The organism is Streptomyces sp. NPDC031474 (genome assembly GCF_055581185.1).
This window is the reverse complement of sequence record NZ_JBVIJX010000007.1, coordinates 114,597-172,267: the sequence shown is the minus strand read 5'-3', so window position 1 is coordinate 172,267 and position 57,671 is coordinate 114,597. Positions and strand designations below refer to the sequence as shown.

General features: G+C 70.2%; 49 protein-coding genes (1 of these 49 only partly in view). 18 read left to right on the top strand and 31 right to left on the bottom strand.

All coding sequences use genetic code 11. The annotated features are described in order from the left end of the window. Positions 1-190: 190 nt before the first annotated feature. On the bottom strand, positions 191-817 hold the full coding sequence (locus ACZ5SK_RS16095; RefSeq protein WP_334583346.1) for a TetR/AcrR family transcriptional regulator: 627 nt from the start codon (positions 815-817) through the stop codon (positions 191-193). A 153-nt stretch (positions 818-970) separates the two neighbouring features. Between ACZ5SK_RS16095 and ACZ5SK_RS16090 the strand changes: the two genes are divergently transcribed. From ACZ5SK_RS16090 to atzF, 4 genes are read left to right on the top strand one after another with little or no spacing between them, the layout of a single operon-like run. Beyond that, positions 971-1,795 carry an urea amidolyase associated protein UAAP1 gene (locus ACZ5SK_RS16090; RefSeq protein ID WP_334583347.1) on the top strand — a complete coding sequence of 275 codons (825 nt, stop codon included), beginning with the start codon at positions 971-973 and terminating at the stop codon, positions 1,793-1,795. Beyond that, positions 1,792-2,394 (top strand): urea amidolyase associated protein UAAP2, encoded by a 603-nt coding sequence (locus ACZ5SK_RS16085; protein ID WP_334583348.1) that lies wholly within the window; start codon positions 1,792-1,794, stop codon positions 2,392-2,394. The genes ACZ5SK_RS16090 and ACZ5SK_RS16085 overlap by 4 nt, the downstream gene beginning before the upstream one ends. Next, a complete protein-coding gene (locus ACZ5SK_RS16080; RefSeq protein ID WP_361701709.1) occupies positions 2,391-5,909 on the top strand; it encodes a 5-oxoprolinase/urea amidolyase family protein in 3,519 nt (1,172 codons plus the stop codon). Before ACZ5SK_RS16085 ends, ACZ5SK_RS16080 begins: the two co-directional genes overlap by 4 nt. Before the next feature lie 18 nt (positions 5,910-5,927). Continuing rightward, entirely contained in the window at positions 5,928-7,583 is a 1,656-nt protein-coding gene (gene atzF, locus ACZ5SK_RS16075) for an allophanate hydrolase (RefSeq protein WP_361701710.1), read from the top strand. A 24-nt stretch (positions 7,584-7,607) separates the two neighbouring features. Here the strand turns inward: atzF and ACZ5SK_RS16070 are convergent, their stop codons facing one another. From ACZ5SK_RS16070 to ACZ5SK_RS16020, 11 genes are all read right to left on the bottom strand, one after another. Further along, positions 7,608-10,460, bottom strand: a complete 2,853-nt coding sequence (locus ACZ5SK_RS16070) for a DEAD/DEAH box helicase (RefSeq protein ID WP_334583351.1) — start codon at positions 10,458-10,460, stop codon at positions 7,608-7,610. Between the two features lie 144 nt (positions 10,461-10,604). Further along, positions 10,605-11,564, bottom strand: coding sequence for a twin-arginine translocase subunit TatC (tatC, locus tag ACZ5SK_RS16065; protein WP_334583352.1), 960 nt, complete (start codon positions 11,562-11,564; stop codon positions 10,605-10,607). A 47-nt stretch (positions 11,565-11,611) separates the two neighbouring features. After that, a complete protein-coding gene (gene tatA / locus ACZ5SK_RS16060) occupies positions 11,612-11,899 on the bottom strand; it encodes a Sec-independent protein translocase subunit TatA (RefSeq protein ID WP_334583353.1) in 288 nt (95 codons plus the stop codon). Between the two features lie 283 nt (positions 11,900-12,182). Further along, entirely contained in the window at positions 12,183-12,377 is a 195-nt protein-coding gene (locus ACZ5SK_RS16055) for a hypothetical protein (protein WP_079663381.1), read from the bottom strand. Positions 12,378-12,397: 20 nt separating this feature from the next. Beyond that, positions 12,398-12,688, bottom strand: coding sequence for a hypothetical protein (locus ACZ5SK_RS16050; RefSeq protein ID WP_334583354.1), 291 nt, complete (start codon positions 12,686-12,688; stop codon positions 12,398-12,400). Next, the gene (locus ACZ5SK_RS16045) at positions 12,685-13,758 is read right to left on the bottom strand and encodes a helix-turn-helix transcriptional regulator (RefSeq protein ID WP_334583355.1); all 1,074 of its coding nucleotides are present in this window, start codon (positions 13,756-13,758) and stop codon (positions 12,685-12,687) included. Before ACZ5SK_RS16045 ends, ACZ5SK_RS16050 begins: the two co-directional genes overlap by 4 nt. Before the next feature lie 18 nt (positions 13,759-13,776). After that, a complete protein-coding gene (locus tag ACZ5SK_RS16040) occupies positions 13,777-14,754 on the bottom strand; it encodes a helix-turn-helix transcriptional regulator (RefSeq protein WP_079663378.1) in 978 nt (325 codons plus the stop codon). A 130-nt stretch (positions 14,755-14,884) separates the two neighbouring features. Further along, positions 14,885-15,256 (bottom strand): FKBP-type peptidyl-prolyl cis-trans isomerase, encoded by a 372-nt coding sequence (locus tag ACZ5SK_RS16035; RefSeq protein ID WP_334583356.1) that lies wholly within the window; start codon positions 15,254-15,256, stop codon positions 14,885-14,887. 61 nt (positions 15,257-15,317) lie between these two features. Further along, a complete protein-coding gene (locus ACZ5SK_RS16030) occupies positions 15,318-16,322 on the bottom strand; it encodes an FKBP-type peptidyl-prolyl cis-trans isomerase (protein WP_334583838.1) in 1,005 nt (334 codons plus the stop codon). A gap of 125 nt (positions 16,323-16,447) precedes the next feature. Then, positions 16,448-17,809, bottom strand: a complete 1,362-nt coding sequence (pafA, locus tag ACZ5SK_RS16025; RefSeq protein WP_319335180.1) for a Pup--protein ligase — start codon at positions 17,807-17,809, stop codon at positions 16,448-16,450. Between the two features lie 9 nt (positions 17,810-17,818). Then, complete coding sequence (locus ACZ5SK_RS16020; RefSeq protein ID WP_334583357.1) at positions 17,819-19,078, bottom strand: MFS transporter; 1,260 nt, start codon at positions 19,076-19,078, stop codon at positions 17,819-17,821. A gap of 120 nt (positions 19,079-19,198) precedes the next feature. Between ACZ5SK_RS16020 and ACZ5SK_RS16015 the strand changes: the two genes are divergently transcribed. Next, complete coding sequence (locus ACZ5SK_RS16015) at positions 19,199-20,215, top strand: LacI family DNA-binding transcriptional regulator (RefSeq protein WP_334583358.1); 1,017 nt, start codon at positions 19,199-19,201, stop codon at positions 20,213-20,215. An 80-nt stretch (positions 20,216-20,295) separates the two neighbouring features. Here ACZ5SK_RS16015 and prcA read toward each other — a convergent pair whose 3' ends face one another. The 6 genes from prcA to arc form a co-directional block, all read right to left on the bottom strand. Next, positions 20,296-21,039, bottom strand: a complete 744-nt coding sequence (gene prcA / locus ACZ5SK_RS16010) for a proteasome subunit alpha (protein WP_334583359.1) — start codon at positions 21,037-21,039, stop codon at positions 20,296-20,298. 62 nt (positions 21,040-21,101) lie between these two features. After that, positions 21,102-21,947 carry a proteasome subunit beta gene (gene prcB, locus ACZ5SK_RS16005; RefSeq protein ID WP_334583360.1) on the bottom strand — a complete coding sequence of 282 codons (846 nt, stop codon included), beginning with the start codon at positions 21,945-21,947 and terminating at the stop codon, positions 21,102-21,104. Next, on the bottom strand, positions 21,899-22,492 hold the full coding sequence (locus ACZ5SK_RS16000; protein ID WP_334583361.1) for an endonuclease VII domain-containing protein: 594 nt from the start codon (positions 22,490-22,492) through the stop codon (positions 21,899-21,901). Before ACZ5SK_RS16000 ends, prcB begins: the two co-directional genes overlap by 49 nt. 31 nt (positions 22,493-22,523) lie before the next feature. After that, positions 22,524-22,742 carry a ubiquitin-like protein Pup gene (locus tag ACZ5SK_RS15995; protein WP_188287069.1) on the bottom strand — a complete coding sequence of 73 codons (219 nt, stop codon included), beginning with the start codon at positions 22,740-22,742 and terminating at the stop codon, positions 22,524-22,526. 188 nt (positions 22,743-22,930) lie between these two features. After that, positions 22,931-24,442, bottom strand: a complete 1,512-nt coding sequence (dop, locus tag ACZ5SK_RS15990; protein ID WP_361701717.1) for a depupylase/deamidase Dop — start codon at positions 24,440-24,442, stop codon at positions 22,931-22,933. Positions 24,443-24,674: 232 nt separating this feature from the next. Beyond that, a complete protein-coding gene (gene arc, locus ACZ5SK_RS15985; protein WP_079663368.1) occupies positions 24,675-26,441 on the bottom strand; it encodes a proteasome ATPase in 1,767 nt (588 codons plus the stop codon). A gap of 243 nt (positions 26,442-26,684) precedes the next feature. On the opposite strand from arc, the gene ACZ5SK_RS15980 reads away from it, so the two are divergent. Beyond that, positions 26,685-26,990, top strand: coding sequence for a ferredoxin (locus tag ACZ5SK_RS15980; protein WP_079663366.1), 306 nt, complete (start codon positions 26,685-26,687; stop codon positions 26,988-26,990). Between the two features lie 57 nt (positions 26,991-27,047). Here the strand turns inward: ACZ5SK_RS15980 and ACZ5SK_RS15975 are convergent, their stop codons facing one another. From ACZ5SK_RS15975 to ACZ5SK_RS15965, 3 genes are all read right to left on the bottom strand, one after another. Then, on the bottom strand, positions 27,048-27,617 hold the full coding sequence (locus ACZ5SK_RS15975) for a hypothetical protein (protein ID WP_361701720.1): 570 nt from the start codon (positions 27,615-27,617) through the stop codon (positions 27,048-27,050). A gap of 219 nt (positions 27,618-27,836) precedes the next feature. Continuing rightward, positions 27,837-28,739: a tRNA (adenine-N1)-methyltransferase gene (locus ACZ5SK_RS15970; RefSeq protein WP_334583363.1), complete on the bottom strand. Its 903-nt coding sequence runs from the start codon at positions 28,737-28,739 to the stop codon at positions 27,837-27,839. Positions 28,740-28,791: 52 nt separating this feature from the next. Further along, a complete protein-coding gene (locus ACZ5SK_RS15965; RefSeq protein ID WP_457493923.1) occupies positions 28,792-30,333 on the bottom strand; it encodes a site-2 protease family protein in 1,542 nt (513 codons plus the stop codon). Positions 30,334-30,519: 186 nt separating this feature from the next. Between ACZ5SK_RS15965 and ACZ5SK_RS15960 the strand changes: the two genes are divergently transcribed. Further along, the gene (locus ACZ5SK_RS15960) at positions 30,520-31,503 is read left to right on the top strand and encodes a RecB family exonuclease (RefSeq protein ID WP_334583365.1); all 984 of its coding nucleotides are present in this window, start codon (positions 30,520-30,522) and stop codon (positions 31,501-31,503) included. Between the two features lie 14 nt (positions 31,504-31,517). Further along, positions 31,518-32,189: a response regulator gene (locus ACZ5SK_RS15955; RefSeq protein WP_014671700.1), complete on the top strand. Its 672-nt coding sequence runs from the start codon at positions 31,518-31,520 to the stop codon at positions 32,187-32,189. An 86-nt stretch (positions 32,190-32,275) separates the two neighbouring features. On the opposite strand, the gene ACZ5SK_RS15950 is transcribed toward ACZ5SK_RS15955, so the two are convergent. The 4 genes from ACZ5SK_RS15950 to metH form a co-directional block, all read right to left on the bottom strand. After that, positions 32,276-33,859 carry an ABC transporter substrate-binding protein gene (locus ACZ5SK_RS15950; protein ID WP_361701723.1) on the bottom strand — a complete coding sequence of 528 codons (1,584 nt, stop codon included), beginning with the start codon at positions 33,857-33,859 and terminating at the stop codon, positions 32,276-32,278. Between the two features lie 72 nt (positions 33,860-33,931). Beyond that, the gene (locus tag ACZ5SK_RS15945) at positions 33,932-35,539 is read right to left on the bottom strand and encodes an ABC transporter substrate-binding protein (protein ID WP_334583367.1); all 1,608 of its coding nucleotides are present in this window, start codon (positions 35,537-35,539) and stop codon (positions 33,932-33,934) included. A 478-nt stretch (positions 35,540-36,017) separates the two neighbouring features. Continuing rightward, positions 36,018-36,716 (bottom strand): HAD family hydrolase, encoded by a 699-nt coding sequence (locus ACZ5SK_RS15940; protein WP_334583368.1) that lies wholly within the window; start codon positions 36,714-36,716, stop codon positions 36,018-36,020. A 112-nt stretch (positions 36,717-36,828) separates the two neighbouring features. Next, complete coding sequence (metH, locus tag ACZ5SK_RS15935; protein WP_334583369.1) at positions 36,829-40,347, bottom strand: methionine synthase; 3,519 nt, start codon at positions 40,345-40,347, stop codon at positions 36,829-36,831. Between the two features lie 385 nt (positions 40,348-40,732). Between metH and ACZ5SK_RS15930 the strand changes: the two genes are divergently transcribed. From ACZ5SK_RS15930 to ACZ5SK_RS15900, 7 genes are all read left to right on the top strand, one after another. Next, a complete protein-coding gene (locus ACZ5SK_RS15930) occupies positions 40,733-41,497 on the top strand; it encodes an IclR family transcriptional regulator (protein WP_334583370.1) in 765 nt (254 codons plus the stop codon). Between the two features lie 460 nt (positions 41,498-41,957). Continuing rightward, the gene (locus ACZ5SK_RS15925; protein WP_079663356.1) at positions 41,958-42,752 is read left to right on the top strand and encodes an MIP/aquaporin family protein; all 795 of its coding nucleotides are present in this window, start codon (positions 41,958-41,960) and stop codon (positions 42,750-42,752) included. A 75-nt stretch (positions 42,753-42,827) separates the two neighbouring features. Beyond that, complete coding sequence (glpK, locus tag ACZ5SK_RS15920) at positions 42,828-44,366, top strand: glycerol kinase GlpK (protein WP_334583371.1); 1,539 nt, start codon at positions 42,828-42,830, stop codon at positions 44,364-44,366. Positions 44,367-44,385: 19 nt separating this feature from the next. Next, complete coding sequence (locus tag ACZ5SK_RS15915) at positions 44,386-46,002, top strand: glycerol-3-phosphate dehydrogenase/oxidase (protein ID WP_334583372.1); 1,617 nt, start codon at positions 44,386-44,388, stop codon at positions 46,000-46,002. A gap of 32 nt (positions 46,003-46,034) precedes the next feature. Continuing rightward, the gene (locus ACZ5SK_RS15910; RefSeq protein ID WP_334583373.1) at positions 46,035-46,157 is read left to right on the top strand and encodes a hypothetical protein; all 123 of its coding nucleotides are present in this window, start codon (positions 46,035-46,037) and stop codon (positions 46,155-46,157) included. Positions 46,158-46,587: 430 nt separating this feature from the next. Continuing rightward, positions 46,588-47,259, top strand: a complete 672-nt coding sequence (locus tag ACZ5SK_RS15905; protein WP_334583374.1) for a FadR/GntR family transcriptional regulator — start codon at positions 46,588-46,590, stop codon at positions 47,257-47,259. Between the two features lie 141 nt (positions 47,260-47,400). Then, entirely contained in the window at positions 47,401-48,372 is a 972-nt protein-coding gene (locus ACZ5SK_RS15900; RefSeq protein WP_319335225.1) for a PAC2 family protein, read from the top strand. 64 nt (positions 48,373-48,436) lie between these two features. Here the strand turns inward: ACZ5SK_RS15900 and mshC are convergent, their stop codons facing one another. From mshC to ACZ5SK_RS15880, 4 genes are all read right to left on the bottom strand, one after another. After that, entirely contained in the window at positions 48,437-49,666 is a 1,230-nt protein-coding gene (gene mshC / locus ACZ5SK_RS15895) for a cysteine--1-D-myo-inosityl 2-amino-2-deoxy-alpha-D-glucopyranoside ligase (protein WP_334583375.1), read from the bottom strand. Positions 49,667-49,791: 125 nt separating this feature from the next. After that, entirely contained in the window at positions 49,792-50,634 is an 843-nt protein-coding gene (locus ACZ5SK_RS15890; RefSeq protein ID WP_334583376.1) for an SCO1664 family protein, read from the bottom strand. Next, on the bottom strand, positions 50,598-51,188 hold the full coding sequence (locus ACZ5SK_RS15885) for a DUF3090 domain-containing protein (protein WP_319674017.1): 591 nt from the start codon (positions 51,186-51,188) through the stop codon (positions 50,598-50,600). The genes ACZ5SK_RS15890 and ACZ5SK_RS15885 overlap by 37 nt, the downstream gene beginning before the upstream one ends. 111 nt (positions 51,189-51,299) lie before the next feature. Then, positions 51,300-51,986, bottom strand: coding sequence for a histidine phosphatase family protein (locus ACZ5SK_RS15880; protein WP_079663334.1), 687 nt, complete (start codon positions 51,984-51,986; stop codon positions 51,300-51,302). 62 nt (positions 51,987-52,048) lie between these two features. On the opposite strand from ACZ5SK_RS15880, the gene corA reads away from it, so the two are divergent. Beyond that, positions 52,049-53,047, top strand: coding sequence for a magnesium/cobalt transporter CorA (corA, locus tag ACZ5SK_RS15875; RefSeq protein ID WP_334583377.1), 999 nt, complete (start codon positions 52,049-52,051; stop codon positions 53,045-53,047). Between the two features lie 82 nt (positions 53,048-53,129). On the opposite strand, the gene ACZ5SK_RS15870 is transcribed toward corA, so the two are convergent. Together ACZ5SK_RS15870 and ACZ5SK_RS15865 are read right to left on the bottom strand one after the other, a co-directional pair. Further along, complete coding sequence (locus tag ACZ5SK_RS15870; protein WP_334583378.1) at positions 53,130-53,918, bottom strand: ferritin-like domain-containing protein; 789 nt, start codon at positions 53,916-53,918, stop codon at positions 53,130-53,132. Positions 53,919-54,102: 184 nt separating this feature from the next. Further along, positions 54,103-55,158 carry an LLM class F420-dependent oxidoreductase gene (locus tag ACZ5SK_RS15865; RefSeq protein WP_361701730.1) on the bottom strand — a complete coding sequence of 352 codons (1,056 nt, stop codon included), beginning with the start codon at positions 55,156-55,158 and terminating at the stop codon, positions 54,103-54,105. Between the two features lie 163 nt (positions 55,159-55,321). Here ACZ5SK_RS15865 and ACZ5SK_RS15860 point away from each other — a divergent pair, with 163 nt between their 5' ends. Both ACZ5SK_RS15860 and ACZ5SK_RS15855 read left to right on the top strand, forming a co-directional pair. Continuing rightward, positions 55,322-56,308 carry an aldo/keto reductase gene (locus ACZ5SK_RS15860; protein WP_334583380.1) on the top strand — a complete coding sequence of 329 codons (987 nt, stop codon included), beginning with the start codon at positions 55,322-55,324 and terminating at the stop codon, positions 56,306-56,308. After that, positions 56,305-57,671, top strand: partial view of a helix-hairpin-helix domain-containing protein gene (locus tag ACZ5SK_RS15855; RefSeq protein ID WP_334583381.1) — the 5' portion only. 901 nt of this gene lie beyond the right edge of the window; 1,367 of the gene's 2,268 nt are visible here — the first part of the coding sequence; its start codon is at positions 56,305-56,307; the stop codon falls past the right edge of the window. The genes ACZ5SK_RS15860 and ACZ5SK_RS15855 overlap by 4 nt, the downstream gene beginning before the upstream one ends.

Here is a 57,671-nt window from a genome sequence, read left to right as displayed (position 1 = left end):
ATTCAGCAACCCTCTGAAACCGGCTCCACGCATGGAGTAGCCTCAAACCTATTTACACGCTGGGGATTTGTTCGAACACGGTGCGTGATGATGCACGGGTGTGCGAAACAGTTCACCGGGACGGATGAGGCGACCATCCTTGAGCACCCTCAGACACCCTCAGGTGCCCTCAAGTCCCGTCGGAGGGTGGTCAGTTGCCCGCGATGCGCAGGGCCGCGTCGGCGGTGGCGCGGGCGAACTCCGAGACGGGCCGGTCGGGTTCCGAGCGATGGACGAGGATGACGCCCTCGATGAGTCCGAAGACGAGGTCGGTGCGCAGATCGAGGTCGCTCTTCGCGAGCGCGCCGCCCGCCGCCGTCGCGGCGATCAACTGACGGTAGGCGCCCTTGAGTTCGCCGCGCACGGCATGGAACCCGGCGAACCGCTCGGTGCGCACCTCGGGCAGCAGATAGAGGCCGCCGAGGTTGTGCGAGCCGCCGCACAGCACCTCCACGTCGGCGCGGCACAGCTCCCACAGCCGGTCCTCGGCCGCCCGCACATCGTCCGCGAGCAGCTCACGGGCGTATGTCAGCGAGGGGGTGACCGTCGACTCCAGCAGCTCGGCGAGCAGTTCCTCCTTGCCGGAGACGTAGTGGTACATGGACGCCTGGCGCATGCCCGCGCGCTCGGCGACGGCCCGGGTCGTGGTGGCGGCGTAGCCGCGCGTGACGAACAGCTCCGCCGCGGCCGTGAGCAGTTCGGCGCGGGGCGAGAGCCCGCTGTCCGGACGCTGCGCGGCCCGGGGCCGGCCCACTCGACGTCCGCCGCTCGTCTCCATGCGTTCGATCCTCGCACACGACGCCGGACGGCGATCTTCGTGAGGGGCCGGTAACGCGCAGGCAACGCGGCAGCAATCGGGGCGACCCGACCCGCCCCTAATTTCTGTCGGGCGACAGAAATCATTCCTGAGTCCCTCAGTCGGAGGTCCCCGATGGCGACAGAGACGACCTACGGAGCCCGCGCGCATGCCCGGGCCCAGGAGGGCGCCCACGCCGACGCCATGCCCGTCGTCCCGGCGGCCGACTGGCCGGACCCGCCCGGTGCGGCGGACCGCCTGGTGTGGGCCGAGACGGTCGCGGGCGGCAACTACACCCACCGGGTCCTCGCCCGTGGCACCGAACTGCGCCTGACCGACCTGCGCGGCGACGCCTGCGCCCACCTGCTGCTGTACGTGGACGGCCGCCCCTGGGAGCGGCTGAACGTCGCCGACACGGTCAAGGTCCAGTGGAACGCCTACCTCGGCGAGGGCGTGCTGCTCCTGTCCGACCAGGGACGGGTCCTCGCGTCGGTCGTCGCCGACACCTCGGGCCGGCACGACGCGCTGTGCGGCGCCTCCACCCTCGTACGCAACACCGAGCGCTACGGCGACGGCGCCCCGCACTCCCCCTCCCCGGCCGGCCGGGAGCTGTTCAAGCTGGCCGCCGCGAAGAACGGTCTCGGACCGCGCGACCTGCCGCCCTCCCTCTCCTTCTTCCAGGGCGTGGCGGTCCGCGGCGACGGCACCCTCGACTTCACCGGTTCGGCGGGTCCCGGCGGCAGCGTCACCCTGCGCGCCGAGCAGGACGTGACGGTCCTGATCGCCAACGTGCCGCACCCGGCCGACCCCCGCCCGCACTACGTCAGCACCCCGCTGGAGGTCCTCGCCTGGCGTGCGGAGCCCACCCGGCCGGGCGACCCGCTGTGGGACGCCACCCCCGAGGGCCGCCGCGCCTTCCTCAACACCGCCGAATTCCTCACCGCGAGGGGGCTCGCATGAAGACCGTCGTCCCGGCCCGCGCCGCCTGGTCCTGCGTCATCCGGTCCGGCGAGACGCTGACCATCACCGACCTGCACGGCAACCAGGCCGTCGACTTCCTCGTGTACGACGCCCAGGACACCGCCGTGCGCTACAGCGCGCCGGACACGATCCAGGCGCAGGGCGGCATCTTCCTCACCACGGGCAGTGTGCTGATGTCCAACGAGCACACCCCGCTGATGACGGTGACCGCCGACGCCGTGGGCCGCCACGACACCGTCGGCGGCGCCTGCTCCAAGGAGTCCAACACCCTGCGCTATGGCCACCACACGTTCGCGCAGCACGCGTGCGTGGACAACTTCCTCGCCGAGGGCGCGAAGTACGGCCTCGGCAAGCGGGACCTGGTCTCCAACGTCAACTGGTACATGAACGTGCCCGTCGAGCAGGACGGCACCCTCGGCATCGTCGACGGCCTGTCCGCACCCGGCCTCGCCCTCACGCTCCGCGCCGAACGGGACGTCCTCGTGCTGGTCTCCAACTGCCCCCAGATCAACAACCCGTGCAACGGCTTCGAGCCGACGGCGGTGGAGATGACGATCACCGAGGCGGCGCGCGCATGACCTTCGACACGCTGCTGATCGCCAACCGGGGCGAGATAGCCGTCCGGATCATCCGCACCGCCCGCGAGCTCGGCCTGCGCACGGTCGCCGTGTACTCCGACCCCGACCGCTCGGCGCCCCACGTCCGGCTCGCCGACGAGGCGGTACGGCTCGGCCCGGCCCCCGCGAAGGAGTCCTACCTCGACGCCGACCTGGTCCTGAAGGCGGCCAAGGACACCGGCGCGGGCGCGATCCACCCGGGCTACGGCTTTCTCTCCGAGGACGCGGCGTTCGCGCGCCGCTGCGCCGACGCCGGGATCGTGTTCGTCGGACCGACCCCCGCTCAGCTGGAGCTGTTCGGCTCCAAGCACACGGCGCGGGCGGCGGCCGAAGCGGCCGGGGTGCCGCTGGCGCCGGGCACCGGCCTGCTGTCGGGGCTCACCGAAGCACTGGAGAAAGCGCAGCTCATCGGCTATCCGGTGATGCTCAAGGCGACGGGCGGGGGCGGCGGTATCGGCATGTCCGCCTGCCACTCCCCCGGCGAACTCGCCGACGCCTGGGAACGCGTCCAGCGCGTCGCCGCCGCCTCCTTCTCCTCCGCCGGCGTCTTTCTGGAACGGCTCGTCGAGCGCGCCCGCCACATCGAGGTCCAGGTCTTCGGTGACGGCGACGGCAGGGTCGTCACCTTCGGCGACCGCGACTGCTCGCTCCAGCGCCGCCACCAGAAGGTCCTGGAGGAGGCCCCGGCGCCCGGACTCCCGGACCACGTCCGACAACAACTGACCGCCTCCGCCCGCGACTTGTGCGCCTCGGTCGACTACCGCTCCGCCGGCACCGTCGAGTTCGTCTACGACGCGGCCCGCGAGGAGGCCTACTTCCTGGAGGTCAACACCCGGCTGCAGGTGGAGCATCCGGTCACCGAGGAGATCTACGGCGTCGACCTGGTCGCCTGGATGCTGCGGCTGGCGCGCGGCGAACGGGACGTCGTGGCCGACCCCGGCCCGCCCCGCGGCCACGCCGTCGAGGCACGCCTCTACGCGGAGGACCCGAGCCGCGAACACCGGCCCGGCGCGGGCCTGTTGACGCGGGTCGAGTTCCCGGCCGGGGTGCGCGTCGACGGCTGGGTGGAGACGGGCACCGAGGTGAGCGCCTCGTACGATCCGATGCTCGCGAAGGTGATCGCCCACGGCGCCGACCGGGAGCATGCCCTGCGCCGCCTCGACGAGGCGCTGGCCCGCACCCGGGTCGACGGCGTCGAGACGAACCTGGGGCTGGTGCGCGCGGCGCTCGCGGACCCCCGATTCGTGACGGCGACCCACTCGACGGCGACCCTCGCGGAGGTGCGCGACCCCACCCCGCGCATCGAGGTCGTCTCGGGCGGCACCCTCACCACCGTGCAGGACTGGCCCGGCCGCACCGGCCACTGGCAGGTCGGCGTGCCGCCGTCCGGCCCGATGGACGACCGCTCCTTCCGCCTCGGCAACCGCGTGCTGGGCAACCCCGAGGGCGCCCCGGGCCTGGAGTGCACCCTCCAGGGCCCGGCCCTGCGCTTCACCCACGCCACGACGGTGTGTGTGACGGGCGCCCCGGCGCCGGTGACCGTGGACGGCACGGCGGTGGCGCAGTGGGAGCCGGTGACCGTGCCGGCCGGCGCCCTGCTGGAGATCGGCGCACCCGGCGAGCACGGCCTGCGCACCTATGTCCTGTGCGCGGGCGGCCTCGACGTCCCCGCCTTCCTGGGCAGCGCGAGCACGTTCACGCTGGGCCGGTTCGGCGGGCACGGCGGCCGGGCGCTGCGGACGGGGGACGTGCTGCACGGCGGGACGATCTCCGGGCGGCCGGCCGAGGACGCCTGTGCGCAGGACCGCCCGTCCTTCACCTCCGTCTGGCACCTTGGCGCGGTCGAAGGCCCGCACGCGGCCCCGGAGTTCTTCACCGAGGACGACATCCGCGACTTCTACGCCGCCGACTGGAAGGTCCACTTCAACTCGGCCCGCACCGGTGTGCGCCTGGTGGGTCCGAAGCCACGCTGGGCGCGCACCGACGGCGGCGAGGCGGGCCTGCACCCGTCCAACATCCATGACACCCCCTACTCCGTCGGCGCCGTCGACTACACGGGCGACATGCCGGTGCTGCTCGGCCCGGACGGCCCCTCGCTCGGCGGGTTCGTGTGCCCGGCGACCGTGCTCAGCTCCGAGCGCTGGAAGCTCGGCCAGCTGCGCCCGGGCGACACGGTCCGCTTCCGGCCGGTGGACGTGAGCGGCGCGCCCCGTCCCGAGATCGTCGACGGAGGCGTACTGGCATGCGACGGCGACGTGACGTACCGGCGCAGCGGCGACGACAACCTGCTGGTCGAGTTCGGGCCGATGCAGCTGGACCTGGCCCTGCGGATGCGGGTCCACGCGCTGATGGAGGCGGTGTCTCAGGCCGACCTGGCGGGGGTCACCGACCTGACCCCCGGCATCCGCTCCCTGCAGATCCGGACGGACCCCCGCCGCCTCCCCCAGCGTGAACTCCTCGCGCTCGTGCGGGAGTTGACGGCGGACCTGCCGCCCTCGGACGAGCTGGTCGTGCCCTCCCGCACCGTGCACCTGCCGCTCTCCTGGGACGACCCGGCGACCCGCGAGGCCATCGCCCGCTATATGGCGGGCGTCCGCGACGACGCCCCCTGGTGCCCGTGGAACATCGAGTTCATCCGCCGGGTCAACGGCCTGGAGTCGGTGGCCGACGTCTACGACACGGTCTTCGACGCGGAGTACCTGGTCCTGGGCCTCGGGGACGTCTACCTGGGCGCGCCGGTCGCCACCCCCCTCGACCCGCGCCACCGTCTGGTGACGACGAAGTACAACCCCGCGCGCACCTGGACGGCCGAGAACTCGGTGGGCATCGGCGGAGCCTACCTGTGCGTCTACGGCATGGAGGGCCCCGGCGGCTACCAGTTCGTGGGCCGGACGACACAGGTGTGGTCGCCCTGGCAGCAGCGCGGCGCGTTCGAGCCGGGCTCGCCCTGGCTGCTGCGGTTCTTCGACCGGATCCGCTGGTATCCGGTCGACGCGGACGAACTCCTCGCTCTGCGGGCCGACATTCTCTCGGGCCGCTTCGTGCCGCGCATCGAGGAGGGCGCCTTCTCGCTCGCCGAGTACCAGACCTTCCTCGCCGAACACGCGGACTCCATCGCCAAGTTCAGGTCCCGTCAGCGGACCGCGTTCGCGGCGGAGCGCGACGCGTGGGAGGCGGCGGGCGAGTTCACCCGGGCGGAGGCTGCGGCAGCGCCGCCCGCCGCCCCGGCCGAGGTGGCGGTCCCACCGGGCGGCCGCCTGATCGAGGCCGAATTCGCCGCCTCCGTATGGCAGTTGAACGTATCCCCCGGAGACGAGGTGACGGCGGGACAGTCGCTGCTCGCCCTGGAGGCGATGAAGATGGAGTCCAGGGTGCATGCGCCGGTCGACGGCGTGGTGACGCAGATCCTGGCCCGACCCGGCGACCAGGTCGAGGCGGGGACGGCACTGCTCGTCCTGGCCCCGGCCGCGAGCTGAACCCCGAGGAGCACGAGCATGTCGCGCATTCTGTCCCGCGTCCACGCCGCCTACGCCCGCATCGAGGCCGTCGGCCGCCCGGAGATCTGGATCGGCCTGCGGCCGCGGGAGGAGGTCGAGGCGGAGGCCCGCACGCTCGACGAGCGGCTGACGCGGGGCGAGCGCCTGCCGCTCGCCGGCCGGCTGCTCGCCGTCAAGGGCAACATCGACGTGGCCGGCCTGCCCACCACGGCGGGCTGCCCGGCATACGCCTACGAGCCCGCCGTCGACGCCCCCGTCGTGGCCCGCCTGCGTGCGGCCGGCGCGCTGGTGCTGGGTACGACGAACCTGGACCAGTTCGCGACCGGCCTGGTGGGCACCCGCTCCCCGTACGGCGCGGTCCGCAACGCCCACGACCCCGCGCGGGTGAGCGGCGGTTCGAGTTCCGGCTCGGCCGTCGCGGTGGCCCTCGGCATCGTCGACCTCGCCCTCGGCACCGACACCGCCGGTTCGGGCCGGGTGCCGGCCGCCTTCAACGGCATCGTCGGCCTCAAGCCGACCCGCGGCCTGGTCCCCACGGAGGGAGTCGTCCCGGCCTGCTCCTCGATCGACTGCGTCACGGTGTTCGCCCGCACGCTCCCCGAGGCCGAGCGGGCCCTGGCCCACATGACGTCTCCGTCCGCCCGCCCCCTCCCCGCACTGCCCGCCCGAGCCCCTGGCCCGTGGCGCATCGCGGTGCCGCCCCTCGCCCAGCTGGGCGAGCTCGACGAGGGCTGGGCCGAGGCCTACGAGGCTGCGGTGTCCCAGGTCAGAACAGCCGGAGCGGAGATCCGCACCCTCGACCTCACCCCGTTCACCGAGGCCGCCGCGATGCTCTACGAGGGCGCGTTCGTCGCCGAGCGCTACACCGCCGTGGGCGCCTTTGTCGACAAGTTGCTCGCCGAGGGCGGCGAGGGCCTGGACCCGACCGTCGCCGGCATCATCACCCGGGCCCGCGACATCCCGGCCCACCGGCTCTACACGGACACCGAGCGTCTGACGGCCCTGCGCACCCGCGCCCTGGCCGAACTCGCCGACGCCGACGCCCTGCTCCTGCCCACCGCCCCCGGCCATCCCACCCTCGCCGAGGTCACCGCGGACCCGCTGGGCGCCAACGCCCGCCTGGGCCGCTTCACCAACTCCACGAACCTGTTCGACCTGGCGGCGGCCGCCGTCCCAGCCGGCGAGGTGAACGGCCTCCCCTTCGGCGTCATGCTGGTCGGCCCGGCCTTCACGGACGAACGCCTGGCGACCATCGCGTCCCTGCTGCAACCGCAGGCCCGCGTCGCCGTGGTCGGCGCCCACCTCACGGGCCAGCCCCTGAACCCCCAACTCCTGTCCCTGGGCGCGGTGTTCGACCGCACGACGACGACGGCCCCGCTCTACCGTCTGCACGCCCTGCACACGACCCCGGCGAAGCCGGGCCTGGTGCACGTGGGCGAGGGTGGCGCACAGATCGAGGCCGAGGTCTGGCGTCTCCCGGCGGAAGCCCTGGGCCGCCTGCTGACGGCACTTCCCCGCCCCATGACACTGGGCAGCGTTCAGTTGTCGGACGGCAGCCGCGTCCCCGGCTTCCTGTGCGAGCCGGGCGCGCTGAAGGAGGCGCAGGACATCACGGAGTACGGCGGCTGGCGCGCCTATCTGAACGGGCGCTGAGGTCTGAACGGGCGCTGAGGCGCGTCACCCCACCGACGAATAGGCGACGACCCCACGCAGCAACTGATCGACCGCCTTGCGAGCAGCCTTCGCCACCGTCGAGCCCTCCGCGGCGGAAGCCGCCGAGATCTGCCCCAGCACATCGATCACCTGCTTGCACCACCGCACGAAGTCACCGGCCGGCATCTCCGCCTCCCGGAGCACCTCGTCGAGCCCCTTCCCCGAGGCCCACATATAGGCCGACCACGCGAAGCCGAGATCGGGCTCCCGCTGCCCCACGCCCTCCGTCTGACTGATCCGGAAGTCCTCCTCCAGCGCGTCCAGCCGGCCCCAGATCCGCACCATCTCGCCGAGCGCGGCCTTCGCCTTGCCCGAGGGCAGCTTCGGCGCCATCGCGTCGTCGCCGACCCGCGCCTCGTACACGAGCGCCGAGACACAGGCGGCGAGTTCTGCGGGGGCCAGCCCCTCCCAGACGCCCGCGCGCAGGCATTCGCTGGCGAGCAGGTCGAGCTCGCCGTAGAGCCGGGCGAGCCGCTTGCCGTGCTCGGTGACCTCGTTGCCGCGCAGATAGTCGAGCTCGGTCAGCAGCGCCACGATCCGGTCGAACGTACGGGCGATCGTGTTGGTGCGCCCTTCGATGCGGCGCTCCAGCTGGGAGGTGTCCCGCAGCAGCCGGTGGTAGCGCTCGGCCCAGCGGGCGTGGTCCTCCCGGTCGGAGCAGCCGTGGCAGGGATGGGCGCGAAGGGCGGTCCGCAGCCGGGCGATCTCCCGGTCGTCGGCCGCCTGGGAACGCTGCTTGCGGGCCCGCTCCGGCGGGATGTGCCCGGCCTTGGTGCGCAGGGCGGAGGCGAGATCGCGGCGGGACTGCGGCGAGCGCGGGTTGAACGTCTTCGGGATCCGCATCCGCTCCAGTGCCTCGACCGGCACCGGGAAGTCCATCGAGGCCAGCCGCTTGACCTGCCGCTCGGCCGTGAGGACCAGCGGGCGCGGCCCGTCATGATGGTCGAAGCCGCGGTGGCCGTTGGCGCGCCCGGCGGGCAGGCCCGGATCGAGCACGAGCGCCAGCCCGGCGTACTTGCCGGTGGGCACATGGATGACGTCCCCCGGCTTCAGCTTCTCCAGCGCCACGGCGGCCTCGGCGCGCCGCTGGGCCGCGCCCTGCTTGGCCAGTTCCGTCTCGCGGTCCTTGAGGTCGCGGCGCAGCCGCGCATACTCCTCGAAGTCGCCGAGGTGGCAGGTCATAGAGGCTTTGTAGCCCTCCAGTCCCTCCTCGTTGCGCTGCACCTGCCGGGAGATCCCGACCACCGACCGGTCGGCCTGGAACTGCGCGAACGACGTCTCCAGCAGCTCACGCGAGCGGTGCCGCCCGAACTGCTCGACCAGGTTGACCGCCATGTTGTACGACGGCTTGAAGCTGGAGCGCAGCGGGTAGGTGCGCGTGCCGGCGAGCCCGGCGAGGTGATCGGGGTTCATCGCGCGCTGCCACAGCACGACGGCATGCCCCTCGACGTCGATGCCACGCCGGCCGGCGCGCCCGGTGAGCTGGGTGTACTCGCCGGGGGTGATGTCGGCGTGCTGCTCGCCGTTCCACTTGACGAGCTTCTCCAGAACCACGGACCGCGCGGGCATGTTGATGCCCAGCGCCAGTGTCTCGGTGGCGAACACGGCCTTGACCAGGCCGCGCACGAACAGCTCCTCGACGACCTCCTTGAACGTCGGCAGCATGCCCGCGTGGTGGGCCGCGATGCCGCGCTCCAGGCCTTCCAGCCACTCGTAGTAGCCGAGGACGTGCAGGTCCTCGTGCGGGATCGCGGCCGTGCGCTCCTCCACGAGCGCGCGGACCTCGGCACGCGACTCCTCGTCGTTCAGCCGCAGCCCTGCGTACAGGCACTGCTGGACGGCGGCCTCGCAGGCGGCGCGGCTGAAGATGAAGGTGATGGCGGGCAGCAGCCCCTCGGCGTCGAGCCGCTCGATGACCTCCGGCCGGCCCGGTGTCCACACCCGCGAGCGCTGCCTGCGCTCCCGCTCACGGTCGGCCTCGCGCAGGTTGCGGCCGCGTCTGCGGTCCTGGTAGGACGGCCTGCTCGCCTCCATGCGGGCCAGCCGCGCGAGATCGGGGTTGACGGCCCTGCGGTGACCCTCGCCCTCCTCGAACAGGTCGTACATGCGCCGCCCGGCGAGGACGTGCTGGAACAGCGGGACGGGCCGGTGCTCGGAGACGATCACCTCGGTGTCGCCGCGGACGGTGTCGAGCCAGTCGCCGAACTCCTCGGCGTTGGACACGGTCGCGGAGAGGGAGACCAGGGTGACCGACTCCGGAAGGTGGATGATCACCTCTTCCCAGACGGCGCCCCGGAAGCGGTCGGAGAGGTAGTGCACCTCGTCCATCACCACGTGCCCCAGGCCGAGGAGGGTCTGCGAGCCCGCGTACAGCATGTTCCGCAGCACCTCGGTGGTCATCACGACCACCGGGGCGTCGGAGTTGACGCTGTTGTCGCCGGTGAGCAGGCCGACCTTGTCGCTGCCGTAGCGGCGGCACAGGTCGGAGTACTTCTGGTTCGACAGCGCCTTGATGGGCGTCGTGTAGAAGCACTTCTTGCCCTGCTGGAGGGCGAGATGGACGGCGAACTCGCCCACGATCGTCTTGCCCGAGCCGGTGGGGGCGGCCACCAGGACGCCCTTGCCCGATTCGAGTGCCTGGCAGGCCTCGATCTGGAAGGGGTCGAGACCGAAGTCGTACATCTCGCGGAAGGACGCGAGCGCGGTGGCCTGCTCGACAGCGCGCTTACGTGCTGCCGTGTACCGCTCGGCCGGTGAGAGATCCTCTGTCATCGTGCTTTCGAGCGTACCGGGCCGCACTGACAACAGGACGATCATTATCCGGATCCGGTGAACCGGCGGCCGGCCCGCACATGCGGAAGCGGCCGGTGGCGCTGCTGGAGCGCCCCGGCCGCAGTCCGTCGGGGTGAGAAGAGAGCGTCTCGCCGGCCACCGGGTGGCCCGGCGAGCTCCAAGTGATCGTCAGGTCACGTCGTCGTATCCGTTGACGCGATCGGTGCTCGACTGCTCCGGCACCGCACGGCTGGCGGTGACCGTCTCGACCTCGCCGATGTCCTCGGGGGTGAGGTCCAGGTCGGAGGCCTCGTCGTCGGCGGGGCCCAGGGCGTCGCGGCGACGCTTGCGGCGGTCGTTCAGCAGGGCGAAGGCGGTCGCGCCGAAGTACAGGACCCAGATCGGTCCGGCGAGGGCCAGCATCGAGATGGGGTCGGTGCTGGGGGTGGCGACGGCGGCGAACACCGTGATGCCGATGATCATGCCCCGCCACCAGCCGAGCATGCGCTTGCCGGTGACCATGCCGGTCAGGTTGAGGAAGATCAGCAGCAACGGCAGCTCGAAGGAGAGACCGAAGACCACGACCATGCGCGTGACCAGTTGCAGCAGGTCGTCCAACGGCAGCAGGTTGGTGATGCTGCCCGGGGTGAAGCCGATCAGCACCTTGGCGGTGGTCGGCAGCACCCGGTAGGCGAAGTAGGCGCCGCCCAGGAACAGCGGCACGCCCATGCCGACGAACGCGTAGGCGTACTTGCGCTCGTGCTTGTGCAGGCCGGGCGCGATGAAGGCCCACAGCTGGTAGAGCCAGACCGGCGAGGCGAAGACGACACCGGCCATCAGGGAGACCTGCAGAGCCAGCGTGAAAGGCGCGAGCAGACCGTTGATCGTGATGCTCGCGCACTTGTTGGTGGAGTCGCCGGACTTGAGCTGGCCCTGGATCTCCTCGAAAGTCTTCCCGCAGCCGACCGAGTCGAGAATCGGCTTGGTGAGGAAGTTGATGATGTCGTTGTAGAAGAAGGCGGCCACGACCGTCACGAGGACGATGGCCAGCATCGCTTTCGCGAGCCGGTTGCGGAGCTCACGAAGATGATCCGCGAGGGGCATCCGCCCCTCGGGGTCCTTCTCCTCTTTGCGGGCAGACTTCAGCAACCCACGTTCCCATCTCGTACAGCGGGCCGGAGGTCACCGGCCCTGCGTCAGCGCTTGGTCGTGTCCGTCGGCTCGGTGACCGGACGGGAGCTGGTCACGTCGCCGGGGGCGGCCTGGATGGTGCGCTGCGCCGGGGGCTGCTCGTCGGTGTGGGGCGGGCCGGCCGGGGTGGCCGTGCTGCTGCCCTCTTCCTTCATCGCCTTGGCCTCGCTCTTGAGGATGCGAGCGGACTTGCCGAGCGAGCGCGCCATGTCGGGAAGCTTCTTGGCGCCGAACAGCAGGATGACGACGACGAGGATGAGAATGATCTCGGGGGCGCCGAGCCTTCCGAACATAAGTCTTTACCTTCTCACCGAGGCTGCGGGGGCGGGATGCCGTCCGACCGGTCGGACGCCTGTCCGAACGATCGTGTTGACAGCGATCGTAACGCTCAGGGGTAAACGTGAGGCAATCCCCGTGCGTACTCCCGGTCAGCGGTCCGGGCCTCGTTCTCCGAGCCGCGACGAGCAGCGTACCTGCCCCCACCACCGGCGCGGGAGGGCGAAGTGGCCCAAAACGCATTCGCCGCGGGGCTCACAGGACGGCGACAGCGCTCCACGCGGCACACCACAGCCGCCGTCACAGGGTGTCGACAGCGCGGGCCGCGCTCACGGCCGCCCGTTCCAGGTCCTGTGCCGCCCGGTCGATGCGCCGCGCGGACTCCGCGACCTGCCGGCCCAGCCGCTGCGCCTCCAGGAAGACCCGCACGGCGAACACCGCGAGAACGGCGAGACCCACAAAACCCACGGCAACCGCGAACATCGGCCAGAACATGAGGCCGAGCCTAGACCCCGCTACGGGGTGTGCAGCCGCAGGGTCCGCACGCCGCCGCCCGTGAGCAGTTCGACGATCCGCTCCCCGGCCGGCTTGCGCACGGCCGCCCCGCAGTCCGGGCAGGTGAAGGAGTAGAACGTGGTGCGGCTGGAGCCGCCGATCGCCAGGAGCAGGGCGCTCGCGGCGAGCTCGAAATGGCTTCGACAGTCGGGACAGCCCGCCCTGAACCGCACCGGGGTCACACTGCGCATCCCCGCGAACGCGGAAGCCACCGAGATGCCCCGCACACCAGACGCCACCGACTCGCTCACAGCCCCTGCTCCCGCCCGTCGAACCGACTGTCACCCCGCGGCCGCTCGCCGTGCACGACGGGCGGCCCGCCCGCCGCCCCCTGTGCCTCGATCCCGTCGTAGGCCGCCAGCGCCTCGCGGGCGGCCCGGCGGGCGCTGTCGGCGAGGTCCGGCGGCGAGACGATCCGGCCGTCCCGGCCCAGCCGCAGGGCCAGCCTCCTGAGCGAGGCCGGTTCGGGCGTGCGCAAAGTGATACGCAGCCCGCCGTCCGAAAGCTCATCGGCGCTGTCGTGCGGGTAGTACTCGGCGACCCAGCGGCCGCCCGGCCCGACCTCGACGACGACCTCCGGATCCTCCGCGGCCGGCTGCACCAGCCCCTCCGACAGGTCCCGCAGCTCGATCTCGGGCGGCGCGGACGGCTCGTCGAGGATCCTGATCTCCGCGACCCGGTCCAGCCGGAACGTGCGCCGGGCCTCCGAGCGGCGGCACCAGGCCTCCACATACGTGTGCCCGACGCTGACCAGCCGGATCGGGTCGATCTCGCGCTCGGTGACCTCGTCACGCGCGGGCGAGTAGTAGCGGATCCACAGCCGGCGCCGCTCCGAGATCGCCCGGTCGACGTCCGCGAAGACCCCGCCCTCCGACTCGAACGTCACCGACAGGCGCGCGCTCGCACCCGCCGCCTCACCTGCCGCGGCCTCCACCTTCGCCGTCGCCCGCAGTAGCGCCTGCCGATCGCCCTCCCGCAGCCCCGGCAGCGTGGACACCGCCCGAGCCGCCACCAGCAGCGCCGTCGCCTCGTCCGCGGCCAGCCGCAGCGGCTCCGCGGCCTCCGCGCCGAGCGCGGCCGGGTTGTGCCACCAGATGCGCTCACCGTCGGTGTCGATGTCCAGGAGATCGCCGCCCCGGAAACTGGTGCCGCACATGGGCAGCACATCGAGGTCCGAGACCAGCTCGTCCTCCGTGATCCCGAACGCGCGCGCCACGTCCTCGATCCGCGCGCCGGGACGCTCCCTGAGATACGTCACCAGGGAGAGCATCCGCCGGGTCTGGTCGATCGCGTTCGCCGGCCTGACCGGTTTGCCTGCCACTGTGTTGCTCGCTCCCCCTCAGCCCTTGGCCACGGCCCGCAGCCGGTCCACGACGTCCGCCCGCAGCTCGGCCGGGTCCAGGACCACCACGTCCGGCCCGAACTCCACCAGCCAGGCGTCCAGACCGTGCCCGTACGGAATCTCCAACTCGTCCCAGCCGTCCCCGAGTTCCCGCACCGCACTGGCCTTCGCCCGCAACGGGTACCCGGCGCCCGCGCGCAGCCGGATCAGCGCACTTCGGTCGGCGGTCTCCCCCGCCCAGCTCGCGACCGTCTCCCGCACGGTGACGACATCCGGGACCGGCACGGTGAAACCCGCCCCGCGCGAACGCACCCGCCCGGTGATCCGCGACAGCCGGAACACCCGCTCGGCGCCCCGGTCACGGTCGAAACCCGCCAGATACCAGTGACCGCGCCAGCACTCCAGCGCCCACGGCTCGACATGCCGCGGCTCCGGATGCGCCGCGGTCGCCTTGCGATAGTCGAACACGACCGGCCGACGGTCCCGGCAGGCCAGCATCAACGGCTCGAACGCGGCCTCGTGCACCGGAATCCGGGGCTCCAGCGCACCATGCGCCTCGTACGGGTCGACGTCCTCGGGCAGCCCCGCCGCGCGCAGCTTCTGCAGAGCACCGCTCGCGGCACCCGCCAGCCGGGCCTGCTGCCACACCTTGGCCGCCAGGCCCAGCGCCGCGGCCTCCTCGGCGTCGAGCGTGATGGCCGGCAGCCGGTTGCTGTCACGGCGCGCGAGGTAGCCGATCTCGCCGTCCAGGCTCTCCACGGTCTCGATGACCAGGCCGAGCTCCCGCAGATCGTCCTTGTCCCGCTCGAACATCCGGTTGAAGGAGTCGTCCGACCCCGCCGCGCCCCGCCCCGGCCCGAACGCCTCGACGTAAGCCTCGATGGAGTCGCGCAGCTCGCGCTTGCTGAGCGGCCGCCGCGTCCCGAGCAGACACAGCGCCAGGTTCATCAGCCGCTCGGCCTTGGCAATGGCCATCGACGCCCTTCGCCTCCCCTATGGTGCTTACGATCGACGACCGTACCGCTCAGCGGCGTCGGGACAAAAGCCGAGGGCCCACACCCGGGCAGGCATGGACCCCAGCCGATCAACACTGCTCCTACGACGATCAGACCCCGAGCAGGTCCACCACGAAGATCAGCGTCTCCCCGGGCTTGATCGCCGGCGTCGGGCTCTGGTCGCCGTAGGCGAGGTGCGCGGGGATGGTCAGCTGGCGACGGCCGCCGACCTTCATGCCCTGCACGCCCTGGTCCCAGCCCTTGATGACCCGGCCGCCACCGAGCGGGAAGCGGAACGGCGCCCCACGGTTCCAGCTGGCGTCGAACTCCTCACCGGTGCTGAAAGAGACACCCACATAGTGGACGGTGACGGTCTGACCGGCCTGCGCGACCTCGCCGTCGCCCTCCCAGATGTCCTTGATCTCGAGGTCCGCCGGGGGCGCGCCTTCGGGGAAGTCGATCTCGGGCTTGTCAATGCTCACGTCACTGCTCCTGCATGTCTCACGGAAAGGCAACACGCACAGTCTTACACCTTCGCCGGCCTCACACCTTGGCGAGGATGTCCACCGTGAACACCATCGTGTCGTCCTTCCCGATGCCGCTGCCCTGCGGCGGGTTGTCGCCGTAACCCAGCGCCGGCGGAACCACGATGACGACCCGGCTGCCCACCTTCCGCCCGATCAGCCCCTGCGCCCAGCCCTTGACCACCTGCTGCAACGAGAACGACGTCAGCTCCTTGCGGCTGTACGTCGAGTCGAACTCCTTGCCCGTGTTCCAGATGACGCCCTTGTACTGCACCAACACGGTGTCGTCCGCCGCGAGCACGGCGCCGTCGCCCTCGATCACGTACTCCGACACCAGCTTGGTCGGCGCCTTCGACTTGGGAACCTCCACCGAGGGAGCCTTGCCGTCGGTGTTCGTGCCGACCTTCGGCACACCGGCGCCGTCCTGCGCCACCACCTTGCCCTTGGCCGAGCTCTTCGGGCCGAACGCGTCCTGGACGTCGAACACGAACACCAGCGTGTCGGTGCCCTTGATGCCCGCCTGCGCATCGCCGTTCTTACCGAAAGCCCAGGTCGGCGGCACGGAGAACTGCACCCGGCTGCCCGTCTTCTTACCCGTCAGGGCATAACGCCAGCCGTCGATGGTGGCACCCGGCGCAAGCCGAGTGAGCAGCGGCTTCTTGGTTTCGTAGGTGTTGACGAGAACCTTCGCGGTGTCCCAGATCTGACCGACGCAGTTGGCCTGGATGTAGTCGCCCTCCGCGACCGTTTTCCCACTGCCCGCGATCACCGTCTTCACCGCAAGCTGGTCCGAAGGCTCGCCGCTGCCCTTGGCGATCGTCGGCTTCTCACCGAACTTCACCCCCGCCGTGATGGCCGGCAACGGACCGTCGACGATCTTCGGCGGCGGCGGGGCCGACGTGCCCGAGGCCGAGGGCGACTTGCCGTCGCTCGCCTTGCTCGAGTCGGACTTGTCGTCACCGCACGCGGAGAGAGTGACCAGTCCCGCGGGTACGGCGGCAAGGATGAGTGAGCGTCGGCGCACGATGAAGCCTCGTAATCGGTCGATCTTCTGATGGCGTGCGCGCAACTCTACGACGTGCGAAGGGCGCCGTACGGGAAACGTACGGCGCCCGTGTTGCGTTCCGCACCACATGCGGAACGCCTCGCTCACATGCCGGCGATCAGCTTCTCCACCCGGTCGTCCACCGACCGGAACGGGTCCTTGCACAACACGGTGCGCTGTGCCTGGTCGTTGAGCTTCAGGTGCACCCAGTCCACCGTGAAGTCCCGCCGCTGCTCCTGCGCACGGCGGATGAAATCGCCGCGCAACCGCGCCCGAGTGGTCTGCGGCGGCACCGACTTGCCCTCGAAGATCTTCAAGTCGTTGCAGATCCGAGCCGCTTGCCCCTTGCGCTCCAGCAGGTAATACAGACCACGACGACGGTGGATGTCGTGGTAGGCGAGGTCTATCTGCGCCACCCGCGGATGCGACATCGTCATATTGTGCTTGGCCCGGTACCGCTCGATGAGCTTGTACTTCATCACCCAGTCGATCTCGGTGCCGATCCGGTCGAGGTCCTCCGCCTCGATCGAGTCCAGCGTGCGGCCCCACAGCTCAAGGACCTGGTCGACGGTGCCGGTACGGATACCGCGACGCTCGACGAAGTCCACAGCCTTCTCGTAGTACTCGCGCTGCACCTCCAGCGCAGAGGCCTCACGCCCGCTGGCCAGCCGCACTTTGCGCCGGCCCGTGATGTCGTGACTGACCTCACGGATCGCCCGGATCGGGTTCTCCAGCGTCAGATCCCGCATCACCGTGCCCGCCTCGATCATGCGCAGCACCAGATCGGTCGCACCGACCTTCAGCAGCATGGTCGTCTCGGACATGTTCGAGTCGCCCACGATCACATGCAGCCGGCGATACCGCTCGGCGTCCGCGTGCGGCTCGTCACGCGTGTTGATGATGGGCCGCGAGCGCGTCGTCGCCGAGGAGACGCCCTCCCAGATGTGCTCGGCCCGCTGGCTGACGCAGTAGACAGCCCCACGCGGCGTCTGCAGCACCTTGCCCGCGCCGCACAGCAGCTGCCGGGTCACCAGGAACGGGATCAGGATGTCCGCGAGCCGGGAGAACTCCCCGTGCCGGGCCACCAGGTAGTTCTCGTGGCAACCATAAGAGTTGCCCGCCGAGTCCGTGTTGTTCTTGAAGAGGTAGACGTCGCCCGCGATTCCTTCCTCGTGCAGGCGTCGCTCCGCGTCCACCAGGAGTCCTTCGAGAATGCGCTCGCCCGCTTTGTCGTGGGTGACCAACTCGGTCACGTTGTCACATTCCGGTGTCGCGTATTCCGGATGCGAACCCACGTCGAGATAGAGGCGGGCGCCGTTCCGCAGAAAGACATTGCTGCTTCGGCCCCATGACACGACACGGCGGAAGAGGTACCGCGCCACCTCGTCGGGAGACAGCCGACGCTGTCCCCTGAACGTACATGTGACGCCGTACTCGTTCTCCAGCCCGAAAATGCGGCGGTCCATGACTGAACATTACGCCCGATCCCCTGAACTGAAACGGGGTTCGGCAGCACGGTTTGGATCATTTTCCGACGAAGCCGCAACAACCCCACTTCCGGCGGGAGCTGCGAGTACCCGCCCCGTCGCCAGCAAAACCGACAACGACACAGCCCCCGCGACACCCGGCACCGCGAACCCCCACAGCGCGCCCCCGGCCTCCACCACCGGACCCGCCAGACCCGTACCCACCGACGCCCCCACCGTGAACGTCGTCACCAACCACGAGAACGCCTCCGTCACCGTCCCCCGCGGCGCATGCCGGTCCACGATGACGAACGCACACGCGAGCGCGGGCGCCAGAAACACCCCCGCCAACGCCGTCAACACCACCATGGCCACCGCACCCGGCATCAACATCAACGGCAGATAACACACCGCCAGGAAGGCCACCAGCACCCTCAGTCGCCGCTCCGGCTCCCCCGCCCACTGCCGCGCCCCGTACGCCACACCGCCGATGAGGGCCCCCAGACCCAGCGCCGCCATCAACCAGCCGTACACCGCGTCACCGCCATGGTCGTCCGCATACGGCACCGACGCCACCGTGATGGAACCGAGCGCCGAACCGACGAACAGGAACGCCCCCAGCAGCGCCAACAGACCGGGCGAGCGCAGCGCACCCAACCAGTGCGCCTCACGCGGCGCCGACCGCCACGCGCGCGAGGGCGGCGACACCACCACCCACAGCGCCCCCAGCACCCCCACCGCGTTCAGCACCAGCAGCGCCGCCTGCTCCGACCACAGCGACACGCACAGCGTCACCAGCAGCGGGCCGACCGTGAACATCACCTCCTGCGCCACCGCGTCCATCGCATACGCCGTGTGCACCTGGTCCTCACGCCGCAGCACCGCCGGCCACAGCGCCCGCAGACCGCCCTCCAGAGGCGGGGTGAACAGCCCGGCGGCCGCCACCGCCCCGTACGCCGGCGGCAACGGGTCCGTACCGGTGAACGCGAAGACCGCCATCGCCAGCGCCGAGGCCAGCGCCGCCGGCAACTGCACCCGCGGCTGACCGTGCAGATCCACCAGCCGCCCCAGCAACGGCTGCCCGACCGCGTTCGCCACGCCGTACACCGCCGCCAGCGCCCCCGCCAGGCTGTACGTACCGCCCTGCGCGCGCACGAACAGCACGATCGCGATCGCGGCGGTGGCGTTGGGCAGCCGGCCCACGAGCGTGCCCGTCAGCAACCGGGCGGCGTGCTTCGCCCTGAGGATCTCCAGGTATCCCGCGGCCAATGTCCCGCCTCCGTCGGCTCGCCCGAGGCGGTGAGCCACCTCGAAGTTTTACGTATAACGTCTCTTGTCATACGTACCATGAGCGCTGTTCACCAGTCCAGACGAAGGAGCAGGCCCACAGTGGCACGAGGTAGCACGCGCCCCACGAGCCGCGACGTCGCCCAAGCCGCAGGAGTCTCCCAGGCCGCCGTCTCCCTCGTACTCGGCGACAAATGGCGCGGACGCGTCTCCGAAACCACCGCCGAACGCGTACGCCACGCCGCCCGCGAACTCGGCTACCGCCCCAACCTCGCCGCCCGCAACCTCCGCCTCGGCCACACCCGCACCGTCCTCCTCGTGGTCCCGGCCCTCACCACCGAATTCTTCGCAGGCGTCTACACCGGCGCGGCACGCGTAGCCGCCGAACACGGCTTCGGCGTCGTCCTCTACCCCTCCCCCGAAGGCGTCGGCCCCGCCCGCGACCCCTTCGCCTCCGCCCAGGCCGCCCTCGACGGCGTCCTCGCCTCCTCCATGGCCGCCGACGCCCTCACCGCCATCCGAGGCGACCAACTCCCCCTCGTCATGCTCGACAGCGACCCCACCGGAAGCCTCGGCGCCGCCACCGTCAACCTCGACATCGCCGACGGCGTACGCCAGGTCGCCGACCACCTCCTCGACCTCGGCCACCGCCACTTCCTCCACCTCGCCGCCGACGTGCCCTCCTGGACCTTCGACATACGCGCCCGCGAACTCACCGCACGCATCGGCGCCGTCACCGGAACATCACTGCGCACCGCACCCGCACCCATCACCATCGACGCAGCCCGCACCGCCGCCGAAACAGCACTCACCACCCCCGGACCCCGCCCCACCGCCATCATCTGCGACGACGACAAACTCGCCGCCGGCGTCTACAAAGCCCTACGCCGCCTCGGCCTGCGCGTACCCGACGACATGTCCGTCACCGGCCTCGACGACCTCGCCCTCGCCACCGCCCTCGACCCCGAACTCACCACCGTCCGCCTCGACGCCGAACTCTTCGGCGAACGCGGCATGAAAGCCCTCCTCGCCGTCCTGGACGGCCGCACACCCGACGCCGGAGACATCCCCGTCCATCTCGTCGTACGAGCCTCCACAGCCCCGCCAAGCGCCTCCTGAAACGCCCTGCGCCCCGGCCGGGACAACCGACCAGGGCGCACAAAGGGTGGGGCGAGAGGCAGGCTCACACCGGGACTGACCTACTTCTCGTCCTCATCGGAGCTCTCCGCCTCCGTCGACGCACCGTCCGTCTCCAGCAACCGACCCAGCTGCCGACCGACGATCCGCTTGAACTTACGCTTCTGCGGCCGCGTACGATCCAGCACCGCCACCTCCAGCCGCTCCGCCGGAATCTCCCGCTGCGTGCCGTTGGTGTCACGCGACAGCGCCTGAACAGCCAACTTCAGGGCCTCGGCCAGGCTCATCCCGTCCTGATGACGCTGATCCAGATAACTGCTGATCTGCTCCGCATTACCGCCGACCGCCACCGAACCGTGCTCGTCCACGATCGACCCGTCATGCGGCAACCGATAGATCTGGTCACCGTCCGGCGTCTCGCCGACCTCCGCGACCACAAGCTCCACCTCGTACGGCTTCTCACCGGCCGAGGAGAAGATCGTGCCCAACGTCTGCGCGTACACATTCGCCAGACCACGCGCGGTCACGTCATCACGGTCATAGGTGTAACCACGAAGATCGGCATACCGCACACCACCGATCCGCAGATTCTCGTACTCGTTGTACTTGCCGGCGGCCGCGAAACCGATCCGGTCATAGATCTCGCTGAACTTGTGCAGCGCACGGGACGGATTCTCGCCGACGAACACAATGCCGTCGGCATACTGGATCACAACGAGGCTACGCCCACGCGCGATGCCCTTGCGGGCGTACTCCGCGCGGTCGGCCATCGCCTGCTGGGGTGACACATAGAACGGCGTCGACACCGGTTATCCATCCCTTTCTGTCGAAGTCACTGGACCACCTGGGACAAGCACGAAGCCGCCGACTACAGCAGAGCGGCGCGCGGGCCGTCCGGCTGCTCCAGACGACGCTCCAGGATCGAAGCGGCGATCCCCGACGACTCCGTGTCGGTCAGCCGACGGAAACCGTCCTCGGTGATCACGGTGACGATCGGGTAGATCCGGCGCGCGACATCGGGACCACCGGTCGCCGAGTCGTCGTCGGCCGCGTCATAGAGGGCCTGCACCACGAGCGTCGTGGCCTCGTCCTCCGACAGGTCGCTGCGGTAGAGCTTCTTCATCGCCCCACGCGCGAAGATCGAGCCCGAGCCGGTGGCCGCGAAGTTGTGCTCCTCGGAACGACCGCCCGTGACGTCGTACGAGAAGATCCGGCCCCTGTCCCGGTCCACGTCGAACCCCGCGAACAACGGCACCACCGCCAGACCCTGCATGGCCATGCCCAGATTGGAACGGATCATGGTCGACAACCGGTTCGCCTTGCCCTCCAACGAGAGCTGCGCCCCCTCGACCTTCTCGAAGTGCTCCAGCTCCAACTGGAACAGCTTCACCATCTCGACGGCCAGACCTGCGGTGCCGGCGATGCCGACGGCCGAGTACTCGTCCGCCGGGAACACCTTCTCGATGTCCCGCTGCGCGATGACGTTGCCCATCGTCGCGCGACGGTCACCGGCGAGCACCACACCACCGGGGAACGTGACGGCCACGATCGTCGTCCCGTGCGGCGCCTCGATCACACCCTGCGTCGGGGGCAGCTGCCGCTTGCCGGGCAGCAGCTCCGGCTGGTGGTCGGAGAGAAAGTCCATGAAGGACGAGGACCCAGGCGTCAGGAAGGCAGCTGGTAGACGCCCGGTGCTACGAGTGTTGGCTTCCACGCGTTTCCCTCCAGGTAGGCAACGGCACGACGACCGATGTCGGGGTCATCTCCCAACTTGCCGATGGCCGAATTGCAGTTGAAGCACAGTACGCCACGGACCCTACCCGTCTTGTGGCAGTGATCCACATGTACGGCAGGAGCTTTCAGGCAGATCACGCAGAGCCCCATTTGAGAGGCGACCATCGCGTCACGCTCGGCTTCGGTCATGCCGTAATGGCGCTTCAGGTGCCCGCGCCGTCCCTTGACGGCTTTGCACGCCTTGCAACAGGTCGCAAGGCCGTCGGACGCTGTGGCGTTGCGGTGCCACTCACTGTGCGGCTTGATCTCCTCACAGCTGCGGCAGAACTTGTGGCCCTCGGGCGTCTCCACCCCCGGCCGCACGTTCTTGCCCTTCGCCAGTTGCCGGACCTGGTGATAAGCCGCCCAGCACTCCCGGCAGTAGGCCTGCAACCCGTCCCGGGCCGCCTTGTTACTGGCGAAGGCTGCCCGCGGCCTGGACTCCTTACACCGCGAGCAACGCTTCACACCCTCTTGACTTGCCAACTCCAGCCCCCCGAAGCCTTCGATTCAAAGGCTACTGGCCACCCTTCTGAACGAAACTTCGAACGAAGTCCTCGGCATTTTCCTCGAGCACATCATCGATTTCGTCAAGAACCGAGTCGACATCGTCGCTCAGCTTCTCGTGCCGCTCCTTGAGGTCCTCGGAGCCCTGCGCTTCCGCGGTCTGCTCCTCGACCTCTTCCGTGGAGCGTGTCGCCTTCTGCTGGCCGCCGCCGGTGTCCTTGGTCGCCATAACCCTCACCCCGCTCTTTCGCCCGACATGGTCGACAGGTCGGCATTCCTGCCGATCGGTGATGATCAGACCCTACAAGCCGGGTCCGACATCGGCCCCGCAGTTGCTACAACGTACGGGGGCCACCTCGATGATTCCCGGACGAGGGGGTTTCCACCCCGTCCGACAGGTTCCGTCCGGATAACCGTTCAGCCACCCGAGAGGACCCTGACCAGGTCTTCTGCCGTGCGGCAGCGGTCCAGGAGCTCCTTGACGTGATTTCGCGTTCCGCGAAGCGGTTCGAGGGTTGGGACGCGCTGGAGCGAGTCCCGGCCCGGCAGGTCGAAGATCACCGAGTCCCAGGAGGCGGCGGCGACGTCGTCGGCGTACTGCTCCAGGCAGCGGCCGCGGAAGTACGCGCGCGTGTCCTCCGGAGGCTTGGTGACGGCCCTGTCGACCTCGGTCTCGTCCAGGAGGCGCTTCATGCGGCCGCGGGCCGCGAGACGGTTGTAGAGGCCCTTCTCGGCTCGTACGTCGGCGTACTGGAGGTCGAGGAGGTGCAGCTTGGCGGCGTCCCAGTCGAGGTCGTCGCGGCGCCGGTAGCCCTCCATGAGTTCCTTCTTGGCCACCCAGTCGAGCTCCCCCGACAGGCTCATGGGGTCGTTCTCCAGGCGGTTGAGGGTGTCCTCCCAACGGGTGAGGACGTCCTTGGTCTGGTCGTCGGCGTCCGCGCCGTACCGCTCCTCCACGTATTTGCGGGAGAGCTCGTAGTACTCCATCTGGAGTTGGACGGCGGTGAGTGTGCGACCGCTGCGGAGGGTGACGAGGCGCTGGAGGGTGGGGTCGTGGGAGACCTGGTGGAGGGTGCGGACGGGTTGGTCGACCGCCAGGTCCACCGCGATGAAGCCGTCTTCGATCATGGACAGGACGAGCGCCGTCGTGCCCAGTTTCAGATAGGTCGAGATCTCCGAGAGGTTCGCGTCGCCGATGATCACGTGCAGGCGGCGGTACTTCTCCGCGTCCGCGTGGGGCTCGTCCCGGGTGTTGATGATCGGCCGCTTCAGGGTCGTCTCCAGGCCGACCTCGACTTCGAAGTAGTCGGCGCGCTGGCTGAGCTGGAAGCCGTGTTCGTGACCGTCCTGGCCGATGCCGACGCGGCCGGCGCCGGTGACCACCTGGCGGGAGACGAAGAAGGGCGTGAGGTGGCGCACGATGTCGGAGAAGGCGGTTTCCCGCTTCATCAGGTAGTTCTCGTGCGTGCCGTAGGAGGCGCCCTTGTTGTCGGTGTTGTTCTTGTAGAGGTGGATGGGCTGGGCGCCGGGCAGTGCTGCGGCGCGTTCGGCGGCTTCGGCCATGATGCGTTCGCCGGCTTTGTCCCAGAGGACGGCGTCGCGGGGGTTGGTGACCTCGGGGGCGCTGTATTCGGGGTGTGCGTGGTCGACGTAGAGGCGGGCGCCGTTGGTGAGGATGACGTTGGCCAGGCCGATGTCCTCGTCGGTGAGCTGGCTGGCGTCGGCGGCCTCGCGGGCGAGGTCGAAGCCTCGCGCGTCGCGCAGCGGGTTCTCCTCCTCGAAGTCCCAGCGGGCCCGGCGGGCCCGGTGCATCGCCGCCGCGTAGGCGTTGACGATCTGGGACGAGGTGAGCATGGCATTGGCGTTGGGGTGGCCGGGGACGGAGATGCCGTACTCCGTCTCGATGCCCATTACTCGCCGTACGGTCATGCGGCCCTCCTTGCCCGGCGGCACCCTCGGTCGTGGGCGCCGCTCAGATACCGGTGGTGCTCCGGTGCGTGTGCGGTGCCCGTCCCCGCACTGCGCGACTCGTCGGTAGGGAGAGCCTAGAACGCCTCTGCGCTGGTGGGGAGATCATTTGCGTCATTGCCTTGCTCCAGCCGTGGCCTGAAAAACAGTCGGCTGCGGGTACCCGTGGTGGGCACCCGCAGCCGCCCTGTTTTTACAGGTACTGCCCGGTGTTTGCCACCGTGTCGATGGAGCGTCCGGTGTCTGCGCCTTGCTTTCCGGTGATGAGGGTGCGGATGTAGACGATCCGTTCGCCCTTCTTTCCGGAGATGCGGGCCCAGTCGTCGGGGTTGGTGGTGTTGGGGAGGTCCTCGTTCTCCTTGAACTCGTCCACGCATGCCTGGAGGAGGTGGGAGACGCGCAGGCCCTTCTGGTTGTGGTCGAGGAAGTCCTTGATGGCCATCTTCTTGGCGCGGCCGACGATGTTTTCGATCATTGCGCCGGAGTTGAAGTCCTTGAAGTAGAGGACTTCCTTGTCGCCGTTGGCGTAGGTGACTTCCAGGAAGCGGTTTTCCTCGGATTCGGCGTACATGTGTTCCACTGCCGTCTGGATCATGCTCTGGACGGTGGTGGTCTTGTCGCCGCCGTGTTCGCCGACGTCCTCGGAGTGCAGGGGGAGGCGTTCGGTGAGGTACTTCTGGAAGATGTCCTTGGCGGCTTCGGCGTCCGGGCGCTCGATCTTGATCTTCACGTCGAGGCGGCCGGGGCGCAGGATGGCGGGGTCGATCATGTCCTCGCGGTTGGAGGCGCCGATGACGACCACGTTCTGCAGGCCTTCGACGCCGTCGATCTCGGCGAGGAGCTGCGGGACGATGGTGTTCTCCACGTCCGAGCTGACGCCGGAGCCGCGGGTGCGGAAGAGGGATTCCATTTCGTCGAAGAAGACGATGACGGGGGTGCCCTCGGAGGCTTTTTCCCTGGCGCGCTGGAAGACGAGGCGGATCTGGCGTTCGGTTTCGCCGACGTACTTGTTGAGGAGCTCGGGGCCCTTGATGTTGAGGAAGAAGCTCTTGCCGGTGGCCTGTCCGGTGACTTCGGCGACCTTTTTGGCCAGCGAGTTCGCGACTGCCTTGGCGATGAGTGTCTTGCCGCATCCGGGTGGGCCGTAGAGCAGGACGCCCTTGGGTGGGCGCAGCTCGTGCTCTTTGAAGAGGTCGGGGTAGAGGTAGGGGAGCTCGACGGCGTCCCTGATCATCTCGATCTGTCCGCCGAGGCCGCCGATCTGCTCGTAGCCGATGTCGGGGACCTCTTCGAGGACGAGTTCTTCGACCTCGCTCTTGGGGACGATCTCGTAGACGTAGCCGGAGCGGGGTTCGAGCAGGAGGGCGTCGCCGGGGCGGATGGTGACGTCCAGCAGCGGCTCGGCGAGCCTGACCACCCGTTCCTCGTCGGTGTGCCCGAGCACCAGGGCTCGTTCGCCGTCCTCGAGGATCTCCTTGAGGGTGACGATGTCCCCGACGCGCTCGTACTCCATGGCTTCGACCACGTTGAGCGCTTCGTTGAGCATGACTTCCTGGCCGCGTCGGAGCTCGTCGAGCTCGACGCTGGGGCTGACGTTCACGCGGAGTTTGCGGCCTCCGGTGAAGATGTCGGCCGTGCCGTCCTCGTTCGCCGTGAGGAAGACGCCGAAGCCGGCGGGCGGCTGGGCGAGCCGGTCGACTTCTTCCTTGAGGGCCACGATCTGATCGCGGGCCTCACGGAGTGTGCTCGCGAGTCGCTCGTTCTGGGCGGACACGCCGGCCAGGTTGGTCTGTAGCTCGACGATCCGCTCTTCGAGAATCCTCGTGTGTCGCGGAGAGTCGGCGAGCTTGCGTCGCAGGACGGCGATCTCCTGCTCAAGGTAGGCAATCTGCCCGGACGGGTCGTCGGACCCTCGTCCCGGGCGGATGCCGCGGTTCATGTCGTCGTCGTGGGCTGCCACGGTCCTCACCTCCTCCAAGGGGAGCTGGACGCTTCCAGACCCTACCTGGGTGGGTGTCGATTGAAACCCCTAGATCACAAAGACTGTCGGGGTGTGTCCGATCTTCACCCTTGCGCTCTCCCTCACGCCAGGGGAATACCCACCGAACATGATTGGAAAGCGGCCGAGGGTAGGGTCGAAGTGTTCAACACCCGTCAGAGCCTGCATCGTTCCCTTGCGGCTCGACAGTAAACGGCAGGAGTCATGGGCGTGCAGCAGGAGGCCGGTGTCGGCGGCGAGGTACTGGAGGTCTGGATCGATCAGGATCTCTGTACCGGTGACGGGATCTGCGCTCAGTATGCGCCTGAGGTGTTCGAGCTGGACATCGATGGTCTGGCGTACGTCAAGGGCGCGGACGAGGAGCTTTTGCAGGCCAAGGGGGCGGCGGCGCCGGTGCCGTTGCCGCTGTTGACGGACGTGGTGGACTCGGCGCGGGAGTGTCCGGGTGACTGTATTCATGTGCGGCGAGTTTCGGACAGGGTCGAGGTCTACGGCCCGGACGCGGAGTGAGCGCCCGGGTGCGTTGGGTGATGCCTGTCTGATTTCTCACAGGGCCGGTGGCCGGTTTCAGACGCTGTGGGCGCCGGCGGGTGTCGAGCGGATGAACGTGTTGTCCTTCCACTGCCACTTGGCGCTGTCCTTCAGGTCGGGGCAGCAACTGGGTACGTCGAGCGTGGAGTAGCCGAGGAGGGTGGCGAGGACGGCTCCGTCGGTGATGGCGATGCTGGTGACGGTGGTGCGGTCCTTGGGGTCGACGAGGGTGGCGACCACGCGCGCGTGGGTGGGGTCGGCGCTGTGGGTGAGGACGTAGACGCCGTCGGGCGGGGTGCCCATGGCGGCGTCGCAGTGGACGACGGCGACGGTTTCGGGGATGCCGTCGCCGTCGAGGTCGCCGGTGGCTTTCTTGACCACGAGGGCTTGTACGGGGCCGCATTCGAGGGGGAAGTCGACGCCGGTGGTGGCGGGGGCCGCGGTGGTGGCGGGTCTGGCGTCGGGGGCGGCCTGGGCGGCGGTCGCGGGTTTGGGTTGCAGGAGTGAGGAGAGCGCGATGACGCCGGCGAGGGCGGTGGCGGTCGCGACCCAGTGGATGGGCCGGGTGTGGGTGTGTGCCAGTTCCGGGACGGCGGAGTGCTGCACTAGGAGTGTCTCCTGCGATGGCTGTGCCGGTGGGGGTGGGGGATTGGCCAGCATCGTGCCACACGTCACAGGGCGGGGGAACGGCGGGGTGCGGGATTTCGGACGTGGGGTGGGGTGAGGCGGGTGGGTGTCAACGGGAAGGCGCCGTGGTCGAGTTCCGGGTGTGGTGCGGGAACTCGGTCACGGCACCTTGTCGTTGGGTGTGGTGCGGGGGCCGGGTCAGCGGCCGGTGCCTCCGTCGGCGTTGGGGCCGGCGTAGTCCTCGCCGTAGGCGCCCTTGGCGGGGCGGCGGCGGCGCATGGGGGGCTCGACGCCGTCGGCGAGGCGGCGGGCGGTGAGGAGGAAGCCGGTGTGGCCGATCATGCGGTGGTCGGGGCGGACGGCGAGGCCTTCGATGTGCCAGTTGCGGATCATCGACTCCCAGGCGCTCGGCTCGTTGAAGCAGCCGATCTCGCGGATGGACTCGACGGTCCGCGCGAGCTGGGTGGTGGTGGCGACGTAGCAGCAGACGATGCCGCCGGGGACGAGTGCCTTGGAGACGGCTTCGAGGCATTCCCAGGGGGCGAGCATGTCGAGGATGACGCGGTCGACGTCGGTGTCGCTCAGGTTGTCCTGGAGGTCACCGACGGTGAGCTGCCAGGCGGGGTGGGGGCCGCCGAAGTACCGCTCGACGTTCTGCTGGGCGATCTCGGCGAAGTCCTCGCGGCGCTCGTAGCTGTGCAGCATGCCCTGGTCGCCGATGGCGCGCAGCAGGAAGCTGCTGAGCGAGCCGGAGCCGACGCCGGCTTCGACGACGCGCGCGCCGGGGAAGATGTCGGCGAAGGCGAGGATCTGCCCCGCGTCCTTGGGGTAGACCACGGCGGCGCCGCGGGGCATGGACAGGACGTAGTCGGGGAGCAGGGGGCGCAGCGCGAGGTAGGCGACGTTCCCGGTGGTGCGGACAACGCTGCCCTCGGGTGAGCCGATCAGTTCGTCGTGCGGGAAGGAACCCTTGTGGGTGTGGAAGTTCTTCCCGGCTTCGAGCGTGAACGTGTAGTGGCGGCCCTTGGGGTCGGTCAGCTGAACCTGGTCCCCGACCTTGAAGGGCCCGCGCCTGCGGGCGGCACCGGTCGGTTCGGACATGTGAACAGCCTACCGGGGTTTGCCGGGGCCGCCGACCACGGTGGGGGTCCGGTCAGGACGGTCTGGCCATGGCTTTGACGAAGGCGCGCTCGACGTCGGCGGCGGACAGGACGCCGAAGATCTCGCCGGTCTCCTCGACGACGAGGTATTCGGTGGCGGGGGTGGCGCGCAGGACGTCGAGGAGGTCTTCGCCGGCGAGTTCGGCGGAGACGCGCATGCCGTCGGTGAGGTCCTGGGCGAGGCCGCTGACGGCGACCCAGGGGCGGCGGTGTTCGGGTACGCCGACGATGGCGGCCTCGCGGACGAGGGAGAGGGGTTCGCCGTGGGCGTCGACGACGACGAGGGCGCGGGCGCCGGCGTCGTTGGCGCGGCGGAGGGCTTCGGAGAGGGGGGTGTTGGTTTCGACGGGGACGGCGCGGCGGGTGAGGGTGCGGGCGCGCAGTTCGGGGAGGTGTTCGCGCAGGCGGGCCATGCGCAGGCTGTTGCCGGCGCCGGTCCAGATGATCGCGGCGAGGATGGCGGCGAGGAGGGCGTCGGTGACGGTGTCCATGCCGACGCTGTCCTCGGCGCTGGAGCCGAGCGCGCCGGACTGGGTGAGCAGTGGCAGGCCGATGAGGACGGAGACGGCGAGGGCGCGGCCGACCCAGGCGGCGGCGATGGTGCCGCTCATGGGCTTGCCGGTGATCTTCCAGACGACGGCGCGGAGCATGCGGCCGCCGTCGAGGGGGAGGCCGGGCAGCAGGTTGAAGATCGCCACGATGAGGTTGGAGATCATCAGGCCGGCCAGGAGGACGCCGGGGACGGTGCCGGGCTCGACGGGCTGCATGGCGAGGTAGAAGAGGCCGGACAGGACGAGGGACAGGAGCGGGCCGACGAAGGCCAGCCAGAACTCGCGGCCGGGGGTCTCGGCTTCCTTCTCGATCTCGGAGACGCCGCCGAAGAACTGGAGCTGGATGCGGCGGACGGGGAGTTTGAAGCGGAGCGCGGCGACGGTGTGGGCGAGTTCGTGGATGAGCACGGAGGCGTAGAAGGCGACGGCGAAGAAGAGGGAGACGAGGTAGCGGGCGGCGCCGAGTTCGGGCAGGACACGGTCGAGCTGGCCGCCGAAGACCCAGGTGATGAGGGCGGCTACGAGGAACCAGCTGGGGGCGACGTAGACGGGGACGCCGAAGGGGCGGCCCATGAGGAGGCCGCCGCGGGGCTGCTCCGGGGGGCGTGGGGGTGGGGGGCCTTTGGGGAGGGTCGGGGGCGTCGGCCGTCCGGTCTGGGCTTCGGTTTCGCCTTCGGCCGGGTTTCTGTTCTCACCCGTGCCGCCGGTGCCACCGGTGCCGCTGGTGTCACTTGTGCCGCTGGTGTCACCTGTGCCGCTGGTGTCATCGGTGCCGCCGTTGCCGCTTTCGGCGTCGGAGGGAGGGGGTCCTTGTGGGGTGTCCGCGCCGTCGGCGGCGGGCTCGCTCGGCTTCGCCGTGGCCGCGGGCTGCGGTGCGGCCGGGGTCTGGGCGAGGTCGGTGGCCGGAGACGCAGGTGTGGCGGGGTGCTCGGCCGACTGTTCGTTGTCCGGCCGCGGCCGCCTGCTCCCGCCGCTTTCCACCACGGTTTCCCCTCGATCGAAGCGTCTCCCGCTTGTGATGGGCGGGAGGGTCTGGGACCGATGGTATGCGGCGGTCGGGACGCGTTCCGCCCCGGCACCCCCCGTGTTTCCCCGCTCGTCGCCGCTGTTGGGGGTGTGGTGGGTGCGCGGGCTGGGTGACTGTCAGTGGTGGGCCGTATGGTCTGGGGCATGGAGAGCAGCGGCGAGGGCGTCGTCCCGGCGGGTGACGGCGATGTGGTGGCGGAGTCGGCGGGGGCGGCCGTGCCCGAGGCGGGGGCTGCTGCGCCCGAGGCGGGGGCTGCGGTCGTCGCGAGAGCGCCTGCCTCGCTGTCGCCCTCGCGGGCCGGTGATTTCATGCAGTGTCCGCTGTTGTACCGGTTCCGGGTGATCGACCGGCTTCCAGAGAAGCCGAGCCCGGCGGCGACGAAGGGGACGTTGGTGCATGCGGTGCTTGAGCGGTTGTTCGACGCTCCGGCGGCGCAGCGGACCGCGCCGCGGGCCAAGTCGCTGATTCCGGGCCAGTGGGACCGGCTGCGGGAGACGCGGCCGGAGGTCGGGGAGCTGTTCGCCGACGATCCGGAGGGTGAGCGGCTGGCGGGCTGGCTGGCGGAGGCGGAGGGGCTGGTCGAGCGCTGGTTCACGCTGGAGGATCCGACGCGGTTGGAGCCGGCCGAGCGGGAGCTGTTCGTCGAGGCGGAGCTGGAGTCGGGGCTGCGGTTGCGCGGGATCATCGACCGGGTCGATGTGGCGGCGACGGGTGAGGTGCGGATCGTCGACTACAAGACGGGCAAGGCGCCGCGCGCGGAGTACGCCGACGGTGCGCTGTTCCAGATGAAGTTCTACGCCCTGGTGGTGTGGCGGCTGAAGAACGTGATTCCGCGGCGGCTGCAACTGGTGTATCTCGGCAGTGGGGATGTGCTGACCTACGATCCCGTCCTGGCCGATCTGGAGCGGGTCGAGCGCAAGTTGCTCGCGCTGTGGGAGGCGATCCGGCTGGCGACGCAGACGGGTGAGTGGCGGCCGCGGCCGACGAAGTTGTGCGGCTGGTGCGATCACCAGGCGCACTGTCCGGAGTTCGGTGGCACTCCCCCGCCGTATCCGCTGCCGGTGACGCTGCCGGTGAGGGCGGCAGAGTCCGAGTCAGGGGCGCAGGGCAGAATGGGGCCGGGCTAGAGAAGGAGACTTACGTGGCCATCCGCGTCCTACTGGTCGATGACCAGCCGCTGCTGCGCACGGGCTTCCGGATGATTCTGGAGGCCGAGCAGGACATCGCGGTCGTCGGCGAGGCCGGAGACGGCCTGCAGGCTCTCGACCAGGTGCGGGCGTTGCAGCCCGATGTGGTGCTGATGGACATCCGGATGCCGCGGATGGACGGGGTGGAGGCGACCCGGCAGATCACCGGGCCGGGGCGGGACGGTCCGGCGAAGGTGCTGGTGCTGACCACGTTCGATCTCGACGAGTACGTGGTGGAGGCGCTGCGGGCCGGGGCGAGCGGGTTTCTGCTGAAGGACGCGCCCGCCAACGAGCTGGTGCAGGCGATCCGGGTGGTGGCGGCCGGTGAGGCGATGCTGGCGCCGAGTATCACGCGTCGGCTGCTGGACAAGTACGCCACGCATCTGCCGTCGGGCGAGGAGCCGGTGCCGGACACGCTGCACACGCTCACCGACCGTGAGGTGGAGGTGCTGAAGCTGGTGGCGCGGGGGCTGTCGAACGCGGAGATCGCCGCCGATCTGTTCGTCAGTGAGACGACGGTGAAGACGCATGTGGGTCATGTGCTGACGAAGCTGGGGCTGCGCGACCGGGTGCAGGCCGCGGTGTACGCGTACGAGAGTGGTCTGGTGCGTCCCGGCGCGCAGTAGGAGGCCGCGGGTTCGAACGCAGGGCGCCGCTCCGGGCAGGAGGGGCGCCCTGTCGCGTTGGGCTGTCAGCCCTTGCTGAGCGCCTGTCAGCCCTTGCTGAGTTCCCAGAAGCGGAACACGGTCGAGGCGTCGAGGCAGTTCTCGAGGCCGTAGACGTGGTCGCCGACGACGGCGTACTGCTTGGCCTGCCAGATGGGCAGGACGGGCAGTTGTTCGGCGACGAGGTTCTGGATGTCGGCGAAGTCGGTGCCGGTGGCGGTGCGGTCGCTCTGGGCGGCGGTGCGCGGGATGAGGGTGCCGGTGATGGCTTCGTTGGTGTAGTTGTTGCCGAGCACATTGCCCTTGCCGAAGAAGGGCGAGGTGAAGTTGTCGGCGTCGGGGTAGTCGGGGACCCAGCCCTTGACGTAGACGCCGTACTTGCCGGCGGCGATGTCCTTCTCGTACTGGTCGTAGGCGACGGACTTGACGTCGGCGTCGAACAGGCCGCTGGCGTTGAGCTGGGCGGCGATGGCCTTGAGCTCCTGGTCGGTGGCGGGGCCGTAGCGGGACGGGGTGGACCAGAGGGTGAGTTTCACCTTGTCGGTGATGCCCTCGTCGGCGAGTGCGGCGGCGGCCTTGGCCGGGGAGGGGCGGGCGCCGTAGCGGTCGAAGAAGGCGGTGTTGTGGCCCGTGATGCCGGCCGGGACGATCGAGTAGAGGGGGTCGGCGGTGCCCTGGTAGACGTCCCTGATGAGGGCTTCGCGGTCGATCAGGTGGGCGATGGCGCGGCGGACGCCGAGCTTTCCGGCGACGGGGTCGGCCGTGTTGAAGACGAGGTGCTGGACCTCGGCGCTGCTGCCCTCGACGACCTCGGCACCGGCGTTGTCGGTGCTCTGCTCGATGTCGGAGATGTCGGCGGCGGTGAGGCCGCGGTAGGCGATGTCGACGTCGCCGGCGAGCAGGGCCTTTTTGAGGGCCTTCTGGTCGCCGCTGAAGAACTTCAGGGTGACGCCGGTGTTCTGGGCGTCGTCGGCGGTGCCGCGGTAGTTCTCGTTGACGGAGAAGACGGCTTCGTCGTCGCCGAACGAGTCCAGTTTGTAGGGGCCGGAGCCGACGGCGCCGCCGTCCTTGCGCAGGCTGTCCGCGTCGTATTCCTTGTGGTCGACGATGGAGCCGGCGCCTGAGGCGATCTTGCTGGGGAAAGTGGCGTCGGGGACCTTCAGTGTGAACACGACGGTCTTGGCGTCGGGCGTCTCGACCGTGTCCAGCATGGGGAACATGATCGCCGGGCCGGCGTCGTCGTTGATCTTCAGCATCCGGTCGAAGGAGAACTTGACGTCCTCGGAGGTGAGCGCGTCGCCGTTGCTGAACTTCAGGCCGTCCTTCAGGGTGCACGTGTAGACCTGGGTCTTGGTGTCGCTGAAGGAGCACTCCTTGGCCGCGTCCGGTTCGGGTTCGGTACCGCCCTTGGGGAAGCTCAGCAGCGACTGGAAGACGTTGTTGAACAACAGCCAGGAGCCGGGGTCGTAGCCGGAGGCGGGGTCGGTGGCGAGGACGTCGTCGGACATCCCCAGGACCACGGCGGAGGCGTCGCCTCCGGAGCCCCCGCTCTGGGTGCCGCAGCCGGTCAACAGGCCGGAGGCCAGCCCCGCCACGATGGGCAGGACCGGCCACGGGTTGCGCATGTTCACGTAGTGCCTTTGTCGTCGGTTCTCGTCACAGCGGGGCCGCCGTCCCGGGCCCCGGACCGTCAGGGGCCCGCGTCAGTTGCTGGTGCCTCGGCCGAGCTCCCACAGCTGGAGGGTGGCGGAGGAGTTCAGCGCGTAGGCCGTGCCCGTGACGTCGTTGTTGGCGGCGACGTACTGCTTGCCCTGCCACAGCGGGAGGATCGGTACGTCCTTGGCGACGGTGTCCTGGATCTCCTTCAGGCTTGCCGCGGCGCTGAGGCGGTCGGCCTCGCGGCGGGAGGCCGGGATCAGGTTGTTGATGATGTCGCTGTTGGCGTACGGGGACTTGAGGAAGTTGTCCTTGTCGAGGAACGGGGCGACGAAGTTGTCGGCGTCGGGGAAGTCGGGGAACCAGCCCATGCCCCAGACGGCGTACTCGCCCTTGCGCTCGGCCGGGACGAACGAGTCCCAGGCGGTGCCCTGGATGGTGACGTCGAACAGGCCGCTGTCGTTGAGCTGCTTCTGCAGCGTCTCGAACTCCTGCTTGGTGGCCGGGCCGTAGTGGTCGGTCGTGTAGTTCAGCGTCAGCTTCACCGGGGTGGTGACGTCCGCCTCGCTCAGCAGGGTCTTGGCCTTGGAGACGCTCGGGTCGCCGTAGGCGTTGAAGAACGAGTTGGAGTGGCCGGTCAGGGTGGCCGGGACGAGCGAGTAGAGCGGCTCGGCCTGGGAGCCGTACACCTTGGAGACCAGCTCGGCGCGGTTGATGACCTGGGCCATCGCCTGGCGCACGGCCTTGGACTTGACCGTGGGGGCGGTGGTGTTGAAGGCGAGGTAGCGGATCTCGAGGCCGTTGAGTTCGACCATGTCGATGTCGCCGCTGGCGGAGCCCTCGGAGAGCTTCTTGATCTGCTCCGGCGACATGGTGCGCGTCATGAGGTCGATGTCGCCCTTTTGGAGGGCGGTGCCCATGGCGTCGGCGTCCTTGTAGGAGACCATGTCGACCTCGTCGTTGTTCACGTCGAGCGTCCCCTTGTAGTTGGGGTTCTTCGTGAACACGGCCTTGGTCATCTCGTCGCCGTCGGTCTCGGCCTTGAGGGTGTAGGGGCCGGAGCCGTCGACCGCGAAGCCGTCGCGCAGCTTGCCCTTGTCGTAGTCGTCGGGGTTGACGATGCCGGCGACCGGGGTCGACAGCTTGAAGGGGAAGGTGGCGTCGGCGGTCTTGAGGTGGAAGATGACTTCGTTGTCGCCCTGCGTTTCGATGGTGTCGATGGTGGACAGCAGGGCGAAGACGCCGGAGTCGGCCTTGATGGTGCGGGCGCGTTCGATGGAGAACTTGACGTCCTTGGCGGTGATGGCGTCGCCGTTGGCGAACTTCAGGCCGCTGCGCAGCTTGCAGGCGTAGCGCTCGTTGCCGCTGTCGGTGAAGCTGCAGCTTTCGGCCGCCTCCGGGACGGGTTCGCCCTCGCCCTTGGGCTGGATCATCAGGGTCTGCACGGTCTGGCGCAGGATGTTCCAGGTGCCGACGTCGTAGGAGTACGCCGGGTCGAGCGGCGCCGGGGCGTCCTTGGTGGCGGTGAACCGGTCGGTGGTGCCGACGACGATGGCGTCGCCGCTGCCGCTGCCGCTGTCGGACCCGCCGCAGGCGGCGAGAACGGGCGCGAGCAGACCGACCACGGCCGGCAGCACCAAAGTCTTGCGGTTCATGCTCGAGTTTCTCCAGAGCTGTCGGTCCGTGTATCCGGCATGCAGGGGTGTCGCGGCGGATCACGGGGTTACGGCGATGTTCTCGCGACGAGATTAGTCCGCACCAGCACGACGGTTCGCGGCCACCGGAGTTGAAAGCCCATCACGCTGTGAAACCGGCTGTGGACGCACTGAACAACCGTCAGCGGAAGGATTCGTACAGCGAATCACCAATCGGGACACAAAGACGCGCCGGGGCCCCTCCGACGAGGGCGTACAGCACACGGAGAGTCATCTGTCGACCCTCGGTCGGGTGGGGAACGTCACATGCTCAAAAGGGTTCGAGTGGGGCGGAATTCGGCCGTCCAGAAGGCGTCGACGAAGATCCGAATTTCCCCGCGCGCACACCCGCCGAATTCCTTGTTATCGGCGGTGCACGCTGGGTGAACGCTCTCTCGCATTTGTGTTGCCGGTCGCTCTCCAATGATCGTGGTGGCGATCATCGGAGCGGCATCAGGCCACGTAGAAAAGGCAGGTCGACCTGTTCCAGGGAGGGCACGACGGTGCGGCGCGCGGACGGTGCGATGGGGGCCACGGAGGGCACCGCGACGACGTGACAGCCCGCCGCCTCCGCCGAGGCGACGCCGGTCGCGGTGTCCTCGACGACGGCGCATCTGGTCGGGTCCACGCCGAGGCCGGCGGCGGCGAACAGATAGGGGTCGGGGTACGGCTTGGTGCGCGGGACCTCGTCGCCGGCGACGCTCAGCCGGAAGTTGTCGGCGCCGAGCGAGCTGAGGACCCGGTCGATGATGCGCCGGTGGGAGGCGGAGACGAGGGCCGTGGGGACCTCGTGCTCGGCCAGTTCGGCGAGCAGCCGGGCGGCTCCCGGCATCAGGGGCAGGGCCCGGGTGATGCGGTCCTCGAACCCCTCGTTGAGCAGGACGGTCAGGTCGGCGAGGGTGATGTCGGCCCCGGTCACCTCGATCAGGAACCCGGCACTGCGGCTCATCGGGCCGCCGACCACCACATGGCGCCAGGAGTCGTCGAGGATGTGGCCGAGTCCGGCGAAGATCTCGACCTCGACGTCCCACCAGAAGCCCTCGGTGTCCACCAGAGTGCCGTCCATGTCGAGCAGCACGGCCTGCAGGGCTGAGCCCTCGGCCGTGCGGGTTACTGGCGCGGGAACCGTGCTGGTCATCCACGTACCTCCTTGAGGGACGAGCAGGCCGGTTCCCGCTGGGGAACCGGCCTGCAGTGGACCGACCAGTGTACGACTTATCCGATCAGTGTGCTCGGTGGCACGCCTGGGGTCACCGTGCGTTGAAGTACTTCGCCTCGGGGTGGTGGATCACGATGGCGTCCGTGGACTGCTCGGGGTGGAGCTGGAACTCCTCGGACAGGTGGACGCCGATCCGCTCGGGCCGCAGCAGTTCGGCGATCTTGGCGCGGTCCTCCAGGTCGGGGCAGGCGCCGTAGCCGAGGGAGAAGCGGGCGCCGCGGTACTTCAGGGCGAACATGTCCTCGATGTCGGCCGGGTCCTCGCCGGCGAAGCCGAGTTCGGAACGCACGCGCGCGTGCCAGTACTCGGCGAGGGCCTCCGCCAACTGCACGGACAGGCCGTGCAGTTCGAGGTAGTCGCGGTAGGAGTTCGACTCGAAGAGCTTGGCGGTCTCCTCGCCGATGCGGGAGCCGACGGTGACGACCTGAAGGCCGACGACGTCCGTCTCGCCCGACTCCTCCGGGCGGAAGAAGTCCGCCAGGCACAGGCGGCGGCCGCGGCGCTGGCGGGGGAAGGTGAAGCGGGTGCGTTCGTTGCCCTGTTCGTCCAGGATGATCAGGTCGTCGTCCTTGGACACGCAGGGGAAGTAGCCGTAGACGACGGCGGCTTCGAGGAGGTTGTCGGTCTGGAGCCTGTCCAGGAGGCCGCGCAGCCGGGGCCGGCCCTCGGTCTCGACGAGTTCCTCGTAGGTGGGTCCGTCGCCGGCGCGGGCCTGCTTCAGGCCCCACTGGCCCTTGAACAGGGCGCCCTCGTCGAGCCAGGAGGCGTACTCCTTGAGCTGGATGCCCTTGATGACGCGGGTGCCGTCGAACGGCGCCTTGGGGACGGGGTTGTCGATGGCCACGTCGGAGCGGACATGGCCCTCCTCCGGGCGTTCCTCGACCTCGACGGCGGCGGCGCTCGCGCGGACCCGGCGCTGCTTCAACTCGGGCAGCTTCGCGCCGGGCACGCCCCGCTTGACGCCGATGAGGGCGTCCATGAGGCGCAGGCCCTCGAAGGCGTCGCGGGCGTAGCGGACCTCGCCCTCGTAGATCCCGTGCAGGTCCTGCTCGACGTAGGCCCTGGTCAGGGCGGCCCCGCCGAGGATGACGGGGTAGTTCGCCGCGAGGCCGCGCTGGTTGAGCTCCTCCAGGTTCTCCTTCATGATCACGGTGGACTTGACCAGGAGGCCGGACATGCCGATGACGTCGGCGCGGTGCTCGGCGGCGGCGTCCAGGATCGCGGAGACGGGCTGCTTGATGCCGAGGTTGACGACGTTGTAGCCGTTGTTGGACAGGATGATGTCGACGAGGTTCTTGCCGATGTCGTGGACGTCGCCGCGGACGGTGGCCAGCACGATCGTGCCCTTGCCGTCGTCGTCGGTCTTCTCCATGTGCGGTTCGAGGTGGGCGACGGCGGCCTTCATCACCTCGGCGGACTGGAGCACGAACGGCAACTGCATCTGGCCGGAGCCGAAGAGTTCGCCGACGACCTTCATGCCGTCCAGGAGCGTCTCGTTGACGATGTCCAGCGCCGGGCGGCTCTGCAGGGCCTCGTCCAGGTCCCTCTCCAGGCCGTTGCGCTCGCCGTCGATGATGCGGCGCTTGAGGCGCTCCTCAAGGGGCAGCGCGGCCAGTTCCTCGGCCTTGCCCGCCTTCAGGGACTTCGCCGTGGCGCCCTCGAAGAGCTGCATGAGCTTCTGGAGCGGGTCGTATCCCTCGGCGCGGCGGTCGTGGATGAGGTCCAGGGCCGTCTGCACCTCTTCCTCGGTGAAGCGGGCGATGGGCAGGATCTTCGAGGCGTGCACGATCGCCGAGTCCAGGCCCGCCTTGACGCATTCGTCGAGGAAGACGGAGTTGAGAAGGATGCGGGCGGCCGGGTTGAGGCCGAAGGAGATGTTCGACAGGCCCAGGGTGGTCTGGACGTCGGGGTGGCGGCGCTTGAGCTCGCGGATCGCCTCGATGGTGGCGACGCCGTCGCCGCGGGACTCCTCCTGACCGGTGCAGATGGTGAAGGTCAGGGTGTCGATGAGGATGTCCTCCTCGCGGATGCCCCAGTTCCCGGTGAGGTCGTCGATGAGCCGTTCGGCGATCTCGACCTTCTTCTCGGGGGTGCGGGCCTGGCCCTCCTCGTCGATGGTCAGCGCGATCAGCGCGGCGCCGTGCTCCTGGGCCAGCTTGGTCACCTTCGCGAAGCGGGACTCGGGGCCGTCGCCGTCCTCGTAGTTGACGGAGTTGATGACCGCGCGGCCGCCGAGCTTCTCCAGGCCCGCCCGGATGACGTCGACCTCGGTGGAGTCCAGGACGATCGGCAGGGTGGAGGCGGTGGCGAAGCGGCCGGCGAGTTCCTCCATGTCGGCGACGCCGTCGCGGCCGACGTAGTCCACGCACAGGTCGAGCAGGTGCGCGCCCTCGCGGATCTGCTCGCGGGCCATCTCGACGCAGTCGTCCCAGCGGCCGGCGAGCATGGCGTCGCGGAACTTCTTGGAGCCGTTGGCGTTGGTGCGCTCGCCGATGGCGAGGTAGGAGGTGTCCTGGCGGAAGGGAACGCTCTGGTAGAGGGAGGCGGCGCCGGCCTCGGGGCGCGGGGTGCGCGGGGCGGGCGTCAGGTCGCGTACGCGTTCGACGACCTGGCGCAGGTGCTCGGGGGTGGTGCCGCAGCAGCCGCCGACCAGGGACAGGCCGTAGTCGCGGACGAAGTTCTCCTGGGCGTCGGCGAGCTCGCGGGCGCTCAGCGGGTAGGACGCCCCGTCCTTGCCCAGCACGGGCAGGCCCGCGTTCGGCATACAGGCCAGCGGGATGCGCGCGTTGCGGGCCAGGTAGCGCAGGTGCTCGCTCATCTCGGCCGGCCCGGTGGCGCAGTTCATGCCGATCATGTCGATGCCGAGCGGCTCCAGTGCCGTCAGGGCGGCGCCGATCTCCGAGCCGAGCAGCATCGTGCCGGTCGTCTCGACGGTCACGGAGACGATCAGCGGCACGTCCAGGCCGGCCAGCTCCCGGGCACGGTGGGCGCCCAGGACGGCGGCCTTGGTCTGCAGCAGGTCCTGGGTGGTCTCGACGACGAGCGCGTCGGCCCCACCGGTGATGAGGCCCTCGGCGTTCTGCTGGTAGGCGTCACGCAGCGTGGTGAAGCCGATGTGGCCGAGGGTCGGCAGCTTGGTGCCGGGGCCGATCGACCCGAGCACCCAGCGCTGGCGCCCGTCACGGGCGGCGAAGGCGTCGGCCGTCTCGCGGGCGATGCGGGCGCCCGCCTCGGACAGCTCGTACACCCGTTCGGGGATGTCGTACTCGGCCATGGCGGAGTGGTTTGCGCCGAACGTGTTGGTCTCGACGCAGTCCACGCCCGCGGCGAAGTACTCCTCGTGCACGGAGCGGACGATGTCCGGCCGGGTGATGTTGAGGATCTCGTTGCAGCCCTCGAGGTTCTCGAAGTCCTCGAGGGTGGGCTCCTGGGCCTGGAGCATGGTGCCCATGGCTCCGTCGGCCACCACCACTCGGGTGGCCAGGGCCTCTCGGAGCGCGGACACACGGGTCCGGCTGTCGGCGGAAGGGGTCGGCGGCACAGAGGCCATGAAAGGGCTCCCTCAGATGCGACGGCTGTCGGCTTTGCGTCACCTCAGGATGCGTGCCGAACGACTTCCCGAGGAGAGCGCACGCCGTCAGGGTAGCCGGGACGGAGGCCTTATGGTCAGGGGCGTCCACGGGGCGGACGAGCGGGACGGCCGGGCCGCGACCCGATCACGAGCCAGGCACGACCCTCGCACGAGCGGGGCACGACCGTCCCACCACCGGGGCACGGCCGTGCGACGGGCGCGCCACCCCGGGGAGACGAATGACGTAACACGTATCGACCGACCATTGGCGGGAGGTCGGCATGGACCGGTAGTGTTCGACATTGCCGAACGGCGGTAGCAGCGACCGCGCGTGGTCGGTCGAGGGGACGGAGGCGGGACGGCGATGGCACGGAACATCCAGTCGGTCGAACGTGCGGCCGCGATGCTGCGGCTGCTCGCGGGCGGCGAGCGACGCCTGGGCCTGTCGGACATCGCCTCGTCCACGGGCCTGGCCAAGGGCACCGCCCACGGCATCCTGCGCACCCTCCAGCAGGAGGGCTTCGTGGAGCAGGACGACGCCTCCGGGCGCTATCAGCTGGGCGCGGAGCTGCTGCGCCTGGGCACCACCTACCTGGACGTGCACGAGCTGCGCGCGCGTGCCCTGGTGTGGACGGACGACCTGGCCCGTTCCAGCGGCGAGAGCGTGCACCTGGGGGTGCTGCACCAGCACGGCGTGCTGATCGTGCACCACGTCTTCCGGCCCGACGACAGCCGGCAGGTGCTGGAGATCGGCGCCATGCAGCCGTTGCACTCCACGGCCCTGGGCAAGGTGCTGTCGGCCTACGATCCCGTCGCGCACAGCGAGGCCCTGGAGGCCGAGCGCAAGCCGTTCACGGACCGTACGGTGTGCGAGCCGGAGGCCTTCGAGCACATCCTCGACCTCACCCGCGCGCGCGGGTACGCGGCCGACGTGGAGGAGACCTGGGAGGGCGTGGCCTCCATCGCGGCGCCGATCCACGACCGGCGGCGCATGCCCGTCGGCGCGGTCGGCGTCACGGGCGCCGTGGAACGCCTGGGCCGGGACGGCGAGCTGCGCCCCGAGCTGATCGCGGCGGTGCGCGACTGCGCCCGCGCGGTGTCGCGGGACCTGGGCGCCGGGCGCTTCTGAACGAACCGCAGCACCCGGAAAGCACGCGCGAAGGCCGCCGAGCGGGCCCCCGAGCGGGCGCCCGCGCAGGCCTGAGCAGGCAGCCGGGCGGGCAACCCGGGCGGGCACCTGAGAAGTCCGTGAGAGCAGGCCGGGACGGCAGGACGCCGCTCCGGCCCCTGGCATACGCTGAAACATCCTCGTATATGAACAAAAAGGGCGAGAGGGTGCGCACCAGCCCGAAGATCGATAACTCGCATCGATCAATAACGATCGAGTTTTCGACAACAGCACTCTTGACGCACACGTAACGCCGGAGCAAGACTCCCGTCCATCGGTCGGCATTGTCGAACACCTAACGGCAATACGCGCTAGAGTGTGACAACGCCAAAGGCCGGCATCGCTCTCACCCCGAGGGCGCTCGAACCCCCGGCGGGACCCGGGGTTCGGCTTCCCTGGACGAAGGACAAAGGAGTCGCGGGTGTCCAGCTCCGACATCTTCATCGGCGAGACCATCGGTACCGCCATACTCATCCTGCTCGGCGGCGGCGTCTGCGCCGCCGTGACGCTGAAGGCCTCCAAGGCCCGCAACGCCGGCTGGCTCGCCATCACCTTCGGGTGGGGTTTCGCCGTTCTGACGGCCGTCTACACCTCGGCGCCCCTCTCCGGCGCCCACCTCAACCCGGCGGTCACCCTCGCACTCGCGATCAAGGACGACGACTGGAGCAACGTTCCGGTCTACTGGGGCGGACAGCTGCTCGGCGCCGCCATCGGCGCCACCCTGGTCTGGGTCGCCTACTACGGCCAGTTCCACGCGCACCTCACCGACAAGGAGATCGTCGGCGGTCCGGGCGCGCAGTCCACGAAGGTCAAGGCCGTCGAGGCGCAGGAACAGGGCGCCGGCCCGGTCCTGGGCATCTTCTCCACCGGTCCGGAGATCCGCGTCGTCTGGCAGAACCTGGCCACGGAGATCATCGGCACCATCGTGCTGGTGCTGGCCGTCCTCACTCAGGGCCTCAACGACAAGGGCAACGGCCTCGGCAACCTGGGCGCCCTGATCACCGCGCTCGTCGTCGTCTCGATCGGTCTGTCCCTCGGCGGCCCGACCGGCTACGCGATCAACCCGGCCCGTGACCTCGGTCCGCGCATCGTGCACGCTCTCCTGCCCCTGCCCAACAAGGGCGGCTCCGACTGGAGCTACGCCTGGATCCCGGTGGTCGGCCCGCTGATCGGCGGCGCGATCGCTGCAGGCATCTACAACGTCGCTTTTGCTTAAGAGCACCAGCCACACCCTGTAGTCAGCAGCGCCGTAAAGACAGCCCCCTCAACCACGGAACCCCAGGAGCACACAGTGACCGACGCGCACACCGCCGGCCCGTTCATCGCCGCCATCGACCAGGGCACCACCTCCTCCCGCTGCATCGTCTTCGACCGGGACGGCCGGATCGTCTCCGTCGACCAGAAGGAGCACGAGCAGATCTTCCCGAAGCCGGGCTGGGTCGAGCACAACGCCAACGAGATCTGGACCAACGTCCAGGAAGTCGTCGCCGGAGCCATCGAGAAGGCCGGCATCACCCGTGACGACATCAAGGCCATCGGCATCACCAACCAGCGTGAGACCACGCTGCTGTGGGACAAGAACACCGGTGAGCCCGTCCACAACGCGATCGTCTGGCAGGACACCCGCACCGACGCGCTCTGCAAGGAGCTCGGCCGCAACGTCGGCCAGGACCGCTTCCGCCGCGAGACGGGTCTGCCGCTGGCCTCCTACTTCGCCGGACCCAAGGCCCGCTGGCTGCTGGACAACGTCGAGGGCCTGCGCGAGCGCGCCGAGGCCGGCGACATCCTCTTCGGCACCATGGACAGCTGGGTCATCTGGAACCTGACCGGCGGTGTCAACGGCGGCCACCACGTCACCGACGTCACCAACGCCTCCCGCACCCTGCTCATGAACCTCCACACGCTGGAGTGGGACGAGAAGATCGCCGAGTCCATCGGCGTCCCGCTGTCGATGCTCCCCGAGATCCGCTCCTCCGCCGAGGTCTACGGCGAGGTCACCGGCGGCAAGCTGGGCGACCTGCTCGGCGGCATCCCGGTCGCGTCCGCGCTCGGCGACCAGCAGGCGGCCCTGTTCGGCCAGACCTGTTTCGCCGAGGGCGAGGCCAAGTCGACGTACGGCACCGGCACGTTCATGCTCATGAACACCGGTGAGAAGATCATCAACTCCTACTCCGGTCTGCTCACCACCGTCGGCTACCGCATCGGCGAGGACGCCCCGGTCTACGCCCTCGAGGGCTCGATCGCCGTCACCGGTTCGCTGGTGCAGTGGATGCGCGACCAGATGGGCCTGATCTCCACCGCCGCCGAGATCGAGACGCTCGCGCTCTCCGTCGAGGACAACGGCGGCGCCTACTTCGTGCCGGCCTTCTCCGGTCTGTTCGCCCCGTACTGGCGCTCCGACGCCCGCGGTGTGATCGCCGGCCTCACCCGGTACGTCACCAAGGCGCACCTGGCGCGCGCCGTCCTGGAGGCCACCGCCTGGCAGACCCGTGAGATCACCGACGCCATGACGAAGGACTCCGGCGTCGAGCTCGCGGCCCTCAAGGTCGACGGCGGCATGACCTCCAACAACCTGCTGATGCAGACGCTCTCGGACTTCCTGGACGCCCCCGTGGTGCGCCCGATGGTCGCCGAGACCACCTGCCTCGGCGCCGCCTACGCCGCCGGTCTCGCCGTCGGCTTCTGGACCAGCACCGACGACCTGCGCGCCAACTGGCGGCGGGCCGCCGAGTGGACCCCCCGCATGGACGCGGACGCCCGCGACCGTGAGTACAAGAGCTGGCTCAAGGCCGTGGAGCGGACCATGGGCTGGATCGAAGACGAAAACTGACGAGGAGTAAGAACCCCACATGACCAGTCAGTCCACCCTGCAGTCCGTGCCTGCCCTGGGGACGCACCCGGCGTCCGGCTCGAACCCGAGCCGTGCCGAGACCCGGGAGCAGCTCTCCAAGGCGTCGTACGACCTCCTCGTCATCGGCGGCGGCATCCTGGGCATCTCCACCGCCTGGCACGCCGCGCAGTCCGGCCTCAGGGTGGCCCTGGTCGACGCCGGCGACTTCGCCGGCGCCACCTCCTCCGCCTCCTCCAAGCTGCTCCACGGCGGTCTGCGCTATCTGCAGACCGGCGCGGTGAAGCTGGTCGCGGAGAACCACTTCGAGCGCCGTGCGGTCTCCCGTCAGGTGGCCCCCCATCTGGCGAACCCGCTCACGTTCTACCTCCCCGTGTACAAGGGCGGGCCGCACGGCGCGGCGAAGCTCGGGGCGGGCGTCTTCGCCTACTCCGCGTTGTCGGCGTTCGGCGACGGCGTCGGCCACCTCCTGTCCCCGGCCAAGGCCGCGCAGGACGTGCCCGAGCTGCGCACCGACAACCTCAAGGCCGTGGCCGTGTACGGCGACGACCAGATGAACGACGCGCGCATGGCGCTGATGACGGTCCGCGCGGCCGTCGAGGCGGGCGCGGTGGTCCTCAACCACGCCGAGGTGACCGGGCTGCGGTTCACCAAGGGCCGGGTGACGGGCGCCGAACTGCGCGATCGCACGTCCGGCGACGAGTTCGGCGTCGACGCCCGTCTCGTCCTGAACGCGACCGGCCCCTGGGTCGACCACCTGCGCAAGATGGAGGACCCGAACGCGGCCCCGTCCATCCGCCTGTCCAAGGGCGCGCACCTGGTCCTGAAGCGCACCGCCCCCTGGAAGGCCGCGCTCGCGACCCCCATCGACAAGTACCGCATCACCTTCGCCCTCCCCTGGGAGGACATGCTGCTGCTCGGCACCACCGACGAGGAGTTCGAGGGCGACCCGGCGGATGTCTCGGTCACCGAGAAGGACACCGCCCAGATACTCGACGAGGCCGCGTTCTCCATCCGCGACCAGCAGCTGTCCCGGGACCTCATCACCTACTCGTTCGCGGGTCTGCGGGTACTGCCGGGCGGCCCCGGCGACACGGCGAAGGCCAAGCGCGAGACCGTGGTCACGGAAGGACGTGGCGGCATGCTGTCCGTCGCGGGCGGCAAGTGGACGACGTTCCGGCACATCGGCCGTACGGTGATGAAGAAGCTGGAGGCGCTGCCGGGCGCTCCGCTGGGCGACGACTTCGAGCCGATCTCCTCGCTGCCGAAGAAGCTGCCGCTGCCGGGGGTCGCGAACCCGCGTGCGGTCGCGCACCGGCTGCTGGTCGACAACCCGGCGCCCGGTCCGCGGATGGCCGCCGACACGGCGAAGCACCTGGCGACGCACTACGGCTCGCTGGCCTTCGACATCGCGCGGCTGGCGAACGAGAACCCGGAGCTGGGCGGGCGGGTTCACCCCGACGCTCCGGAGATCTGGGCGCAGGTCGTGTACGCGCGGGACAACGAGTGGGCACAGACGCCGGATGACGTGCTGCGGCGGCGTACGACGCTGACGATCCGGGGGCTTGCCACGGACGAGGTCCGCAGCAAGGTTCAGGATCTGCTCGACAAGAAGTAAGGGGTTGTATTTCGCCTGAAGGGGCGTGGGGCATGGGGGCTGGGCGCGCCCACGCGGCGGAGCCGGGGATCGATACAGGCCCGCGCCCCTTCAGGACGCTGCACCACACCGAAGTGGTCGAGTGGCTGCTGGAGTTGGAGCTCACCCGGCGCTGATCGCGTTCCCACACGCCCCGCTCGGTGACCAGTGCGGTCACCAGCAGGCCGGGGGTGACGCCGAGGGCGGTGTCCCAGCCGGCGGTGGCGAGCGCGCCGGTGTCGCAGTGCGTCAGGATCCGCAGCGGGCGGTCCCGGCCGACCTTCGCCCGCGTCCAGCCCTCGCGGTCGCCCTGGAGCAGCGCGAGGCGGTTCCCGTCCACTGGACCGCACGCAGCTCCTGGGGCATTTCGGGACACTCCTGATGTTCCGGTGGTGTCGGCCACCGCACATGACCTGGGCGAACCACAGTTCGAGACGATCGAGCAGGCGTCCGGAGAGCGGCGATCGCGAATCTGGCGGCGCCGCTCCGATCTGCCCCCATAATGGCCACTGAGACATCCGATGTCTGGATCCGATGTCTGGGCGATGAGCGACAGGGAGGCCGGTCATGGCAGTCACCGACGAGGCGATCGAGAAGATCAAGGGCATGATCGTCTCGGGTGCGCTGCGCCCCGGGGAGCGGCTGCCCAAGGAGAGTGAACTGGCCGCCGAGCTGGGCCTTTCCCGCAACTCCCTGCGCGAGGCGGTGCGCGCCCTGTCGCTGATCCGGATCCTGGACGTGCGTCAGGGCGACGGCACGTACGTCACCAGCCTCGACCCGCAACTGCTCCTGGAGGCGCTGAGTTTCGTCGTCGACTTCCACCGCGACGACACCGTCCTGGAGTTCCTGGCGGTGCGCCGCATCCTGGAGCCGGCCGCGACCGCGATGGCCTCGCTGCGCATCAGCGAGCAGCAACTGGACGCACTGGAATCCCAGTTGGACAAGCTCGGCGCGAATCCGTCGGTCGAGGAACTGGTCGCCTGCGACCTGGAGTTCCACCGGGGCATCGTGCAGAGCGCCGGCAACTCGGTGCTGTGCTCGCTGCTCGACGGGCTGTCCGGGCCCACCACCCGGGCCCGGATCTGGCGCGGTCTGACGCAGGAGGACGCCGTCTCCGGCACGCTGCGCGAGCACCGGGCGATCCTGGCGGCCCTGCGCGACCGGGACGCGGAGGCGGCACGCTCGTGGGCGACGGTGCACATCGCGAGCGTGGAGCAGTGGTTGCGGTCCTCGCTCTGACAGGCACCCGGTGGGGGTGTTCGGGGGTGGCGAACGGGGCAGTGATCCGTTCACTCCCCCGTGCAAGGGGGCTGCGGGCGCCCCAGCAGAACGCCGTAAGGTTGGGTGGTCAAGCGAGGGCACGTCGGAAGGAGGCACTGGGTGATCGAGCTCGAGGGGGTTCCCGAGCTGATCGACCCGGTCATGGTGGCCGCGTTCGAGGGCTGGAACGATGCCGGCGACGCCGCCTCCACCGCGGTCGGGCACCTGGAGCGGGAGTGGAAGGGCGAGGTGTTCGCGGCGCTGGACGCCGAGGACTACTACGACTTCCAGGTGAACCGTCCCACGGTGTGGATGGACGCCGGCGTGCGCAAGATCACGTGGCCGACCACGAGGCTGTCGGTCGTCCGGGTCGGCGGCGAGAAACCCCGCGACCTGGTGCTGGTGCGCGGTATCGAGCCGTCCATGCGCTGGCGTTCGTTCTGCAACGAGCTGCTGGGTTTTGCGCACGAGTTGGGCGTGGAGCTGGTCGTCATCCTGGGCGCCCTGCTCGGTGACACCCCGCACACGCGTCCGGTGCCGATCAGCGGGACGACGTCGGACGCGGACCTGGCGCAGCGGATGGACCTGGAGGAGACCAAGTACGAGGGCCCCACGGGCATCGTCGGCGTCCTGCAGGAGGCGTGCACGCACGCGGGAGTGCCCGCGGTCAGCCTCTGGGCGGCTGTGCCGCACTACGTCTCGCAGCCGCCGAACCCGAAGGCGACGCTGGCCCTCCTCAACCGTCTGGAGGACCTGATCGACGTGCGCATCCCGCTGGGCGAGCTGCCCGAGGACGCGCGCGCCTGGCAGGTGGGCGTGGACCAGCTGGCCGCCGAGGACACCGAGGTCGCCGAGTACGTGCAGACGCTGGAGGAGGCCCGGGACACCGCGGAGCTGCCGGAGGCGTCGGGCGAGGCGATCGCCCGTGAGTTCGAGCGGTATCTGCGGCGACGGGACGGCGGCGGACCGCCCGACCCGGGTGAGCGCACCCGCCCCCCGAAGCCACCGAAGCCGATCGGTGAAGTCGGGGAGATCGGGGAGATCGGCGACTCCGCCGACTCCTCCGACGAGGACGATTCGTCGGAGGACTGAACGGGCCGAAATGCCTGGCAGACCTGGCAGGGGCGGTGCGCCGACGCGCACCGCCCCTGCTGCGTCAGAGCGCCACGCCCAGCAGTGCGTCCACGGCCCGGGACACGACGCCGGGGGCGCCGATGTCCGTGCCGCCCTGCTCCTGCTGGAGCGCGGCCCAACGGTCGACGGCGGCCAGTGCGGCCGGGGCGTCGAGGTCGTGGGCGAGGGCCTCGCGGATCTCGTCGACGAGCACCTCGGCGGGCGGCCCGTCGGGCCGGGAAACAGCGGCCCGCCAGCGCTCCAGGCGGGCCTCGGCGTCGATGAGGACCTGGTCGGTCCACTCCCAGTCGGCCCGGTAGTGGTGGGCGAGGAGGGTGAGGCGGATGGCGGCGGGGTCGACGCCGTCCCGGCGCAGCTGGGAGACGAAGACGAGGTTGCCCTTGGACTTGGACATCTTCTCGCCGTCGAGAGCGACCATGCCGGCGTGGACGTACGCCTTGGCCATGGGGAACTCGCCGGTCAGCACCTGGGCGTGGGAGGCGCCCATCTCGTGGTGCGGGAAGGCGAGGTCGGAGCCGCCGCCCTGGACGTCGAAGCCCATCCCGAGGTGGTCGAGGGCGATGGCCACGCACTCGATGTGCCAGCCGGGCCGGCCACGGCCGAGCGAGCCGCCGTCCCAGCTGGGCTCGCCCTCGCGGGCGGCCATCCACAGCATCGGGTCGAGCGGGTTCTTCTTGCCCGGGCGGTCCGGGTCGCCGCCGCGCTCGGCGGACAGCAGCCGCATGGCTGCGGCGTCGAGGTTCGAGACCTTGCCGAAGTTCGGGTCGGACTCGACGGAGAAGTAGATGTCGCCATCGAGGTCGTAGGCGGCGCCCGCGTCCCGCAGCCGCTCGACGAGCGGGACGATGCCGGGTATCGCCTCGACGGCGCCTATGTAGTGCTGCGGCGGGAGCATCCGCAGGGCCGTCATGTCCTCACGGAAGAGGGTGGTCTCCTTCTCGGCGAGGGCGACCCAGTCGACGCCGTCGCGTTCGGCCCGCTCCAGCAGCGGGTCGTCGACGTCGGTGACGTTCTGGACGTAGTGGACCTGCCGCTTGGTGTCGAGCCACACGCGCTGAACGAGGTCGAACGCGTTGTAGGTCGCCGCGTGACCCATGTGGGTCGCGTCGTACGGCGTGATGCCGCAGACGTAGATACGGGCGACGGGACCGGGGTCGAGGGAGACCAGACCGCCGGTCGCGGTGTCGTGGATCCTCAGGTCGCGGCCCTGACCAGGCAGGGCGGGGACCTCGGAAGCGGGCCAGGCATGCATGTCATGAGCCTAACCGGACGGAAGTTGCGTATACGAACCGGAGCAGGCCGGATGGCCGGGAAGGCGCTCTTGCGCGGTTCCGGCCGATGTGAGCGATGTCTCTACACCGGGGGCTGCGCCCGGGGTTACACCGGGGGCCAGGGGATCGCCGGCCACTCTCCGCTCGGCTCCGGATGCTTCCCGGAGTCGAGCAGCGCCCCGGCACGCGCGCGCGTGGCGTCGAGTTCGGCGGGGGTGATGAGCGCGGCCAGGGTGACGGCCAGCCGCCCGCCGGGCTCCAGGGCGCCGGTGAGGGCCTTGAGGGCCGCGACGGCCTCAGCGGTCAGGGGCTCCCCCGCCCAGCCCCACAGGAGCGTGCGCAGCTTGTTCTCGGCGTTGAAGGTGACGCCGTGGTCGATGCCGTAGAGCCGGCCGTCGGCGGTGGGCAGCAGGTGGCCGCCCTTGCGGTCGGCGTTGTTGATCACCGCGTCGAGGACGGCGAGCCGGCGCAGCCGTTCGTCGTCGGCGTGCACCAGCAGCGCGGTGCGGCCCTCGCCGACCTCGGCGAAGCCGATCGCCTTCCAGCCGGGCTCGGGCTCCTCCCCGTCCACGAGGGCGAGCAGTTCGGCTTCGGGGGCCGTCTCGATCCACAGCTGGCACATGCCCTCGCCGTACGGCCCCTCGCGCAGCACGGTGGGCGGGACGAGGCCCCAGCCGGTCGCCTCGGAGACCTCGTAGGCGGCGACCTCGCGCTGGGCGAGGGTGCCGTCGGGGAAGTCCCACAGGGGTCTCTCCCCTGCGACCGGCTTGTAGACGCAGGCGGCCTCGCGGCCCTCCCTCGTGACAGTGCAGTACAGAGCCGCGTTGGAGGCGTCGCGGATGCGTCCGCGGACGGTGAGCTCGCCGTGCGCGAGGAGTTCGTACGATGCGGCGGAGGCGGGGTCGGTGGCCGTCACGCCCCCCGGCGGTATCCGTTCTGGCGCGGACATACGTGTCCTTCCGGGTCGAGCGGGAGGCTGCACAGCGGGCACGGCGGCCGGCCGGCGTTGACGACGTCGAGGGCTCGCTTGGCGAAGGCTCTCGCCTGCGCGCCGGTGAGCCGGACCCGCAGCATCGGGGGCCCGTTCTCCTCGTCCTGAAGGAGCTTTTCCTCGGCCTCGGCGAGATCCTCCTCGGAGTCCGCGTCGAGCTCCACGAGGGCCTGCGCCTCGACGATCATGCGCTGCTCCTCGCCGTCCCAGGCGAGGGCCATGGTGCCGACCCGGAACTCCTCCTCGATCGGGGTGTCGAGGGGCGCCGTGTCGGTGTTCTCGGCGGGCGACACGGCGGGCACCGGGGCGCTGCCGCCGCTACGTCGTACGACCTCGTCCAGCAGTTCGTCCATGCGCTCGGCGAGAGCGGCGACCTGGGTCTTCTCCAGGGCCACGCTGGTCACGCGGGCGCCGGCGGTGGCCTGGAGGAAGAAGGTACGGCGCCCGGGCAGTCCGACCGTACCGGCCACGAAGCGGTCCGGGGGGTCGTAGAGGAACACCTGACGGGACACGTCCTGTCTCCATGGGAATCGTGGGTCATCGTGGGTCGGGAAAGCGGTGGGGGAACGTCCGTGCCTGTACGCGCGCGTACAGGGACCGCTTCACCCTACTGCGGCCGACGATCACGGTGCGCCCGCACCGCCCCCGACCTCGGCCTCCCCGGCGGGGGGTTCCTCGCGCGGCGCGAGCGAGGCGAAGTCGCCGGTGTCGCCGAGGCGCACGAGAAAGGGGCGCAGCCGGGTGTAACGGATCGCGGTGATGGAACACGGTTCGACAGAGATCCGCTGGAAGAGGTCGAGATGAAGTCCGAGCGCGTCCGCGACGAGCGACTTGATGATGTCGCCGTGCGAGCACATCACATAGACGGCGTCGGCGCCGTGGTCGCGCTCCACGCGCGCGTTCCACTCGCGTACCGCCTCGGCGGCACGGGTCTGCATGGCCCTCATGGACTCGCCGCCGGGGAAGGCCGCCGCGGAGGGGTGCGCCTGCACGACCTCCATCAGCGGCTCGTCCATCAGCTCCGCGAGCTTGCGGCCGGACCAGTCGCCGTAGTGGCACTCCCCGATCCGCTCGTCGCTGTGCGCGCGCAGGCCGGGGCGGGCGTCGAGGAGGGGCTGAATCGTCTCCTGGCAGCGTTGCAGGGGGCTGGCGACGACCTCGGCGATCGGCAGCCCCTCCAGCCTGCCGGGCAGCGCGGCGGCCTGCGCGGCCCCGCGCTCGTCGAGGGCGACGCCGGGCGTCCAGCCGGCGAGCACTCCGGAGGTGTTGGCGGTGGACCGGCCGTGCCGGACGAGGATCAACGTGGGCATGCGGCCCAGCGTAGGCGCACCACGGGGTGCGGCTGCCGGTGTATGGCGGGAGAATGCGCTCCGTGATCGTCGACTGTGCCATCTACCGCGACGGGCGCCGCACGGAGGGACCCGCGGACTTCTCCGACGCCCTGGCGCAGTGCCGGGGCGGGGGCGACGCGTTCGTCTGGATCGGGCTGTACGAGCCCACGGAGCCGGAGTTCGACCAGGTCGCGGAGGAGTTCGGGCTGCACACGCTGGCCGTCGAGGACGCCCTCAACGCGCATCAGCGCCCCAAGCTGGAGGTGTACGACGACTCGCTGTTCATGGTCCTCAAGCCCGTGGGGTACGAGCCGAAGAGCGACATCGTCTCCTCCGGCGAGGTCATGGTCTTCGTGGGCGACTCGTTCGTGGTGACCGTGCGGCACGGCGAGGAGGCGCCCCTGGGGGACGTACGACACCGTCTGGAGGAGAAGCCCGAGATGCTCCGGCACGGCCCTACGGCGGTGCTCTACTCGATCGCCGACGCCGTGGTCGACCACTACGTCGAGGTGGCGGGCGAGTTGGGGACCGATCTGGAGGAGCTGGAGACGGAGGTGTTCTCGCCGACCGGCGGGGGCTCACGGCACACGGCGTCGCGGATCTACTCCTTCAAGCGGCAGGTCCTGGAGTTCCGGCGGGCGACGGGCCCGCTGGCGCAGCCGCTGGACCGGCTCGCGGGCGGGGGCCTGTTCGGCGTGCGCGTGCCGTTCGTCCACGAGAAGGCGCAGCCGTTCTTCCGCGACGTCAGCGACCACCTCACGCGCGTGAACGAGGCCGTCGAGGGACTGGACCGGCTGGTGTCGGACGTCCTCTCGGCGCATCTGGCGCAGATGAGCGTCCGGCAGAACGACGACATGCGGAAAATCTCCGCGTGGGCGGCCATGGCCGCGGTCCCCACGATGATCGCGGGGATCTACGGCATGAACTTCACACACATGCCCGAACTGCACTGGTGGTGGTCGTATCCGGCGGTGATCCTGCTGATGGCCGGCCTTGAGGTGGTGCTGTACCGGCTGTTCAAGCGGCGCGGCTGGCTCTAAGCGGCGCAACGGCTCCAGCGGGCAACGGGCTTCAGCGGCGCGGTCGGCTTCAGCGGCAGGAAGGCCGGGGCGCTCGGCCGGTTCAGGCGAACTCGGGCGTCTTGGCGGCCGGGCCGCCGAGCGCGTCGCGGCGCTCGGGCATCGTGAGGGAGACCATCCGCCGCCAGCCCGCGAACCGCTCCCACGCGTACCGGGCGTGGATGCCGGCCGCGAGGGCGGCCGACCTGGCCCTGGGCCAGCCGAGGATGCGGCCCATGCGGGCCATGACGGCCAGGCTGACGTCCCGATGGATCCGGATCTCGGCGAGCGCGCACGCGCGCAGCGTCCGCTGGATGACGCGGCCGTGTCCCGCGCGCGCGAAGCGCAGCAGTTCCTCGTGGCAGTACGCGAGGTGGTTGTCCTCGTCGTGGGAGATCATCTTCACGGCGCGCCCGAGGTCGGGGTGGTCGGCGAAGTGCCTGCGCAGCAGCTCCATCTGCTCGGAGGCACGCTGTTCGGTGACCCGGCTGTGGGCGAGGTAGACGACGACGTCCTGCACGCTCAGCGGCCGGTCGGTCCTGAGCCGGTCGTGGGCGAGGCCGATGCCGTCCCGCTCCAGGAGCATCGTGTAGTCGCTGTCCGGCGGGACGGGCACGGGTGCGAGGCCGCGCTTCCTCATCAGCGCGTGGAAGATCCGCCCGTGTTTGTCCTCGTCGGCGCCGTGGCGGGCGATCTTGGGGGCCAGGTCGCGTTCGCTGTGCGGGACCAGCGCGGCGATCCGGGCGTTCTCCCAGCCGCCCTGCGACTCACCGCCGGCGGCGATGGAGCAGAAGAGCGCGAAGGACTCGTCGTTGTCGATGATCTCCTGGAACAGACTCTTCGCCGAAAGCATGCAAACGAGTCAAATGCGGCCCGGCAGACGCCGCAACACCTGTGTCCGACAACTCCGCCAAAAGGCGGACGTCCCCAAGCACGACGAGGGCGTAACCGCGCGCGTCCCGGCGCGTTGTTCCCCGTGACGGCCGTGGCGGGGAAGACCCCCGAGCCCCCACCACGGCCGCTGAAAACTCCCCCTCCTACGCCAGGCCGGCGAGCTCCAGGGCCTGCGCGCCCGCCCGCAGCGAGGCGAGACGCTCGTCGAGGGTGAAGCCCGCCGGGGCGAGGGTGAGGGTGGTGACGCCGGCCGCCGCGTAGGCCTTCATCCGGTCGGCGATCCGCTCCGCCGAACCCAGCAGCGTCGTCCGGTCGATCAGCTCGTGCGGGATCGCGGCCGCGGCGCCCTGCTTGTCGCCGGACAGGTACTTGTCCTGGATCTCGGCGGCCGCCGCCTCGTACCCCATCCGCTGCGCGAGCTGGTTGTAGAAGTTCTGCTTGCGGCTGCCCATGCCGCCGACGTACAGCGCGGTGTAGGGGCGGAAGGTGTCGGCGAGCCGCTCGACGTCCTTGTCGTCGCCGACGGCCAGCGGCAGCGTCGGGCAGATGTCGAAGCCCTCAAGGGTCTTGCCGGCCTTCTCGCGCCCGGCCCGCAGGTGCTTGACCGCGGTGTCCTCCAGGTGGTCGGCGGAGGGGAAGATGAGCAGCGCGCCGTCGGCGATCTCGCCGGTCTGCTCCAGGTTCTTCGGCCCGATGGCGGCGATGTACAGCGGGATGTGCTCGCGCTCAGGGTGCACGGTCAGCTTGATCGGCTTGCCCGGGCCGCCCGGCAGCGGCAGCGTCCAGTGCTCGCCGTCGTACGACAGACGCTCCCGCGTCATCGCCTTGCGGACGATCTCGACGTACTCGCGTGTGCGGGAGAGCGGCTTGTCGAACTTGACGCCGTACCAGCCCTCGGAGACCTGTGGGCCGGAGACGCCGAGGCCGAGGCGGAAACGGCCGCCGGAGAGGGAGTCGAGGGTGGCGGCGGTCATCGCGGTCATCGCGGGCTGGCGCGCGGGGATCTGGAAGATGGCCGAGCCGACGTCGATCCGCTCGGTCTGCGCGGCGACCCAGGTGAGGACGGTGGCCGCGTCGGACCCGTAGGCCTCGGCGGCCCAGCAGACGGCGTATCCGAGGCGGTCGGCCTCCTGGGCCACGGCGAGGTTGTCGCCGTCCATTCCGGCACCCCAGTAGCCGAGGTTGATCCCGAGCTGCATGGCCGATTCCCCTTACTGATCAGTAACGACGCTGTTGCGGAGACAGTAGCGCGCGGGCGGCCGCCGGGTCAGGCCGCCGTCCCGTCGCGCGGGGCCCGCACCCGAAGATTCGGTTATCCACAGGCAACCCACTGCCCAGTTCTGGCCAGTAATCTCGGCGTTCATGGAGCAGAGGCATCTCGGCCGCACCGGCCTGCGTGTGTCCCGCATCGGGCTCGGCACCCTGACCTGGGGCCGTGACACCGACGAGCACGACGCCGCGGACGTCATGAAGACGTTCTGGGAGGCCGGCGGGACCCTCGTCGACACGGCCGACGTGTACGGCGACGGGGACGCCGAATACCTGCTCGGGCGGCTCATAGACGGCCTGGTGCCGCGCCGGGACCTGATCATCTCGACGAAGGCGGGCAGCGTGCCCGACCCGAACCGCCGCTTCGACGGCTCGCGGGGCCATCTCCTCGCCGCCCTCGACGCCTCGCTGGCCCGGCTCGGCACGGACTACGTCGATGTGTGGCAGGTGCACGCCTTCGACCCGGACACCCCGCTGGAGGAGACCCTGCAGGCCCTCGACATCGCTGTCGGCAGCGGCCGCGCCCGCTATGCCGGGGTAGCCAACTTCTGCGGCTGGCAGCTCGCCAAGGCGGCCACCTGGCAGCTCGCCGCCCCGGCCTCCCGGACGCGACTGGCGGCGACGCAGATGGAGTACTCGCTGCTGCAACGCGGCATCGAGCGCGAGGTGCTGCCGGCCGCGCTGGATCTGGGCATCGGCCTGCTGCCCTCCTCGCCGCTGGGCCGCGGCGTCCTCACCGGCAAGTACCGGGGCGACGCCCTGCCGCCCGACTCGCGCGGCGCCTCGGACCACTTCGGGCTCTTCGTCGAGCCCTACCTCGACGACACCGCGAGCCGCATCGTGGACGCCGTGGCGATCGCCGCGGACGGGCTCGCGGTGACCCCGCTCCAGGTCGCCCTCGCCTGGGTCCGCGACCGGCCGGGCGTGGCCGCCCCGATCGTCGGCGCACGCAACGCGCAGCAGCTCACGGCGGCATTGTCAGTGGAGGCCCTTAGTCTTCCTGACGAGATCTGCCGGGCGCTCGACGATGTGTCGGCGCCCCTGCACCGCTATCCCGATCACGACTGGAGCACGCTGTGAGCACGGAGCCGGTTCCCCCACAGAACACGGAGAACGCCGGGCCGGCGACGCCGGGGGCGACCGCCGAGAGCGGCGCGGCCGGCGAGCCGCCTGCCACGGAGACAGAGCCGGAGAGCACGGACCGGACCGACGGCGATGCCGCCGCCAGCGACGCCAGCGGCGACAGCGGTGGCGAGGGCGGTGGCGACGAAACGGCTTCGGCGAACGGCGAGGGCGGTGACGGGGAAGCCGCCGCGCAGCTCTCCGAGGCACAGGCCGAGCTCGCCGCGCAGAAGCTCGAGCGGGAGCGGATCGAGCGGCGCAAGGCCGAGAAGGCGGAGCCCATCGCCGCCGGGGCGGGGCTCACCGGGAAGGCCGCCGACCTGCTGGCCGCCGTCCGTGCCGTGGAGGGGGGCGCGAAGCCTGCGGCCACCGTCTTCGACGCATCGCAACCCGCCCCGCGCCGCCCGGCCCCGGAGCCGGTACGGCGTCCGCAGCCGGTGGCCGCCGAGCCCGACGCCGGGCCGGCGCCCGTGGCGGCGGACACGGTCGAGGGCGTACGGCGCGTGCTCGCCGACGGCGGCGCGCCCGAGGCGCTCGCGCCGCAGGCCGCCGCCACGCTCGGCGAGGGCGCAGGCGACGTGCTGCGCGAGGACCCGTGGCAGCTGTTGCGCGTCCCCGGCGTGCGGCCCGAGCAGGCCGACGGTTTCGCCCGGGCGCTGCTCGGCCCGCAGTGCGCGCCCGACGACGAACGACGCGGCCGCGCGGTGACGGTCTGGCTGCTGGAGCAGGCCGCCCTGGCCGGGCACACCGCTCTGGAGCTGCCGACGCTCACCGCGGCCCTCGGCCGCCAGGCCGTGCCGGACGCGGACGCGGCCGTGCAGAGCACGCTGGCCGAGGGCGAGGCCCTCGTCTTCCAGGACGCTCTGGACGCGCCCGCAGCCGGGCAGCCGACGGCGGGCGCCGAGGAGGGCGGCGACGAGGGCGAGGAGGCCCGGCCGGTCCGGGTCCTGGTGGGTCTGGAGCGGTACGCGCTCGCGGAGGAGAGCCTCGCCGACGCGCTGGCCCGCGTGGTCAACTCCCTGGCCAAGGAGGCCTCGGCAGCGTGGGAGTCGGCGACGGCCGACGCGTCCGGCAGCGCGGCCGAGCTGATCCGCGCCGTCGCCGGGCACCCTCTGGTGCTGCACACCGGCGGCGAGGCCGCCCGCGCCGAACCGGCGGCCCTGCTCACCGCGGCCCGGACGCTGGGCCTGCGCACCGTCGCGGCCTGCCACACACCGGACGGACGGCGCCGGTTCGCGGCCCTGCTGGGCGAGGCGGACGGCACCGTCGTGACCGTCCCCGGTCTGCTGGCCGGCACCGAAGGGCCCGGGCGGGACGCCGA

Coding starts and splice junctions, on each gene's coding strand:
- ACZ5SK_RS15910 (WP_334583373.1), top strand. CDS start 46,035: ATGGGGGCTGGGCGCGCCCACGCGGCGGAGCCGGGGATCGATACAGGC.
- ACZ5SK_RS15865 (WP_361701730.1), bottom strand. CDS start 55,158: ATGCAGCTCGGGATCAACCTCGGCTACTGGGGTGCCGGAATGGACGGC.
- mshC (WP_334583375.1), bottom strand. CDS start 49,666: ATGCATGCCTGGCCCGCTTCCGAGGTCCCCGCCCTGCCTGGTCAGGGC.
- atzF (WP_361701710.1), top strand. CDS start 5,928: ATGTCGCGCATTCTGTCCCGCGTCCACGCCGCCTACGCCCGCATCGAG.
- ACZ5SK_RS15960 (WP_334583365.1), top strand. CDS start 30,520: ATGGAGAGCAGCGGCGAGGGCGTCGTCCCGGCGGGTGACGGCGATGTG.
- ACZ5SK_RS16040 (WP_079663378.1), bottom strand. CDS start 14,754: ATGGCCATTGCCAAGGCCGAGCGGCTGATGAACCTGGCGCTGTGTCTG.
- ACZ5SK_RS15860 (WP_334583380.1), top strand. CDS start 55,322: ATGGAGCAGAGGCATCTCGGCCGCACCGGCCTGCGTGTGTCCCGCATC.
- ACZ5SK_RS15905 (WP_334583374.1), top strand. CDS start 46,588: ATGGCAGTCACCGACGAGGCGATCGAGAAGATCAAGGGCATGATCGTC.
- ACZ5SK_RS16095 (WP_334583346.1), bottom strand. CDS start 817: ATGGAGACGAGCGGCGGACGTCGAGTGGGCCGGCCCCGGGCCGCGCAG.
- ACZ5SK_RS16070 (WP_334583351.1), bottom strand. CDS start 10,460: ATGATCGTCCTGTTGTCAGTGCGGCCCGGTACGCTCGAAAGCACGATG.
- pafA (WP_319335180.1), bottom strand. CDS start 17,809: ATGGACCGCCGCATTTTCGGGCTGGAGAACGAGTACGGCGTCACATGT.
- ACZ5SK_RS16085 (WP_334583348.1), top strand. CDS start 1,792: ATGAAGACCGTCGTCCCGGCCCGCGCCGCCTGGTCCTGCGTCATCCGG.
- ACZ5SK_RS15880 (WP_079663334.1), bottom strand. CDS start 51,986: ATGCCCACGTTGATCCTCGTCCGGCACGGCCGGTCCACCGCCAACACC.
- ACZ5SK_RS15980 (WP_079663366.1), top strand. CDS start 26,685: ATGGGCGTGCAGCAGGAGGCCGGTGTCGGCGGCGAGGTACTGGAGGTC.
- ACZ5SK_RS15930 (WP_334583370.1), top strand. CDS start 40,733: ATGGCACGGAACATCCAGTCGGTCGAACGTGCGGCCGCGATGCTGCGG.
- ACZ5SK_RS16055 (WP_079663381.1), bottom strand. CDS start 12,377: ATGTTCTGGCCGATGTTCGCGGTTGCCGTGGGTTTTGTGGGTCTCGCC.
- dop (WP_361701717.1), bottom strand. CDS start 24,442: ATGACCGTACGGCGAGTAATGGGCATCGAGACGGAGTACGGCATCTCC.
- tatA (WP_334583353.1), bottom strand. CDS start 11,899: ATGTTCGGAAGGCTCGGCGCCCCCGAGATCATTCTCATCCTCGTCGTC.
- ACZ5SK_RS16080 (WP_361701709.1), top strand. CDS start 2,391: ATGACCTTCGACACGCTGCTGATCGCCAACCGGGGCGAGATAGCCGTC.
- metH (WP_334583369.1), bottom strand. CDS start 40,347: ATGGCCTCTGTGCCGCCGACCCCTTCCGCCGACAGCCGGACCCGTGTG.
- ACZ5SK_RS15870 (WP_334583378.1), bottom strand. CDS start 53,918: ATGCTTTCGGCGAAGAGTCTGTTCCAGGAGATCATCGACAACGACGAG.
- ACZ5SK_RS15890 (WP_334583376.1), bottom strand. CDS start 50,634: ATGTCCGCGCCAGAACGGATACCGCCGGGGGGCGTGACGGCCACCGAC.
- ACZ5SK_RS15995 (WP_188287069.1), bottom strand. CDS start 22,742: ATGGCGACCAAGGACACCGGCGGCGGCCAGCAGAAGGCGACACGCTCC.
- ACZ5SK_RS15970 (WP_334583363.1), bottom strand. CDS start 28,739: ATGTCCGAACCGACCGGTGCCGCCCGCAGGCGCGGGCCCTTCAAGGTC.
- ACZ5SK_RS15945 (WP_334583367.1), bottom strand. CDS start 35,539: ATGAACCGCAAGACTTTGGTGCTGCCGGCCGTGGTCGGTCTGCTCGCG.
- ACZ5SK_RS16090 (WP_334583347.1), top strand. CDS start 971: ATGGCGACAGAGACGACCTACGGAGCCCGCGCGCATGCCCGGGCCCAG.
- ACZ5SK_RS15915 (WP_334583372.1), top strand. CDS start 44,386: ATGACCAGTCAGTCCACCCTGCAGTCCGTGCCTGCCCTGGGGACGCAC.
- ACZ5SK_RS15940 (WP_334583368.1), bottom strand. CDS start 36,716: ATGACCAGCACGGTTCCCGCGCCAGTAACCCGCACGGCCGAGGGCTCA.